Consider the following 56,836-nt stretch of genomic DNA (forward strand, 5'->3'; position numbering starts at 1 on the left):
GTCGGGTATTGAGTTTTATGCGTCATTTGGAAAAGGAATGTACCAAATTGGGTATCCCCGTAAAAACCAGACATAACGAAGTTGCACCCAATCAATTTGAATTGGCACCTGTTTTTGAGGAAGCCAATCTGGCCGTGGATCACAATCTATTACTAATGGATGTGATGGACAAAGTGGCCGAGTCCCATAAATTGAAAGTACTGTTTCATGAAAAACCTTTTGCAGGGATAAACGGTTCGGGAAAACACAACAATTGGTCTTTGGCCACCGATACTGGTGTAAATTTATTGAGTCCGGGGTCAACTCCGATGAAGAACCTTCAGTTCCTTACTTTTTTTGTGAATACGATCAAGGCAGTGGATACCTATGAAGAGCTTTTGCGTTCTTCCATAGCTTCGGCGAGTAATGATCATAGGTTAGGGGCGAATGAAGCACCGCCTGCCATATTCTCCATATTCATTGGAAAGCAATTGAGCAGTGTACTTGATGAACTGGAGGGTGTATCCAAGGGCAAGTTGTCGCCAGAGGAAAAAACCGAACTTAAATTGAACGTAGTAGGTAAGATTCCTGAAATTATGCTCGATAATACGGATCGTAACAGAACGTCACCTTTCGCCTTTACCGGGAATAAGTTCGAAATGCGCGGTGTGGGGTCAAAAACCAATTGTGCCAAGCCAATGATGGTTTTAAATACCATCGTCGCCAAACAATTGAACGATTTTAAAAAGGAGGTTGATGTGCTCATCGATAAAAAGAACCTTAAAAAAGACGAGGCCATATTCAACGTTTTAAGGGAGTATATAAAAACCTCCAAAAGAATACGGTTCGATGGTGATGGGTATAGCCAAGAATGGGAGAAAGAAGCGAAGAAAAGAAAACTGAGCAACAATAGGACCACCCCTGATGCCATTCAGGTTTTGACAGCAAAGGATAGTCTTGAGCTTTTCAATGCGATGAACGTAATGAGCGAGGTTGAGGTCAGGGCAAGACAGGAGGTTGAGCTGGAGTCGTACATCATGCACTTACAGATAGAAGGTAGGGTGTTCAATGAGCTGGTTTATGGGTATGTGATACCGGCTGCAATAGAATATCAGAATATTTTGTTGGCCAATGTTGGTGGACTTAAAGAAATTTATGGGGCCGGGTATAAAAAACTGTCCGATAGCCAATTAGATATAATTCAAAGGATTTCAGGTCATCTGGAGATACTGAAGACCAAGACCGATGCGATGGTCAATGAGCGTAAAAAAGCAAATGTCATTGCTGACAGTAAGAGTAAGGCCGATGCTTATTGTAATAAGGTGAAACCATATTTTGATGAAATACGCTATCACTGTGATAAATTGGAACGATTGGTCAGTGATAAGCATTGGCCATTGACCAAGTATAGGGAGTTGCTTTTTGTAAAATAACCATGGCTTAAAGGGTAATTCTATAATCTTCTAAGTTTAAGAATGAAAAGCTCACGATTCGTGGGCTTTTTTTTAACTAATCCATTATTTTTGCCACAAATAAATTCTCATGGGGTCATCGAATAGCGAAAGGTATAAACAAAGAGGGGTTTCGGCTTCAAAAGAAGATGTGCATAATGCCATCAAGAATATTGATAAAGGACTTTTTCCTAAGGCTTTCTGTAAAATAGTACCGGATTACCTCACCAATGACGAGGATTATTGTTTGGTAATGCATGCCGATGGGGCAGGAACAAAATCGTCCTTGGCCTATATGTATTGGAAAGAGACCGGCGATGTTTCGGTATGGAAAGGTATTGCGCAAGATGCATTGATCATGAATATCGATGATCTGATCTGTGTGGGTGCCACCGATAATATCCTATTGTCCTCTACCATAGGCCGTAATAAGAATTTGATTCCTGGGGAAGTAATTTCAGCAATCATCAATGGCACTGAGGAATTGATCGCTGATTTGGCCGAACATGGCATGGTAATCCACTCTACGGGAGGGGAAACCGCCGATGTAGGTGATTTGGTGCGAACCATAATTGTGGATTCTACCGTAACGGCAAGATTAAAGCGTAAAAACGTAATTGACAATGCCAATATAAAGGCCGGGGATGTTATCGTTGGCTTGGAGTCTTTTGGACAAGCCGTTTATGAGAAAGAGTATAATGGCGGTATGGGCAGTAATGGGTTAACCTCGGCAAGGCACGATGTCTTTGCCAAGTACTTGGCTGAAAAATATCCCGAAAGTTTTGATGCCGCCGTGCCTGATGATTTAGTGTATTCCGGTAAAACTAGATTGACCGATGAAGTGCCGGGAGCTCCTTTGGATGCCGGTAAATTAGTGTTGTCACCGACCCGTACCTATGCGCCGATCGTAAAAAAGATATTGTCCAAGTATAACGCTACGGATATTCATGGTATGGTACATTGTAGTGGAGGCGCACAAACAAAGATCCTTCATTTTGTTGATAATCTGCATATTGTAAAAGATAATCTGTTCCCTATTCCTCCTTTGTTCAAATTGATCCAAGAGCAGTCAGGCACCGATTGGCGCGAAATGTACCAAGTTTTCAATTGTGGACATCGTTTGGAAATCTATGCTAATGAGACTGTGGCACAGGAATTGATTAATATTTCAAAAGAATTCGGTGTTGATGCAAGGATTATTGGTAGGGTAGAAGGTAATCCGTCTAAAAAACTTACCATAAAAAGTGAATTCGGCACTTTTGTTTATTCATGATAGTTGATTAAAGCACTTGTGTTTTTGGTTTATGTTCAACGTAGGGTAAATTTTTGTTCTAGGCTTATTTACAGGTGTTTTGAGCTGAATAGGGGTTGCTCGTTGAGTAGTTGGCCGACTTTATGATTTCTCTTATACGATTCATTTAAATAAGACGTTGATAGTAGTAAAACCAATGCTATGGAAAGAAAGGAATTTCTAAGGACTTTAGGGGCCGGTGCCGCTTTTGCGTTGACTTTTCCTTGTTTACAAGGATGTTCTAAGGATGACGAGAACGGGGATAAGGTCGAAACGCCCACAGGAATTGATTTTACCATTGATCTCAACTCTACCGAAGGTCAGGCATTGGCCGAAAATGGAAGTTTTATTTTAAAGGAATTGGTGGTCGTAGTGAAAGATCTGGATGGTAATTTCGTTGCTGCAACACAAATCTGTAGCCATGAGTCATATGATCAAGTGAGGTATCTAACCAATGACGGGGGTATCTTCTATTGCGATGTCCATGGTTCAAGGTTCGCATTGGATGGGGAGCCTTTGAATCAAGTTGATAGTACTACTGCCAAACCCTTGAAAATCTATAATACCGAACTCAATGGGGATATACTTCGGGTTTATGAATAGTCCTAGTTTAATCTTAATACTTTTTTAGTTTGAAAAAGTTGTTTTTTATTTTGTTTCTAATGAGTTCAATTGTTGTTTCTGCCCAAGATTGGCAGGCCGACTATGCCCATGCCGTATCCATTTCCCAAAAAGAGAACAAGCCTATTGTCCTTGTTTTTTCCGGGTCAGATTGGTGTGCCCCTTGTATTAAATTGGAACGTGATATTTGGCAATCACAAGAGTTTATTAAATATTCCAAAGAGAACTATGTGCTTTATAGAGCCGATTTCCCTAGGAAAAAGAGCAATCAATTGCCTCCGGAAATGGCTCAGCAGAATAGTAAATTGGCGGAAACCTTTAATCGTAATGGTTATTTTCCTTTAGTTGTGGTCTTAAACCCGTATGAAGAGGTCCTGGGGACTACCGGTTATAAAAAAATATCACCGGATCAATACATCTCAATGCTAAACTCATTTATAAAGTGAGAAAACTGCTCCCCCTGTTTTTTGTTTTCTTCTTCGTTATAGGCTTTGGCCAAGAACGAAAATATGTGACCGTTCATAAGACCCAAAAATTAATGGGAAGTCGTTTTGATATTACGGTGGTGGCTGCAAATGAGGAAATCGGATATATTAATATAGATGAAGCTGTAGCTGAGATAAAACGTATAGAAAAGTTGATTTCTTCATGGGACCCCGATTCGGAAACTGCCCTGATCAATAAAAATGCTGGTATTAAACCCGTAAAAGTTAGTCTGGAATTATTTAAGCTTATAGAACGTACGAAACAGATATCTGAAATTACCGATGGTGCCTTTGATATTTCATATTCCTCAATGGATGGTATTTGGAAATTCGATGGTAGCATGACCAATATGCCTACTAAGGATGAAATAAAAAAATCGATGGCCAAGGTCGGTTATGAACAAATAATATTGGATTCGAATGAACAAACGGTATTCTTAAAACAAAAAGGAATGAAAATTTCTTTTGGGGCCATTGGTAAGGGGTATGCCGCTGATAAGACCAAAGAATTATTGGTGTCTAAACAAGTAGTGGCAGGTATAATAAACGCATCTGGCGACCTTACTACTTGGGGTACAAAAGCAAGTGGTGAAAAATGGTTGATAGGAATAGCTAACCCTTTAAGTAAGGATAAGATCTTTTCGTGGTTGCCCATTGTTGAGTCTTCGGTCGCTACTTCCGGTAATTACGAAAAATTCGTCATGTTCGATGGTAAAAAATATACCCATATCATAGATCCGCGAACGGGTTACCCCTCACAAGGAGTGAATAGCGTATCTATTTTCTCTAAAAGTGCCGAACTCTGTGATGCCTTGGCTACAGCGGTTTTTATTATGGGAAAAGATGCCGGTCTCTCTTTGATCAATCAATTGGGGGGTACTGAGGTGATCTTGGTAGACAGTAATAATAAAATACATAAAAGTAGTGGTATCCTATTCGATAATAATCCATAATTTTAAATCATGAAAAAAATCGTATTTCTATTGGCATTTGCTGCTTTATCTACCTCTTGTGTGGTGGTTAGGGAATATGATAAAGTGTACCTGAATGATGAGGAAATGGTCTTAAGTGCCAAAAGTTCTGAACGTTTTGAGACCAATTTCCAAGTGTATCGTGAAGCTGCCGCAGGTGCAAACGGAGGTAAATCCGGAGGAGGTTGTGGTTGTAACTAAGTAAGATTGGGATTCAACTTTTTAATAAAAGCGCCGTTATATAATTCGATATTTCTTTTGAAAAAGCTAAGTGTACTATTTCTCTTTTTGGTCTTCAACTTGGGTCTTGCCCAGGAAGATCCGTCAAATGCCTATCAAAAACGGGTTCTTGAGGCTGCAGAGGTTGATTTGCTCTTCAGTTATTATAATCAAGATGGAGAAAACGCTGCGGTAACAGGTGGGGAAGGAACCGAGGAATTAACAGATGCCACATCGAGTATTGTGGTTAAAATGCCATTGAACCCTGATGATGTACTTACAGTTGATGTGGGTATTTCGGCCTATTCGTCAGCATCCTCAAGTAATATAGATCCTTTTGATAAAGTTAGTAGTACAGCGAGTCCGTTCAGTGCCTCTTCCGGTGCATCACAAAGCGATGCTTTGGTGCATTTTAATCCTACCTATGAACATAGTTCCAAAGACAGGAATTCGGTTTATTCGGCACAAGCATACGTGTCTAGGGAATACGATTACTTTTCCATTGGTTTCGGTGGTGGGTATACACGCATGTTCAATGAGAAGAATACGCAGTTAGGTGCAAGTTTTCAAGTTTATTTGGATAGTTGGAATCCCCAATACCCAATTGAATTACGGGAAGGGTTCTTTGATTCGCGTATAACGGGTACGGGTACTTATGATCCTGGTTTTGTGGAGTTCGATGATGAGACACGAAATACGTATTCACTTTCTTTAAGTTTGTCTCAGATTTTGGGCAAACGGGTGCAGGGTTCTGTTTTTATGGATTTTGTGAGTCAGAGCGGCCTGTTGAGTACACCCCATCAACGGGTGTATTTCAGTGATGTCAATGATTTTTTCATTGAGGATTTTCAACTGGCCGATGGTGTGGAGCGATTACCGGATTCCCGTTTTAAAATTCCTATCGGGGCCCGTCTTAATTATTATATGAACGATTTGATCGTACTACGTGGTTATTATCGTTATTATTCCGATGATTGGGGAATTACTGCGCATACCGCAAGTTTGGAGGTGCCCATTAAGTTGAATGATAAGTTTACGCTTTACCCGAATTATCGTTTTTATAGCCAGACAGCGGCCGATTATTTTTATGGGAAGGAAATTGCGGTTTCCACCCTTGATTACTACACTTCCGATTATGATCTTTCCGCCTTCGATTCCCATCAATATGGCATGGGGGTACGTTATAAGGATATTTTTGCAGGAACCAAGGTTTTTACTTTCGGTTTAAAGACCATTGATCTACGTTTTAATGCATATGATCGTAGTGACGGCCTCTCTTCTTATATTTTTAGTCTAGGCACTACTTTTGTTGCGGATTGATTATTATTTTGAGGGTTTTAAGTTCCCTTTTTTATAAAACCATTGTTTATAAACTAATGTGCTTTAAGGAAATGGGTTTTAAGGCACATGTGTAAATTTATCGTAAATTCGCAGCAATACAGGAAAGAACATGATTGATAAATTAAATATAGTAAAGCAGCGTTTTGATGAGGTTTCAGACCTCATTATTCAGCCCGATGTGATCACGGATCAGAAAAGATATGTGCAGCTTACAAAGGAATATAAGGATCTTAAAAACCTAGTGGCCAAACGGGATGCATATATAGAGCTTACGAATAATATCAAAGAAGCCGAGGAAATTATTTCTGATGGTAGTGATGCCGAAATGGTGGAAATGGCCAAAATGCAGATGGAAGAGGCGAAGGCGGCATTTCCCATATTGGAGGAAGAGATAAAATTCATGTTGATTCCCAAAGACCCCGAAGATGCAAAGGATGTAGTGGTAGAGATACGTGCCGGTACCGGTGGAGATGAGGCGAGTATTTTTGCGGGAGACCTTTTTAGGATGTATACCAAATACTGTGAGAGCAAAGGTTGGAAAACCAATGTCATTGATTTAAGTGAGGGCACGAGCGGAGGCTATAAGGAAATTCAGTTCGAGGTCAACGGGGAAGATGTGTACGGAACCTTGAAATTTGAAGCCGGTGTACATAGGGTGCAAAGGGTGCCTCAGACCGAAACACAAGGCCGGGTGCATACCAGCGCCGCTACGGTAATGGTACTGCCAGAGGCTGAGGATTTTGATGTTCAGATCGATCCCAAGGATGTGCGAATAGATTTTTTCTGTTCTTCAGGACCTGGGGGGCAATCGGTGAATACCACTTATTCCGCAGTACGACTTACCCATATTCCTACGGGTTTGGTCGCTCAATGCCAAGACCAAAAATCCCAGCATAAAAACAAGGAAAAAGCTTTTAAGGTACTTCGATCAAGATTGTATGATCTGGAGTTGGCCAAAAAGCAGGAGGAAGACGCAGCTAAAAGAAATTCGCAGGTAAGTAGTGGTGACCGTTCCGCAAAGATCAGGACTTATAATTATCCACAAGGAAGGGTTACCGATCATAGAATCGGATTGACTCTTTATGATCTTCAGAATATCATCGATGGTGATATTCAAAAAATCATTGACGAGTTGAGTTTGGTTGAGAATACAGAGAAACTGAAAGAGGCTTCTGAAATATTTTAAGGGGTCCTCATTTTTTATGTCCGGTCGGGTGCAGTCGGGAATTTTCAGGACTTTACATTAAATATAACCTCTCGACTGCATTCGAGGGTATTTTTGGATCATGACTACCGAGCACTTAATTTCAGAGATTCACAAGAAACAATCCTTTCTATGTATTGGGTTAGATACCGATTTGGAGAAAATACCCCCTCATCTTTTAGAAGAGGAGGATGCCATATTCGCTTTCAATAAGGCAATAATCGATGCAACCCATCATTTATGTGTGGCTTATAAGCCGAACACCGCTTTTTATGAAGCTTATGGCATAAAAGGGTGGAAGGCACTGGGCAAGACGATTGCTTATTTGAATGAAAACCATCCAGAAATTTTTACCATAGCCGATGCCAAGAGGGGTGATATTGGGAATACATCAACACGATATGCGAAGGCTTTCTTCGAGGAGTTCGGTTTTGATTCTATAACCATAGCGCCTTATATGGGTAAAGATTCCGTAGAACCATTTTTGGCTTTTGAAAATAAACATACGATCTTGTTGGCCTTAACATCCAATGAAGGGGCGTTTGATTTTCAAACCCAGAAAGTGGATGGCGTACCTTTGTATGAAAAAGTGCTTCAGACTTCGCTTACCTATAAGAATGCAGATAATTTAATGTACGTGGTCGGGGCCACTAAAGCAAGTTATCTTGCTGAAATTCGTAAAATCGTTCCTAAAAGTTTTTTATTGGTGCCCGGAGTTGGTGCCCAAGGAGGTAGTCTTAAAGAAGTATGCCATTTTGGAATGAACCAAGATATTGGTTTATTGGTAAATTCTTCTAGGGGTATTATTTATGCTTCAAAAAATCGGGATTTTGCATCACAAGCCGCACTGAACGCAGAGGCGTTGCAGCGACAAATGCAGGAAGAGCTAAAATCAATGGATTAGAGATCTATCCTAGTTCTTCCAATCTTCTTTTGGTCTTTTTTGCCTTTAGCTCAAAAAACTCTCCCAATTTGGTATTACTGTATTTGATGTTCGAGGCTCTTTCCATAAAGCATTGATATTGATATTCCAATAAGGTTATGGCTTGTTTGCCGGCTAAAATAGAAGTTACCGATCCAACTTTGCAATATTGATTTTCCATAGTGTGTACGTGTTATATTGAATATACGTGCTAATTATGATTATAGATGTTGTAAAGCCTATTGATTCTTAATTTTTTAGATGATTTATCTATTTATTAACAATTATGTAATGTTGTTCATAAAAACATAACGAAATCGCTGTTAAAAAAATCCTTAATATAGCTTTGCTTTAAAAAGATTTAATACATTGCACAATTCCTTAGAACGGGACGCTCAGAGAACACTATTGTTAAACTACTATACATACTTACACAAAGAATCGACCACTTGGGTGACTTTTGTTCATGGAGCAGGAGGCAGTTCTTCCATTTGGTACAAACAAGTGCGCGAATTTAAAAAGCACTTTAATATATTGTTGTTGGATTTAAGGGGACATGGGGATTCAAAACCTTCCTTAAAGGATGCCTTTAACGATAAATACACTTTTGATTCCATTACACACGATATAGTAGAGGTTATCGATCATTTGAAAATCGAAAAATCACACTTCATAGGTATTTCCTTGGGAACCATTCTTATTAGAAACCTTGCTGAAAAATATCCGCATAGGGTTGAGAGTATGGTAATGGGCGGTGCAATTATGCAGTTGGATATTCGTTCGCAGATATTGATCAAGTTAGGAACCTTATTTAAATCTATAATACCTTATTTATGGCTCTATAAGTTCTTTGCATTTATTATTATGCCCAACAAGAACCATAGGGAATCGCGTTCTCTTTTCGTTAGGGAGGCAAAAAAATTATATCAGAAAGAATTTACCAGATGGTTTAAATTAACCTCGGAAATAAACCCACTTTTACGTTTGTTCAGGGCAGTAGATACAAAAATCCCCACATTATACGTAATGGGAGGGGAAGATTATCTGTTTTTGCCCGCAGTAAAGAAAATCGTGCAAAACCATACGGCTTGTAGTTTGTTGACCATTGAATATTGTGGTCATGTGGTCAATGTGGAACAACCTCAGATATTTAATAGAATGGTCATCTCTTATGTGGCCGATACGACTAGGTAGTAGGTAGTTCTAAGAACTAAATTATCACTTCTTTTTCCCTAATCAAATTCCATATCCTTTCTATCTAGGGTAAGTTGAAAATATATTACCCTTAAGATTTGATGTGGATAATAGGGCTGCGGATGCTTGTTTTTACTATATGTCGATTCCCAAAAGATTTACGCGAAATTGATCTATAGGTCAGGGAATAAAAAAAAACCGATGCTCCCACCGGTTTTTTAACTAACTAACTCAAAAAATTACTAACTCAAATAATTCTGTACAAAGGAACTCAAAATATTACGACCTCTTAGTTAAATAAAGATTAGTAATATGTTAAAACTCTCCTTTCTTTACCAACGGGTTTAATTTACTTTTAGTATAATTAAATGTATATATATTTAAGAATCAATCCTGTAAGGTGAAAACCTTTCGCAGCAAGTCCGTAGTTCGGGATCCTACTTTTGTCCTGATTTCCTTTTCTTCTACGGCAATCATTGTATATACCCCGTCCAATGCCTCGTTGGTAACATAGTCCGTAAGGTCCGGATTTACTTTTTTAACAAGGGGTATACTATTATATCTAGTAATTAGGTTACTCCAAATTTGGTCCGCACCCACTTTTTCGAAAGAATTTTTGATTACAGGGTTGAACTTTGCGTACAAAGCGGTTTGTGTAGCATTGGTCAAATACTGGGTCGCAGCATCATCATTGCCCATTAATATGTTTTTGGCATCATCAAAGGTTATTCCTTTAACGGCATCTACGAATATTGGGGTTGCTTCACTAACAGCGTCTTCCGCAGCGCGGTTCAATACTTTTAGTCCTTCATCGGCCAAGTTGCCCAAACCAATATCCCTTAAGGTTTTGTCAACTTTCTGAAGCTCTTCGGGCAATACTATTTTTACCAATTCATTTTTAAAGAAACCATCGGTTTTGGTTAATTTGGCAACCTGTTTTTCAATGCCCATATTCAAGGCTTCCCTAAGCCCTTCAGCTATTTCAACATTACCGATGCTTGTACTGCCTTGGGGCAATTGGTCGATAACCTGTTGTAGTTCGCCACAGGCTATAAGATTTAAAGAAAGGAATAGAACGATTATCTTTTTTTTCATAGTATTTGTTTTCAGATTAAGAGAATATTACGGTTTTATTGTTATAGACCATGGTCTTTCGTTTTACATGTAACTTAACGGCCCTTGATAGTACTATTTTCTCCAAGTCCCTACCTTTTGTAATAAAATCCTTTATGGTATGGGTGTGGGTAACGGTGGTTACATCTTGCTCGATAATAGGCCCGGCATCAAGTTCCTCTGTAACATAATGGCTAGTGGCTCCAATAATCTTAACGCCTCTATCAAAAGCCGCATGATAGGGTTTGGCCCCGGCAAATGCAGGTAGGAATGAGTGATGTATATTGATTATTTTATTAGGGAATTCACTGATCAATCTGCTGCTGACAATCTGCATGTAACGGGCCAAAACAATAAAATCGACATTGTGTTCCTTAAGCAATTCCAATTGCCGTTTTTCGGCTTCTTTTTTGGTGTCCTTAGTGACGGGAATATGATAGAAGGGGATATTGAACTGTTCTGCTATATATCCTAGGTCTTTATGGTTGCTAATGATAAAGGGAATCTCAGCCCGTAATTCCTCGGAATGGTACCTGCTAAGTAGATCATAAAGACAGTGGTTGTATTTGGAAACAAATATGGCCATTTTAGGTAAAATACTATCTAAATGCAAGCTCCACTCCATTTGGTAGGGATTGGACAGGGAAGATTTGAACTCTTCTTTAAACCTTTCCAGATTTAGTGAATTGTCATCAAAATCACTTTCCAAGCGCATAAAGAAAACATTGGCCGTTTTGTCAACATGTTGGTCCAGGTAAATGATATTGCCACCTTTTGCATGGATGAAACCTGTAACCGCACTAATGATTCCCGATTGATCGGGACAATGAATAAGTATTGTGGTTTTCAAACTCGATAATTTTTAAAGCCCAAAATTAGAACTAAAAAAGCATCAAATTAGTATGATAATGTTGGTTTTTTATTGTGGGCAATGCTATTATGGCATATACAGACTTAATATGGGAAAGAAGCGGTCCATTTTGTGAATGATTTCCTGAAGCTTTTTATTTCTTTTCTCAGTACGTTCAGGTATTCCTTTTCATGACCATCTCGCTCAAGTCCTATGCAATAAGAATTGATGTTCTTTAGCATAATATTTATAAAGGAAATATTCCTCCTTTTTTCATCTTTGGAAAGTGACCATTCGGTTTGGGCTATTTTTTGGGGAATCAATATGGCATCGGTCAATAACGAGTCAGCAACAATGTCCCGTAAACTATTGGAAGTATATAGTTTTAAAAGGTCTTTATTGAAGGTGACATAAGAGGCAATTGCCCTACTTGTGGCACAAAGCTCAAGAGCCTTTCTGTATACCGGTACATGTCTCAAATTTTTCTTTGGCATTATTTCCGTAGCAATTAGAATAGAATAAAGTTACGCTCCATTTTACAAGATTCAATTTGGAATATAAGGTAAAAGTGTATATTTACTTAATAAACGAAATAATTATATGGCTTATACTTTAAATAGTGCTATTGATGAGCTAAATTGGCGCATACTGGGCTGCCTACAGGAAAATGCGAGGGAATCTTTTGCAAGTATTGGCCGAAAAGTGGGGCTCACCCCACCCGCTGTGGCCGAAAGAATAAAAAAATTGGAAGACCTTGGTATTATTAAAGGGTACAAGACTTTTCTTTCCCATACCTTAACAGGTCATCAACTAAAGGCGATCATAACCCTTAAGGCATTTATGGGTAAATTAAAACCGTTTTTAGAAATAGTAAAGGGTTACGATGAGGTCATAAATTGTTATAGGGTTACAGGAAATGAGAACATTGTTATGGAGGTTGTGTTGAAGGATCAATTTCATTTAGAACGGTTTATTGATAAGTTGATACAGTTCGGGGAGACCAGAACACATATTATTCTTTCAGAAGTGGTGTCGAACGCGTCAATTGTAAAGTAGGGTTTGTTGATATTCGTTATTTTCGGTGAATCAATTTGGCTACCAATGAATTTATCATTTATTTTAGGATATGGAGATGGATAAAGTCAATGAATACCTTCAGATAGCCATAAAAAGGGCCTTTAATGCCAATGAAATAAAGGTCGCGTATTCCGAGGGAATAGAAATAGGAAATATCGGGGAATAAATCTTATTTCAACATCCTTAATTTTTATCTTTGAGATATCTCTTTGGCGAGATTTTTGATAATTGATTTGGTATGAAAAAATATTTTTTCCTTTTCGTTCTCTGTTCGGTATATGTATCAACGGCCCAGCAATTTACTTTTAGAAAAGGAGTTGTCATAGATTCCGTTAAGGTCAATGATACCATTCCGGAAAGTTTCGCCCTTTATTTGCCCACAAATTTTGAGGTGGGTAAACCAACCCCGATTATTTTTGTTTATGATGTCAAGGGCAGGGGAGCTAGTGTCGTGAGGATGTTCTCAATGGCCGCTGAGGAAAATCAATATGTGATAGCAGCTCCCAATAATGTTAGTGATACGCTATCCTTAAGTGAAAACGTTCTTGTTTCGAAGCGCTTGTTCCAAACGGTCTTCAATATCTTCAAAATCCAGAACGGAAGGGTTTATACCGCCGGCTTTGGTGGTGGGGCCCGTATGGCTTCACTCATGCCAACTTTTTTCAGCCAAATTAAAGGTGTTGTTTCCTGTGGGGCCGGTGTTGCCAATAGCGAAGTCCTATCAAGTAAGAATCCTTTTCATTTTATTGGGATCGTTGGGGTAAAGGATTTTAATTATCCCAATATGCTCAGGAGTAAAAACCTATTTAAAACATTGAAGTTCAAGAATCAGAATTTGATATTTGACGGTGGCCACCAATGGCCACGGCAGGAATTGCTTTCCGAAGCAATGGAATTACTCACTATCGGGGCAATGGAAGATAAAATCATCCCAAAAGATTCAGTTTTTATAATGAGGACGTACATGGAAAATCTGAATAGGTCCAATCAACTTATTTCAGAGAACAAACCTTTGGATGCTTATCGAAAACTTGAGGAGATCATTGAGGTTTATAAGCCATTGATTGTTGTTGATTCTTTGAAGAACAGTTTAAAGGCTTTGAGGAGAAATACGGTATATCGAAGTCAAAAGCGAAATGAGACCGCTTTGTTTTTCAAGGAAGACTTAATCAAGTCTGACTATGATTATGCTTTGGGAGAAGATGTTTTTACTTATAATTACAATAATCTTGGTTGGTGGAAATACCAAATAGACGAGTTAGGGAAGTATAAAAAAAACCCGAATGTATATGAGCAATATATGGGGGTTAGACTCAAGTCTTATTTAGATGCTTTGATCGATGATAATATTGATTTAATACAATCTGATACCGTTGTTGATGAGGAGGCTCTGAATTTTTTATGGATGTTGAAAACCATAACCACCCCAGAGGAATATGCGAACTACCTTAAGGTGATATCGATTAATGCCAAGGTGGAAGATTTCGGTACGGCCCTTTTTTATCTTGAGGAATTACTTAAGATCGGCTACGATAATGTTGATGAGCTCTATGCTTTGGAAAATACCGCGCTTTTGAGGATTACACCGGAATTCAATGAATTGGTCGATAAATACCTTAAAAAGGCCCGTTACGATATTATTGAGGAATAAGTTTGGGAATCTTTGTAAGGTCCCAATCTATAACCAATCCTTTGGCAATAGACTCCGCTATTTCCTTGCCGTATAAAATCTCGCATAAATAAAGTGATGCCTCAAAACTTTTGGCCCCACCTGCAGAGGTAATGTACTTATCATCATGAACGAATAAAACGCTGTCTTTTACATTTAAATGGGGAAAGGTCTTTTGGTACAATTCAATATCACTGGGGAATGTCGTGGAAATTACACTGTCCAACAATCCGGCTTTGGCCAAAACAAAAGCCCCATCACAATGGGAGGTCATGAACAGGGCTTCCTTATCCACCTTGTGAACAAATTTCAACATAACAGAGTCTTTCAGGTCAGTATCCAAATGATGTTCGGCACTGGGAACCACTAAGATATCTATTTTGGGAAGCTTATCCTTGGTGTAATCATAATCGGGTAAAATACGCACTCCTTCAAAAGTTGTAATGGGTTCCAGGGTATTGGCAATAGTGAATGTGTTCATGGCCTTTATTCCCTTTCTGAATTTAGTGTGTTGAAAGATATCATAGGGTGCGGTGAATTCCGTATTATACGTGCCGTTCATTATAAGAAAGGCAACATTGTAATTGTTGGGGTCTACTACCGGGAAATGCCTGGAACTTTTTTCGGTAGGTCCTTTTTCGGTTTTCCTCGGATGGCAAGCCGTGGAAATAAGGCATAGCAATAATAAAGCGTATATGAATCTCATTCGTTTTCTATTTGTTCTTTAGGAGTACGTTTTTTAAAAGTAAAAGTAGCAATATACCCAATATACATACAACGGTAATACCGTACCATGTAATTTCATATCCAAAATGGGCAATACTCTGCATACCGGAATTATGACCGAAGATATGTGCCAAAGAGAAAGAAATGCTGTAAAGGGCCATATATTCACCTTGGTTTCCCCTTTTTGCACGATCCATGGCGAATGCATTGGAAAAAGGGAATGCTATCATTTCACCTATGGTCATTAAAAGCATGCCAATCGCCAATACACCGATCCACGAAATCATATTGAGGATTAGAAAACTTAGTGCGGTCAATACAAGTCCGAAAATAACATTCGATATTTTGGACCAAGCTCTACTTTCCATGAATTTGATCAAAGGCATTTCAAAGACAAAGATGAAAAAACCATTAAGGGCAAGAAGCATCCCTATCTCAAATTCGCTCAATGCATGTATATCACTATAGTATATCGGCATGGTAGAAAAATATTGCACAAAGGCAAAACCGAACAATACCATCGCGGCAATGAACACTAGGAACTGGGAATCCCTATATGCCGATTTTGGAGATTGATGGTGCACTACATCCATCACTTTTGATTTTTTTGGATGCAGAATCAAGAAAAGTAGTGAGCCGGCGATCATACATGTAATGCCATCGACCCAAAAAAGTCCCCCATACCCCAAAGATGTAATTATGATGCCCCCAATTGCGGGTCCGGCCGAAAATCCCAAGTTGATGGCCAAACGTATTAAAGTCACTGACCGTGTTTTGTTTTCGGGTCGGCTATAAGCGCTCAGGGCAACGAATACAGCTGGTCTAAAAGCATCGGCAATGGCCATAAGTATGAATATGCCAATGCATATAGGCCAGAAACCTTCCAGAAATTGAACACCGATAAATAAAAAACCTGTTGCAACAAGGCTAGCGAGCATAACCTTGTAATATCCTATTCTATCGGTCAACCTTCCTCCGATCCAAGTACCGGCCAAAGATCCCAAACCGAAACTGGTCATTATACTACCCACGTTTTCCAAACTGAAACCTAAACTTTCTGTAAGGTAAAGGGATAAGAACGGTATAACCATTGTGCCGGCCCTATTCACCAATGTGATCAATGAGAGCCACCATACTTCTTTGGACAACCCTTTAAAAGAGTTAATGTATTGGGTGTAAAGTCTTTTCATTTTTCTATTAAAAAAAAAGCCCTGATGGGTTTGTCATCAGGGCTTTATAATGTTATAAATGTCTATTCGATTTTAAACATAGCAGCGCTGGACCCATTTTTTTGGATACAGATTCACGTATTTATAAATCGATTTTTGTCTCATAAGTTGTTCAAATGAAGAGTAAAGCTAATTAAAAATATGATATGTTGTATTTTTGATCTTAAATTCATGATTATGAAGCATACATTCTTATTGGTATTTTTAATAATGACTTTGGTAAGCTGTAAACAAGGTAAAAAATATCATGATGAAAGTAAGGTTGTATTGGACGAAATAGTAGATACAACCCTTAAAGGTGTATTGGGGTTTCAGGAAAAGTTGAATGAAGAATTCAAGGACCCGGAGACATCTCCATTACCAGATCGCTATCGAAAGGATTTTATAGGCCTCGAATTTTTTGAGCCGGATACGAATTATATTGTTAAGGCAAAGTTTGTACTTACCCCGGATGCTTTACCGTTTTTAATGCCTACAACGACGGAAAGGGAATCGGAAGAGACCGTGTATGGTATTGCATATTTTCAACTGAATGGGGTAGCGCATCAATTAGAGGTGTACCAGAATAAGCAATTAATGCTTGAGGAAGGATTCGAGGATTATCTTTTTCTTCCTTTTACGGATCAAACGAACGGGCAGGAAACATATGCAGGGGGTAGGTATATTGATTTAAGGATTCCTGAAGGTGATAGCTTGACCATTGATTTTAATAAGGCGTACAATCCTTATTGTGCCTATAATAAAAAGTATTCCTGCCCCCTGGTCCCTAGTGTAAATTCATTGGATACTAAGGTTTTGGCCGGGGTGAAGGATTTTAAGAAAGGTAAGGGTAAATCATAAAGGGATTAAATTTCTTAATGTTCGTCTATTAAAAAAAGGAGCGTTTGATAAACGCTCCTTTTTGTTGGGTTTTAATGTTGGTTCATCCTAAAATCAGGATAGGCATCCATTCCGTGTTCGTGAATGTCAAGGCCTTCAATCTCCTCTTCTTTAGAAACTCTTATTCCCATAGTTTTCTTAAGGGTGAAGATTATGATAAAGGCAGTTAGGCAGCAGAATATGCCAGCTGCCGCTACACCTGTAAGTTGATATAGAAATTGGCTTATGCCTGCCTTGGAGCCAAATAAGCCCACTGCCAATGTTCCCCAAATACCACAGATAAGGTGAACGGTTACCGCACCCACCGGATCATCCAGTTTTACACGATCGATTAAGGCAACACCCAAAACGATGATGACGCCGGCTATCAATCCGATCATAATGGCTTCAAAAGGGGACATAAGGTCGGCCCCTGCTGTAATACCTACCAGACCACCCAGGATTCCGTTGAGGAACATGGTCAAATCAAAGTTTTTGTATAAAACCGTTGAGGTGAAAAATGCAGAAACCCCACCAGCTGCAGCGGCTAAACTCGTGGTAACTAAAACCAAAGATGTTAGTCCGGGGTCTGCAGAAAGTACCGATCCGCCATTAAAACCGAACCAACCTAGCCATAATATCAGCACTCCTGCCGCGGCCATGGGTATATTATGACCGGGAATCGCAAGTGCTTTTCCGTTTTCGTCAAATTTTCCCAATCTTGGGCCAAGAAGTATAATGGCTATCAATGCGGCCCATCCACCAACTGAATGTACTAGTGTTGATCCTGCAAAATCATAAAAACCTGCATCTTCGCCCCCGAGGGTAGAAAGGAATCCGCCTCCCCATTGCCAAGAACCTACGATAGGGTAGACCAAGCCAACATAGAAAATTACGAATATCATAAAAGCCCCTAATTTAATTCGCTCGGCCACAGCTCCAGAAACTATTGTTGCTGCCGTTGCCGCAAACATTCCTTGAAAAAGGAAGTCTGTCCAATAGGTATATCCCCCATCTGCATAAGCTGGGGTTAGGCCATCTTCCCCAATATTTAATCCAAAGCCTCCAAAGCCAAGAAACCCGTTAAATTCTCCGGGATACATTAAATTGAATCCTCCTATGTAATAAAGTAAAAGGCCTACACATATGATGAAGACGTTTTTAAAAAGTATGTTTATGGTGTTCTTCTCCCTGGTAAGACCGATCTCTAAAAATGCAAATCCTGTATGCATGAAAAAGACTAGAGCGGTACAAACCATCATCCAAACATTGTTTGCTGTAAATAATCCTGCGTCCATTTTATTCTAGTGTTTTTTTGTTTTTAATTGATTCCGGCATGGCCGGCTTCCTTCGTTCGAATTCTGTAGGCTTCGGTAATTTCCGAAACGAATATTTTTCCGTCGCCTACTTTGCCGGTGTAGGCAGATTCAAGAATGGCTTCTAAGGTTCTTTCTAAAAATTCGTCTGAAATGACAATTGATAAATACCTTCTTTGGATATCTGCGGTACTATAAGAGATTCCCCTATATACGTGACCTTGTTTTTCGTTACCAATACCGGTTACATCCCAGTAACTGAAGAAGTTGACTTCAACCCCATGTAACGCTTTTTTGACATCGTCAAATCTAGATTTTCTAATAATCGCTTCGATTTTTTTCATAATTGTTCTGTTTTATTCTAGGTTAGAATTATAAATATAACTAGTTCATTGTTAGATACACAAAAACCCTGACATTTCTGTCAGGGTTTTGTCTCAACTTAAACTATAATAAAATCAATCAACTATATTTTAGAACGAATATATTGCTGCAATTAAGAATGATGATAAACTTTTGGAAGCTGCACCATCTGCGTCAAAATAAGGCTCAACATCGCTACCCCAAGAATCCAATCTGATTTCTGGCTTAATGACTAGGTTTTCAACAGTATAACTACCTGTTATGGTAGCAGCGAAAACGCTTGGGTCATCATCGATAAAATCTGAACGGGTTGAGAAATATTCACCTCTTAGACCAATTGAAAAATCATCGGATGTTGCCAATTGTGGATATAGTGCCACACCGGAGAAACCTTCACCGTCATTATCGGCATAGGCTGCATTGATTCCTAAAAAGAAGTCATCAGATAAATCAAAACCTCCAGTATAATCTACTTCAAATCCTAATACTTCACCTCCGTCATAATAGAAATTCAAATACTGGCCAGAGTAACCCAATTGGGCACCGGCAGAATAAACTCCTGTTAAGTTGTTATTAGTGTCGGTAACATTCATTAAAGCCAACATTAAGCTAAAATCATCGGAAAGGGCGAAATCAGCTTTTAATCCAACATGTGAAAAAGGTCCGCTAGAGAATAGGTAAGAAGTGCTGTAGTTGAAGTTGCCAACCGGTGAAATTACTTCGTAACCCAAGAATGTGTTGAATCTACCCATGGTCAATGTAGTGGCATCGGAAACATTCCAATATGCATATAATTGGTTAAGGTTATATCCTCCTGTGGCGGACTCGCCTCTTGGACCAAAAGTTACATCGGCTACAGCACCGGTTTTTTCCCCTTCATAGGTTGCAATAATATTGGCCATACCTAAAGCAAACCCTAATTCATCGGCAAATGAGGTGCCGAAAGATTGTGCTTCAGTATCAGATGCACTTAAGTTGGTTTGGTAGTAAGCATCTACGCTTCCGCTAATGGAAACTTTTTTAGCTTCTTCCTCTTCTTGGGCAAAAGTTGCTGTTGCTGAAAAAAGAATAGCAAGAAAAGCTAGATTTTTTAAATAATTTTTTGTCGTTGTTTTCATATGTTAAGGATTTTGACAGCCCTTTTATTTGTGGGTTATCAGTTGTTGTTTATTTTTTTAGTTGAATTTTTATGTAACGGAGCATACGTGGTATGCTCCGTTTTTAGGTAATCTTAGTGAGAGTTCAATCTAAAATCAGGATAGGCTTCCGAACCATGTTCGTGAATATCCAATCCGTCCATTTCCACTTCTTTGGAAACTCTTAATCCGATGGTTTTCTTTAAGATGATCAATACGACGAACGTACCAAAGGCGGCCCAAGCGATGTATGCTAACGAACCGTAAGTCTGTACCCATAGAAGGCTGGCACCACCACCGTAAAGCAAGCCGCCATCCAAGGCAAATACACCAACTAAAACAGTACCAAGGAAACCACATACACCGTGTACGGAAATGGCACCTACTGGATCGTCAACATGAAGTTTTTTGTCAATGAATTCAATTGATAATACGACCATTATTCCACAAACTAAGCCAATTGCCAAAGCACCCCAAGCACTTACAGCTCCACAACCAGCGGTAATTCCCACCAATCCGGCCAAGGCACCGTTCAAGGTCATTGATACATCTGGTTTTCCATATTTCAACCATGTAAGAAGTAACGCGGATACCGCCCCTATTGCAGCGGCAAGGTTGGTGTTGATGATGACACTACCTGCAGCGATGGTATCGTCACCACCCCAGGCCAATTGGGAACCACCGTTAAAACCGAACCATCCTAACCAAAGGATCATGACGCCAATGGCGCCAAATGGGATATTGTGTCCTGGTATCGCTACGGCTTTACCATCTACATATTTACCGATTCTAGGTCCTACCATGATAGCGGCTACCAATGCAGCTCCACCACCAACGGCGTGTACTACTGATGAACCTGCGAAATCGATGAAACCTGCGGTGTTCAACCAAGCGTCATCATCGAAAGGCCAGTACCAACTTCCGGATATGGGATATATCAATGTAGTTAATACTGCGGATAAGATCAAGTAGGTAGAAAATTTTGTTCTACCGGCTACGGCTCCTGAAACAATCGTGGCCGCGGTAGCGCAGAATACGGTTTGGAAGAATAAATTGTACCAATCCGAGGCGCTAAAAAAGAAATAACCTTGGTCAGCTGGGCTAGTTCTAAAGAATCCTCCCATTACCAGATCGCTACCATACATGATGCCGTATCCTACAGCCCAAAACATAATTGAACCGATACAAAGGTCCATGATGTTCTTCATTATTATGTTACCTGCATTTTTACTTCTGGTAAAACCTATCTCTACCAATGTAAAACCTGCTTGCATAAAGAAAACCAGCACTGCGGCTATTGTAATCCATAATGCACCCATGTCGCCGTTGATAGTTTCAACAGCTTTATCCAATGCTTCTTGTTGTATTTCTGTCATAATTTTTTGATTTAGTGGTGATGGTTATATTAGTTGATGCCGGCGTGTCCGCTTTCTTTAGTTCTGATTCTGTACGCTTCAACTACTTCTGAAACGAAAACTTTACCATCCCCTACATTACCGGTATAGGCAGCATCCAATAAAGTGGCTACTGTTCTTTCTGCAAACTCATCGGAAACCACGATAGATAAATACCTTCTCTGGATGTCGCTGGTGCTATAGGATATGCCTCTGTACACATGTCCTTGTTTTTCATTGCCAACCCCTGTTACGTCCCAGTAACTAAAAAAATTGACCTCAATTTGATGTAAGGCTTTCTTTACTTCATCAAATTTTGATTTTCTAATAATTGCTTCGATTTGCTTCATAATTTGTCGTTTATGGCGCTAAATGTATATTATTTCATTTTATACCCATAAAAAAATGGGGGTATATTGATAATTATTATGATAATATCAAATTAACCCCTAAAAAAATAGGGATGGGTTAAAATAAAAACAAAAAATTGACGTTTGGTCATCTTTATTGTTGAATATCAGGTAGGGGGAGATGTAAAGAATAGGTTAGAACCTTCTTTATAAATGGAATAAAAAAGAAAGGATGGGTGTTAGTGAATAAGTTTTGCTAACCAGAACCCAAGTAAAACGGCTAAAATGCCCAAAGTAATACTAGAAAGTGTGTAAAAGGAAAAGTGTAGTATCTCTTCTGCTTTGATCAAGGAATGGTTTTCAAATGCGAAAGTGGAGAAAGTGGTAAAACCACCACAAAACCCAGTAGTCAATAAAAGGGTTTGGTTTTGGGTAAGGAAATTGTTCTTTAAAGAGAGACCGAATACAAGGCCAATGATAAGACAGCCGATAATGTTGACGATAAAGGTGCCTAAGTAAAAGTTTTGAAAAAAATCGTTGAAGGTTCTTGATATAAGGTATCTAAGCATACTACCTATTCCACCTCCTAAAAAAACAAGTAATAATTGTTTCATTCGTTTTTTACGTTCAAATTCGAGGCTATTGGAACCTGGAAAAGAAAAGAGGGTTCTTGCGGCTAAGGCTCGAAATTTTTGTTAAAGGTGAAAAACTAAACGGCCTTTTTGTAATCTGAAGTAGAAATATCCAAAGGGTATATCTTCGAAATTTTGGAATCGGCATGCCTGCCATTTGGTGTGCTTTTGCTTTTGTTGGCACTGTAAAGGCTAGTAAGAATCATTGCTATATTGATGAAAATCAATACAAAGACCAGAGTTAAAAATGTCGTCATGAGTTGAGTGCTTTAGTACAACAACGCAAAATTAGGTTGTTTGGTATTATATACGGGATAAAATGCCTCAATTGTTGTCAAAACGATGATTTTTGTGGTATGCGCAATTTTAGTATTAATTTTTGAGCAAAAACTTAATAATGAATAGGATTGTTAAAAAGATTATGAAGATTATTCCTACCCATTTAACACCTTTGTAATTTTTGTTGTGGAGTTTTTTGTCTTTTTTATAGGTTCCGGTGATGATTATGGCAAATACGATTATAAATAGAATGGCAAAAATCAATTGTCCTGTACTGAACATAATGGTTAAGGTAATTAGTTGTTCATTATTTAAAAAAGAGGATGGTTTTTGTGTTGTTGGGAACTGCTTTTAATTGCTTGTGTTGTTCTATTGTGAATAAAATCTTTCACGAACTTATCCTTTCTTTTATATTTTTAAGCAAAGCTAAACTAAATATAAGGATATGAAGCATAAAATAAGCGCGGTGGAAATTTTTCATAATTCTTTCGGTCTTGGAGTGTCATCTGAAATGAAGGCCGATTTGGGAGAACAGAAGAATAGGTTGAGGTTTAATTTGATGGATGAGGAGAACAAGGAATACCTAGAAGCGGCGAACAATAATGATTTGGTTGAGGTTGCGGACGCCTTGGGCGACATGTTGTACATATTATGTGGTACCATATTGGAACATGGTATGCAATATAAGATAGAAGAGGTCTTTGAAGAGATACAAAGAAGTAATATGAGTAAGCTAGGTGCCGATGGTAAGCCCATTTATAGGGAAGATGGAAAAGTACTTAAGGGGCCGAATTATTTTAAGCCCGATATTCAAAGTGTCCTTGATAAATGATCATGGGTATAATAAAAGGATGTTTTTGGTTTACTGACTTGTGGTCATGCCAAAGCCAAAGTAGTCGGTTTTGTTATAAAAGAGTGCTATACTCCAGATTGGAGTGTAAATGCTGGGTTCAGTAAGCCTTCCTCACCTTAGTTTGAAAATATTTATTTTTTCAAAGGAGTAAAGAAGTCACTGGGTTCAAGATTGCAGGTATCTATCATTTCAATGGCATAGTCCAAAGTACCAAGGTCTTTATCGGTATTGTTGGTGCCCATACTGAATTTCACACCCGCCGCTTTTGCTTTTTTTATAAAAGTGGCAGAGGGAATTTTATAACGGGCATTTATTTCTATGGCAATGTTGTTTGCGACAGCGGCATCGATTACTTTTTGCATGCGTTCATTCGTCCATAATTCATCATATTCAGGTTGAAGGATGTCGGGCAGGTAGGTTGAGTTTACATAGATATCGATGGGTTCATTTTGCATAACCCCGACAATTTTGTCGACCAACTGATCCATGAAATCATCCTTGTCATCAACAAAAACTTCTTCTGGAATCCATAGGCGCATTCTTCTTCCTTTCTTATCGGTCCATGTCATGGCATCTGTAAATACATAATCGAAAGTGGCGATGTTTTCCTTAGAGAACATGGTAACCCATTCCCTTCCTTCCGCTTGCATTGCCATATATACGGGATACTTCTTATAGCGATCGTAATTGGCCAAAAGTGTGGAATCGTTTGTAATGGGGAATCCGATACCCGCATTGAAAGCAACACCGTAATCAATTCCTGTTTCTTTGGAATGCTCCAAAAGGTCCTCCATGGTTAGCCCACCTTTTAAATGACCGTGATAATCAACGATATCATACCCTGCCTTTTTTAATTCGGCTATTTTCGTTAGTATAGGGTTTTGGACTTCTTTTTGTTGTTCTGCAGGTTTTTCTTTTTTACTTTTTGAATTACAGGATAAAGAACTAATCCCGATAATGATCAATGTTAAAAGGGCTATCGATTTTTTCATGGTTGGGTGAATTGGAATTTATTTGAAACGGTAATATGGCTTAACCTTTAAAACGAAATAAAAGTTAAGCCTATTTAAATTAATAAGGAACAATTTCCAATTCTGGGTAGCATTGTAAGGTTTAAACCTTAACCCTCCATCCAAATTTGTCTTCTGCTCGGTTATATTGAATATCCGTAATTCTTTTCTTGAGCAACGATGCGTAATTATCACCTATTTCAGGTAAATCATAATCAACATCACGAAAACCGAATGCAGAAATCGGAGAAATTACGGCAGCGGTTCCCGCTCCGAACATTTCTTTTAAAGAGCCGTTTTTTGCAGCTTCCACAATTTCCGATACGGTAATTTTACGCTCCTCGACGGCAATACCTTCGTCTTTAGCAATTTTTAAAATACTTTTACGTGTTATGCCATCAAGGATCCTGTCACTTGTGGGAGCAGTTACCAAAGTGTCGTTTATTCGAACAAAAATGTTCATTGCGCCTGCCTCCTCAATGAATTCATGTGTGTTGTCATCTGTCCAAATAACTTGGTTGTACCCTTTTTCAAGTGCGAGTTGGGTAGGGTAGAATTGTCCGGCATAGTTTCCTCCGGCTTTGGCATAGCCAACACCGCCGTTAGCAGATCTTGAATATTTTTCCTCGATCAAGACTTTTACTTTTCCGGAGAAATAGGCGCCGGAAGGTGCAAAGGCGATAATGAATTTGTATTCATCTGCCGGGGAAGCATGAAACCCTGTTCCTGAGGCAAAGATAAATGGTCGTATATATAAAGAACTTCCGGGCGTTTGCGGTATCCAATCTTTTTCCAACTTCAAAAGAGCGGTAAGTCCCTCCATGAAATAATCTTCAGGTATTTCAGGTATGGCCATTCTTTTTGCAGAGATGTTCAATCGTTTGCAATTGTCTAAAGGACGGAAAAGCCATATGTCATTGTTTTCATCTTTATAGGCTTTCATTCCTTCAAAAATAGATTGCCCATAATGGAATATTTTCGCAGATGGGTCTAGGCTTATCGGTTGGTAAGGAATGATTTCGGGAATGTTCCAAGAACCGTTTTTGTAATCACAGACCAACATATGGTCTGTAAAAACATTTCCGAAAGCTAAGTTGTCAAAATCTACTTTATCTATTTTTGAGGTTTTTGCCTTTTCGATTTTTATATTCATTGTCTTGGTCTCCATTGAAATACTATTTATTGAATAAAATTAGAAAAATATCGATAGAGGCTCTTCTTTTTTCTTTAAAATTGCTCAATTTTACCATGTCAACTGAAAAAATCGTAAATATGAAAAGAATTAACATATTCATTATTGTATCCTTATTGGTTGTTATTGGCCACGCCCAAGAAACCCAAACGGAAAGAGCGGCATTTGGAATCGCTTTTCAAGGGGAAGGGAGTTTAACCCAGATGGAGATGTCTAAGAAGTACACGACAATGAAAATTTCGGATACCGTACAGACTAAATTTGTGGGTGTGGTCAAAGAAGTTTGCCAGGCCAAAGGTTGTTGGATGAAAGTGGCTTTGGATGATGGGGAAGTGGCGATGGTGCGGTTTAAGGATTACGGATTCTTTATGCCCAAAGACATTGCGGGCAAAGAAGTCGTGGTTAATGGATTGGCCTTTGTAGAGGAAATGAGTGTTGATGATCAACGACATTATGCAGAAGATGCAGGTAAGTCGGTAGATGAAATTGCAAAAATAAATCAGCCTAAAAGAACATTGGGTTTTGAAGCCGATGGGGTGTTGTTAAAGGATTGATGCAAAGGGAAATCATAACAACGGCCGATGGTTCAAAGACAATCCAGATAAAGGATTGGAATGAGCAGTACCATTCTAAACATGGTGCCATTCAGGAGGCATATCATGTTTTTATAAAACATGGTTTGGATCTCTTTCGTAAAAAAGATGAGGTGGTTCATATTTTGGAAATCGGTTTCGGTACCGGGTTGAACGCTTTGATCACTCTATTGGAAACTTCCAAATCCGGCATGGTCGTCGAGTATTGTGGGGTAGAGGCCTATCCTGTTTCCGAGGAAGAATTATCCCAATTGAATTATATCGAGGAGTTGAACGCGCAGGAGTTTTCAGGGCAATTCAAAAAAATGCACGCAGCCCCATGGGAAGAGCGTACATTACTATCCCAAGGTTTTTCAATATTGAAAATGCAGCGTGATTTTAAGGAAATAGCATTGGAAAATTGTATGAACCTTATCTATTTTGATGCTTTTGGCGCAAGGGTGCAGCCAGAATTATGGACAAAGGATGTTTTTGAGATCATGTTCAGGGCGCTTAAAAAGAAAGGTGTCCTAGTTACTTATGCAGCTAAAGGAAGTGTAAGGAGAGCCATGCAAGCTGTTGGTTTTGAGGTCGAAAGGTTGCCTGGGCCACCAGGAAAAAGGGAAATGTTAAGGGCAATAAAATCATAAATAAAGGTGTTGTTTCTTAAATTTTTTAGAATTTCACCGATAATCCCATTCCTACATCGTTAAGATTGTTAAATCGAAATTAAAATAGGCCACCACCGTTTATAGATCCCATACCTTTATCTTATGAAATTATTGATTACCGGTGCTACAGGATTAGTTGGGAGGGCTATTGTTGAAATCAGCAATAAGCATGGGATCTCTGTAAATTACTTGACCACAAATAAGGACAAAATAGTTTCGAACGAGAATTTTCAAGGTTATTTTTGGAATCCAGAACAGAATGAAATCGATTTGGATTGTTTTAAAGAAGTAACTGCGATAATCAATCTTGCGGGATCTAGTATTTCTGAAAGATGGACGGCGGATTACAAGAACGAAATCCTTTACAGTAGGATAAACTCCTTGAAAACACTCAACTACGCACTAGGTAAAATCGATGCTAAAGCCATTAATTCTTTTGTATCCGCTTCGGCAATAGGTATTTATCCCAGTTCCCTTGATCATTTTTATACAGAGGAAGACCAGGCTGTCGATGATAGTTTTTTGGGTGAGGTAGTACAGAAATGGGAAAAGGAAATCGATGCTTTATCCCATTTTGGATTTCCGGTCGCAAAGGTCAGGATCGGTTTGGTTTTGTCAAAAGACGGGGGCGTTTTGCCTAAACTCGAAAAGCCTATTAAATCGTATGTTGGGGCTACGTTCGGTAATGGAAAGCAATGGCAATCCTGGATACATATCAACGACCTGGCAAGACTTTTTCTTTTTATAGTCGAAAACCAATTGGAGGGTGTTTTTAACGGCGTAGCCCCCAATCCTGTTATGTATAAGAAAATGGTTAAGGAATTGGCAAAAATATTCAAGTCACCCCTTTTATTGCCCAATATACCTCGATTTGCCCTGAAATTAATCTTAGGGGAAATGTCTTACCTGCTCTTTGCGAGTCAGCGCGTAAGTAGTAAAAAAATTGCGGAAGAAGGTTTTGTTTTCGATTATCCTAATTTAGGTAATGCCCTAGAGGCTTTTTATATAGAAGGATAAAACCAATTTAAATTACATTTCTTCCAAGTAACTGAAATCCATTCCTGATTAAATTTTTTGTCCACTATTTATCTTTTTTGTCAATCTACTAGGGTTAAAATGGTAAAGTTTAGTGACATTTTGACATTTTTAAATAAATGGCAGTACTTTTGCCATCGAAAGAAATAAGATCAAAAATCAGTATCCTAAAATGAGTAATAAAAATAAAGCCGAAGAGGTTAACGAACCTATCTTAGATGGGGAAACGGTAAACGATTCAGGGAACGAGCAAGAAGAAGTGGTGAATGAGCAGGAGGTACAGTCGGTAGAAGAACAACTTCAGGACGAACTGGCCAAAGAAAAAGATAAATTTCTTCGATTGTTCGCCGAATTCGAGAATTATAAAAAACGTACTTCAAGAGAACGAATGGATTTGTTCAAAACAGCCGGACAAGAGGTTATCGTATCCTTGCTTCCTGTTTTAGATGATTTTGAACGTGCCTTAAAGGAATTGTCCAAATCCGAGGATAAGGAAATGTTCAAAGGGGTAGAGTTGATCAATGGAAAGTTCAGGGATGTATTGAAATCCAAGGGCATGGAAGAAGTAGGTGTTAAGCAGGGTGACTCTTTTGATGCCGAGATACATGATGCCATAACCCAAATACCGGCTCCTGATAAAAAGTTAAAGGGCAAGATCATCGATGTTGTGGAAAGAGGTTATAAGTTGGGTGACAAGATAATACGTCATCCTAAAGTAGTTGTTGGTAACTAAAATTCAAGGATGAAGGAAGACTATTACGAAATACTTGGCATAAGTAAAAATGCCACGGCTGCAGAAATTAAGAAGGCATATCGGAAAAAGGCCTTGGAACACCATCCCGATAAAAACCCAGGGGATGCCAAGGCAGAGGAACTTTTTAAAAAATCGGCAGAAGCCTACGAGGTACTTAGTAACCCGGATAAAAAAGCACGGTATGACCAATATGGGCATGCAGCTTTTGATGGTGCTGGCGGTTTTGGCGGCGGCGGAATGAACATGGATGACATCTTCAGTCAATTTGGGGATATCTTCGGTGGGGCATTTGGCGGCGGTTTCGGTGGTGGTTTTGGCGGTTTTGGCGGTGGAGGCCAAAGACGTGTTAAAGGGAGCAACCTCAGGATAAGGGTTAAATTGACCTTGGAAGAAGTGGCTAATGGTGTCGAGAAAAAAGTCAAGGTAAGGCGTAAAATGCAAGCACCTGGTGTTACGTATAAAACCTGTAGTACCTGTGGGGGGCATGGGCAAGTAACCAAAATCACCAATACCATACTCGGAAGAATGCAGACCGCGGTCGCATGTTCTACATGCGGCGGAAGTGGTCAGGTAATAGATAATAGGCCAAGTAATGCCGATGGTCAAGGACTTGTTGTCAAAGAAGAGACCGTATCGATAAAAATTCCGGCAGGGGTAGAAGATGGCATGCAATTAAAGGTTCCTGGAAAAGGGAACGAAGCGCCAGGAAACGGAATTCCGGGAGATCTTTTAGTGGCCATAGAAACCCAAGACCATGAAACCCTTAAAAGGGAAGGTGATAATCTTCACTACGATCTTTATGTAAGTTTTCCTGAGGCTGTTTTAGGAACATCCAAAGAAATAGATGCGGTAGGTGGTAAGGTGCGTATAAAATTGGAACCGGGTATACAATCGGGCAAGATATTGCGATTAAGGGGAAAAGGTATTTCCAGTATAAACGGTTATGGTAGTGGGGATCTTTTGGTACATGTCAACGTATGGACCCCTAAAGAACTCAATAAAGAACAAAAGGAGTTTTTTGAACGTATGGACGGAGCTGACAATTTTGTTCCGAAACCGGAAAAATCAGATAAATCCTTCTTTGAAAAAGTAAAAGATATGTTCTCTTAAGGATATTGATTCGAGTATAAAATAAAAAACGTATATTTGATTCAATATTGGATTACCAATATTAATTTTCTTTTTCATAGCAATTTTTTTCCCATCCTTGATTTTATCAAGGGTGGGTTTTGTTTTTTGGTCAGGTTTCAAGTTTAAACCAATTCCTTCCCAAAGGTATTTTCGATGCGGTGTCGGGGGCGTTTTTGTGCTACGATGTAGGTAGGGCCGAAGCTATCTGCCCCATCATTTTCGTTTTGAACGGCCCATGGTTTCAATTTGTACTTCAATCTGTTTTGTTTGATTGGGTTACCTTATGTTCAGGTTAAAGAACAATGTAGACTTTAATGCAATTACAAGCGAGTTATTGTTAGTATAATCTTAATTTAAGAAGTGTCTTTTAAACCAATTCTATATCTTTGGCAAAATTGCTTTCATGGATAACATTTTGGTCACTAAGGAGGTTACCAAACAATACGGGAAACATACAGCTTTGAACGGTGTTTCCTTGGAAATACCTAAGAACAGTATCTATGGTCTTTTGGGGCCTAACGGTGCTGGTAAAACTACCTTGATCCGTATAATCAACCAAATTACCTATCCCGATAAAGGAGAGGTGTATTTTGATGGGGAACTTTTAAAACCCAAGCATATTTCACTTATAGGTTACCTTCCGGAAGAAAGGGGTTTGTATAAGGGGATGAAAGTGGGTGAGCAGGCTTTGTATTTGGCACAATTAAAAGGTTTGGGTAAAGCAGAAGCCAAAAAGCGTTTGAAGTTTTGGTTCGATAAGTTTGATATCGGTGATTGGTGGAACAAGAAGGTACAGGAATTGTCAAAGGGAATGGCCCAAAAGATACAGTTCATAGTTACCATACTGCATGAACCCAAATTACTTATATTTGATGAGCCCTTTAGTGGTTTTGATCCAATTAATGCCAACATTATCAAGGATGAGATCATTCAATTGAAAGAAAATGGCACATCTATAATTTTTTCTACCCACCGAATGGAGTCGGTCGAGGAATTATGTGAGTACATTGCTTTGATACATCAGTCCGAAAAGATACTCGATGGTAAATTATCCGATATTAAAAAAGCATATAAGAACAATATGTTCAAAGTAGGTCTCCATGCCCAGGATGTAAATGCGTTATTGAACGTAATTTCCAATAAGTTCAATATTTTGGAACCCGTTATAGATCCATTGGAAAACCAGTTGGATTTTACCATCCAAATTCCCATTGAGGATTCTAGGGACTTTTTGGCCTATTTGGCCAGCCAGTCGAATATTTATCAATTTAGTGAGATTATTCCTTCTGCGAACGAAATATTTATTCAATCCATTCAAGATAAAGATGCAAATGAATAAATTGCCCATTATTATCAAGAGGGAATATTTGGCGAAGGTTCGTAATAAATCCTTCGTCATCATGACTTTTCTAAGTCCAATATTAATGGTCGGCATGATCGTGCTTATAGCTTATTTGACCAAAATAAACGATAATGAAAAGCGTATAATCGGCATTTTCAACGAAAGTGATTACTTCTCTAATGATTTTAACACAACAGAGAGTACTTCTTATGTTCATTTTAAAGATGTGACTTTACAGTTAGCTAAAGATTCTACCGCCAAAATGGGGTATTACGGTCTTTTGCATATACCTCATGAAGATGAGTTGGAGAAAGTTGCGGACCATTCTTATTTTTACACGAAAGAAGCGCCGAGTACTTCTGTCCTTGATAAGCTAGAAGATGTTTTTCAAGCAAGACTCAGGGAAAGAAGATTGCAGAATATGGGGGTTTCTTCCAAGGAGTTTGCGATGATGGATAAGCGGTATGAGATAAATACCGAAACTTTCGGAGGGGAGCAAAATCTAAAGGGTATAAACGAGATCAAAGCGATAATCGGTGGTGGGTTCGGTTATTTGATCATGATGTTCATCATTATCTATGGTGGTTTCGTAATGCGTAGTGTCATCGAGGAAAAGACCAGTAGAATAATTGAAGTTATCATTTCCTCGGTAAAGCCCTTTCAATTGATGATGGGCAAGATAATCGGTACTTCCTTGGCAGGGATTACCCAATTCGCTATATGGATCGTTTCTGCCTCAATACTTTTGATGATAGCCTTTGCTATTTTTGATATTGATCCGGCTACTTTGGGCGATGGTGCCAACGTTCCGGGTATTGCAGGTAATATGGCATCGCCCGTACCTACGCCAAATCAGACCATTCAGGCATATGCGCAGGAGCTTTACAAGATTCCATGGGCCATGTTGATTTGTTTTTTTGTTGTTTATTTTATACTTGGTTATTTGATTTACAGTTCAATTTATGCGGCTATAGGTGCGGCTGTGGATAATGAGACCGATACACAACAGTTTATATTTCCTATTATCCTTCCGCTTATGTTGGCTATTTACGTCGGATTCTTTTCTGTTTTCAGTAATCCGCATGGTCCTATTGCGGTAGGTTTTTCCTTGTTTCCGTTAACATCACCAATAGTGATGCTAATGCGTTTACCAGGAGGTATAGGTGAAGGTGGCGTTCCTGTATGGGAATTGGTGACATCCTTAATTTTATTGATATTGACATTTTTGGGTATCGTTTGGTTTGCGGCAAAAATCTATAGGGTGGGCATTCTTATGTACGGTAAAAAACCAACCTATAAGGAATTGTTTAAATGGATAAAGTATTGATGTATGGTACAGGATGATTCCGGTAAATTGGAAGAGATTATAAAAGAAGATGTCTGGGGTTCTATCCAGGATATTCTTAACTGGGGAATCCATATAGGCACAGGTGATAAATCATTGAACATAACCGTTGGGTTGTTGATAATGATAACGGTAGCATTCATTGCAACGACTTTTGTGTTAAAATGGATTCGGCAGATCATTACCCATAAAATGGTCCAGGAAGATAAACTTAAGTTTGTCAGTATTTTCAAGTTTATTAAGTATGCGGCCTATTTAGTAGTGATTTTGATAACGCTGAGTATGGCGGGTATCGATATTACCATTTTGATTACGGCCTCTGCCGCACTCTTTGTTGGTTTAGGCTTGGCCTTGCAAGAACTCTTCCAGGATATCATTGGGGGTGTATTCATAATTATTGATAAATCGTTGAGTGTTGGCGATATTATAGAGGTAGAAGGTAAGGTAGGAAAGGTCTTTGAGATAAAACTACGTACCACTAGGGCCATAACAAGGGATGATAAGGTCATTATTATCCCCAACCATAAGTTCATAAGTGATACGATCTTCAACTATACGCAAAACCACAAAACAACTAGGGAAAAGGTTAATATCGGTGTTGCTTATGGTAGTGATGTAAATTTGGTCACTAAAATCTTAGAGGAAATAGCACAAAAACAAAGAGGCATTCTTAAGAACCCGAAACCGTTTATCATTTTCGAAGACTTTGGTGATTCGGCCCTAATGTTCAGTATTAACTATTATACCAATGACAGTTTTACCGATATGAGGATAAAGAGTGAGATGCGCTATTCAATAGACGCAAAATTTAGACAGCACAATATATCCATACCATTTCCCCAAAGAGATGTACATATCTTTCAACACCCGGATAATAAATGAAAGAGCACGGATTAAGTTTGGTCACTATACTGGTCTTTGCCTTAATTTTAGGGAGATGTGGTTCTACAATACAGGCCCAATCACCCGATATTTTCAGGTTGGAGTATATGATCATGCCCAAGAATAATGCAGATGCCCAACTTTCAAGATATAAATTGGTTGTAAACGTACCGTTCAAGGTGCGGGAATCGGATAATTTCATACTTGGCGCAGAATATAATTATTTGGCCTATAAACTGGGAAGTAACGAGTATTTTGATAGTGCTGGGCTAGAGAGCCTTCATGTGGTCGACTTAAATATGGCCTATGTGTATAAGCGCAATGAAGATTGGAGGTATATCGGGGTTTTGACCCCTAGATTGTCTTCAACCTTGACCAACCCACTTGAAAATGGGGATGTTGCGATCAATGTAACGGTCGGGGCCTTTAAGGAGAGGCAGAATATAGATAAGCCCATGCGCTTAGTCGTAGGAATTGCGTATAATTCAACGGTTTCGTTGCGAATACCTTTGCCTTTTGTGTATTACGAAAAAAGATTCCACCCTAATTGGTCCTATGTAGTCGGTCTGCCTAAAACGGGGTTTAAATATCATATAGATAATAATCATTTAATTCAGACAGAATTTATATTGGATGGCTATTTCGTAAACCTTCAAAATAATATCATTCTTCCGAATACCGGCTTTGCAGCTTCAATATCTTCATCGGCTGCATTGTTAACTATAGGGTATCAATATAACATATCAAAAATTATGTCGTTCTACGGTTATATCGGTCATACGGTTTTTCAGGACGGGGTCTTACGGGATGAGGATAGAAATGATATTTTTACATTGAATGATGAGCCTAGTCTGTATTTCAGGACCGGATTTAGAATAGGAATTTAAAAAGAATTGCAATATGTCAAAGATTTTGGTGGTAGAAGACGAATCGGCTATACGAAGGGTATTGGTTAAAATACTTTCAGAGGAGAACGATTCTTATCAAGTGGAAGAAGCTGAAGATGGGTTAAAAGGTTTAGAGGCCGTTAAGAACAATGATTATGATTTGGTCTTATGTGATATAAAAATGCCGAAAATGGATGGTGTTGAGGTGCTTGAGGCCGCTCGTAAAATCAAACCTGAGATTCCTTTTATCATGATATCAGGGCATGGGGACTTGGACACTGCCGTAAATACAATGCGCATCGGAGCATTTGACTATATTTCAAAACCACCCGATTTGAACAGGCTTTTGACCACCGTAAGGAATGCCTTGGATAGAAAGGAATTGGTGGTAGAAAATAAAAAATTAAAGAAAAAGGTTAGTAAGAACTATGAAATGATCGGTGATAGCAAAGAAATAAACGCTATTAAGGAAATCATAGAAAAGGTGGCGCCTACAGATGCCCGTGTTCTGGTAACGGGTTCAAATGGTACGGGAAAAGAGTTGGTGGCACATTGGATCCACGAGAAAAGCCCAAGAAGTGGGGCACCTTTCATTGAGGTGAACTGTGCGGCCATACCCTCCGAATTGATAGAGAGTGAACTTTTTGGTCATGTTAAGGGAGCGTTTACATCAGCTGTTAAGGATCGGGCCGGTAAGTTCGAAGCCGCAAATAAAGGAACCATATTTTTAGATGAAATAGGGGATATGAGTCTGTCTGCCCAAGCAAAAGTACTTCGTGCTTTGCAAGAAAATAAAATTTCGAGGGTAGGTTCGGATAAGGATATAAAAGTTGATGTTAGGGTAATTGCCGCAACCAATAAAGATCTTGCTGAGGAAATAAAGGAAAATAGATTCAGGGAAGACCTTTATCATCGATTGGCGGTTATCCTGATAAAGGTGCCCGCTCTGAATGATAGAAGGGATGATATTCCCTTGTTGATCAATCATTTCGCTGCTAAGATTGCAGGTGAACAGGGTATTTCCCCCAAAGAATTCTCCTCTGGGGCCATAAAACTATTGAAAGGGTACGATTGGACGGGTAACATTCGCGAATTGCGCAATGTCGTTGAACGTCTTATTATTTTAGGCGGACAACAAGTGACCGAAGAGGATGTAAGACTTTTTGCAAGTAAATAAATCGCTTGTTTATTTGCAAGATTCTAACCGTTCCAAGGCTTCTGCCGTAATTTCCTTGGTTTTATAGTTATAATATTTTTTTCCCTCCGAAAGGTTCGGAAGCAATAACTGTTGCTCACAATGTAAATAAATATTTTCAGCAAAGGCCCGTGCAGACGCACAATCTACCGATTTTACGATCCTATCAAGTGATTTTCGGTATTTTTCCAAAGAGGCATCTATTTGTTGTTCCATTTCTTTTTCACTTGGGATCCGCGTCGAAATTTTTTCCGTTTCTGAAATTGTGTTCATGGCCAATAGATCACTCCCATATTTGCTGGTATGGAACTCGTGTTCCCCTAAGGATTCGATACCGTCGATAATATGTTGTAAGGCCCTCTTTAGTAATATTCGCGTGCTGGTCAAGGAAGTTGCCTTGGTAGCCAAGATCAAGTCAGATTTACCGTCGGCTATATTGCCATCGGCATAAACACAACCACAATCCTTTAGTTGATTTTTCGATTTTTCAATTGAGTTGATGGCTTTATAAGCATAAAACCTGGCTTGGTTGATATCTTTCACATCGATGGATTTCTCTACTTGGGTCTTGGCATAGTTCATATTAGAACTTGCATACTCGCAACCCTTGTCTACCATAAAGGAAGAAAACAAAATCAGTGAAACTACTGCGACAAGTGAATAGTTCTTCATAAGATAAGCCTTTAGTTCGTTGTAAAATTTGGGAATAATACAAGTTAAAATTACATGGGAAAAAGCTATTCACCTATTTTTTTCGATAGAACGCAGGAAGTATCCTTTAAGTGGGTCAAGATGTATCTTTTTTGCAGGTGAATTACCATTTTTTCAGGGATTAAGGTCTTTCAACGATAAAATATTTTTATATTCAGAGCATGAAGAATATTGATATAAATAGATATAGGGCAGATAAGTCAACAGATTTGGCGGCAATGCCCACAATTGAGGATTTTGGGTCTACCGACAAACAATTGAAAAAGGAAATGGTAAAAGTTCGGGAAAAACTTGGGGAGTTCCAAGATACCTTATATGCACATGGTAAGTATAGTGTATTGGTTTGTTTGCAAGGAATGGATACTTCGGGAAAGGACAGCCTTGTGCGTGAAGTGTTCAAGGATTTCAACGTACGTGGCGTGGTAGTTCATAGTTTTAAAGTGCCCACCCCATTGGAACTGAAACATGATTACCTCTGGCGTCACTATATTGCACTGCCTGCCAAGGGTAAATTCGGGATTTTTAACCGAACGCATTATGAGAATGTTTTGGTAACCCGTGTTCATCCTGAATATATTATGGGAGAGCATTTACCGGGAATAGAAAAAGTGTCTGACATTGACCAGCATTTTTGGGATTCAAGATTCGACCAGATCAATAATTTTGAAAAACATCTTGTAGATAACGGTACCATAATCTTCAAATTTTTTCTTCACTTGTCCAAAGAAGAGCAACGGCAAAGGTTACTTCGTAGGTTGCGTTTAAAGCAAAAGAATTGGAAATTCTCCCCCGATGACCTCAAAGAAAGAAAATTATGGACAAAATATCAGCAGTGTTATGAAGAGGCCATTCAAAGAACCTCGAAGCCTAAAGCTCCTTGGTTCGTTATTCCGGCAGATAACAAGAAAGGGGCAAGGTTGATCGTGGCTGAAATTCTTTACCAAGAGTTAAAAAAATACAAAGATATCATTGCACCGGAACTCGATGATAAAATAAAAGCTAATTTAGACAACTACAAAAAACAACTGGAAAGCGAATGAAGTTTTTAAAGTACATCTTAATCGTCGTAGTGGTAACTTGGCAAGGATATGCACAATCGGAGGACGAAAAACAAATAAAGGCTATTTATGAAACTGCTTTGACCCAAAGCAAATCTTATGATTGGCTCAATTATTTATCCAATCAGATTGGTGGTAGGTTATCCGGATCAATACAAGCCCAACAGGCGGTGGATTATACCAAGGCACAATTAGACTCAATGGGGCTCGATAAGGTTTGGCTTCAACCTGTAATGGTGCCTAAATGGGTAAGGGGTACTCCGGAATTTGCTTATGTTGAAACGGCTCCGGGAATTACAACCAACTTACCGATATGTGCACTTGGCGGTTCGGTCGCCACACCTTTGCAAGGCATTAAGGCAAATATCATAGAGGTGAATGGTATCAAGGACCTGGAAGTTTTAGGTGCCGATAAGATAAAAGGTAAGATCGTATTTTTCAATAAACCCATGGATCCAACCCTAATAAGTACGTTCGAATCGTATTCAGGCTGTGTTGGTCAGCGATATGCCGGCGCTATGGAGGCGGTCAAATATGGAGCGGTAGGTGTTATTGTTAGATCAATGAACTTAAGGTTAGATGATTATCCGCATACGGGTTCTATGGGTTATGGCGATTTAGAGGTTTGGGAACGGATTCCTGCCGCGGCGATCAGTACAAAAGGAGCTGAGTTTCTAAGCGCAACGCTTAAACTGAGTCCTAATGCCAATTTCTATTTTAAACAAAGTTGCAAAGTATATAATGATGTTGAGTCTTTTAATGTCATAGGCGAAATCAAGGGAAGTACATACCCTGATGAAATTATAGTGGTCGGTGGTCACTTGGATTCTTGGGATCTAGGAGATGGGTCACATGATGACGGAGCAGGTTGTGTACAGAGTATGGATGTTCTAAGACTCTTGAAAGAAAGTGGATATACGCCCAAAAGAACAATTAGGGTGGTACTTTTCATGAATGAGGAAAATGGTCTGCGTGGAGGTAAGAAATATGCCGAAGTGGCCAAAAACAAGAAAGAAAAGCATGTCTTTGCCTTAGAGAGTGATGCAGGTGGTTTTTCTCCAAGGGGATTTTCATTTGATTGTTCGGAAGGGGATTTCAAGAAAGTCAAAAGTTGGGGGCCTCTTTTTGAACCTTATCTTGTTCACATGTTGGTTAAAGGATACAGCGGAGCCGATATTGGGCCTTTAAAGGATGATGGAATTGTATTGGCCGGATTACGCCCCGATTCTCAACGTTACTTTGATCACCATCATTCCGAATACGATACTTTTGAACATGTGAACAAAAGGGAATTGGAGCTGGGCGCAGCGGCAATGTCAAGTTTGGTCTATCTTTTTGATAAGTATGGAGTTGAAAAAACAAAATAGATACCATATTTAAATTTTGTCAAGGGAATTGGTTTTCGAAGAACTGTTTTCCGTTGGAACAATATGGATGGAATTCTTTTCCCTAACTAATTTGTATATCTTTGCAGCTCAATAAAAAAAAGCGAAAAATGCAAGACGGAATCTACGCAAAATTCAATACTTCAAAAGGAGAGATACTTGTAAAATTAACTTATGATAAAACTCCCGGTACTGTAGGTAACTTTGTTGCCTTGGCAGAGGGTAAACGTGAGAATAGTGCCAAAGCCATTGGTGAGCCCTATTATGACGGATTAAAATTCCACAGGGTAATTCCTGATTTTATGATTCAAGGAGGTTGTCCTTCCGGTACTGGTACCGGTGATCCAGGATACAAGTTCGATGATGAATTTCATCCAGATTTGGTTCATGATGCCCCAGGGGTACTTTCAATGGCCAATGCTGGGCCAGGAACTAACGGAAGTCAGTTTTTCATTACCCACGTTGCCACACCATGGTTAGATAATAAACATACCGTTTTTGGTCATGTAGAAGCCGGTCAAGAGGTGGTAGATGCCATTGCGCAATCCGATACCATCGATACTTTGGAAATCATTAGGATTGGTGCCGAGGCCGAAAAGTGGGATGCCTTGGAAGCCTTTAAAACTTTTGAAAGTTCAAAAGAGAAAAGATTAGCGGAAGAAAAGGAAAAACAGGCCAAGGAATTGGATAAGGTAGCTGCTGGTTTTGATGAGACCGAGAGCGGACTACGATATAAGATTATTCAAAAAGGAAGTGGGGATAAAGCTGAAAAAGCGAAAACAGTTTCGGTACATTATGAGGGTTCTCTATTGAACGGTCAGGTTTTCGATTCCTCCTATAAAAGAAATCAACCGATTGATTTTCAATTGGGCGTAGGACAAGTTATTCCAGGTTGGGATGAAGGTATTGCTTTGCTACAAGTAGGGGATAAGGCACGTTTCGTGATTCCATCGAATTTGGCTTATGGTAGTGCAGGGGCCGGTGGTGTCATTCCACCAAATGCCACTTTAATTTTCGATGTGGAATTGATGGATGTGAAATAGAAATCACAAGAATCATTTTATATAAGGAGCCTCGGTTTATACCGGGGCTTTTTTTTGCTAAGCTATTTATCTCGCACCCGAACCAAACTGCTTATGAGCATAACGCTATTGATAAAGACCAAAACACAAACTATAGAGATAAAAGTTACCATGGCATAATTATTTTTAATGATCGTTGTTCCATTGTAACAACCACTAAAACTTAAACCCTACTTTTTCTTGGTTCAATACGGTTATTTTTTGGTACTCAGTATGCTCATTAATAAAAGAATGATGTTAATGACGAGAAGCGATAGTAAAATGGTTATAAAGGTGGTCATATAAAAATTGTTGTTTGAGTTTCTTATTGAGGGGGAGTTGTTTTGTTTAATGCATGATGCAGAAAAAGGGAGGGGGTTGCGTTAAAACTTAAACAAAAATAAGAAAAAGAAAAAAATTAGTAAGAAAATACCACAAATAAAAACCCCCGATGCAGAACATCGGGGGTATATAAAAAAGTTAAAATCGTTACCTAGTCAACTACTTTCACATTAACGGCGTTTAATCCTTTTTTACCTTGTTGTAGTTCAAATTCCACAACATCACCTTCACGAACTTCGTCGATTAAGCCAGAAATGTGTACAAAATGATCTTCGTTCGAACCATCTTCAGTGATAAAACCATAACCTTTGGAATCATTGAAGAATTTAACTGTTCCTTTACTCATAATAAAAATTATTAAATATTAATTAAAGTGCAAATGTAGGATTTATTAATTTAATTGTATGATATTTTGGAAGTTATCTTTGTATTAACACATCCTTAAATTAATGGTTGAACTTTTGGATCGCTTAAAAAGGCGATTTTTAAGTCCAAGTTTCCTGTTTTCAAGCCGTAGGATCAGGGGTCATTCTCAAATAAGGTTTAACTTCCTCAACGCCTTTTGTGAATATTTTACGCGCTTCATCGGTAGGTATGGCCGGACTAACAACGACATCATTACCATGTTCCCAATTTGCAGGTGTGGCAACTTTATGGTTGGCCGTTAATTGTAAAGAATCGACAACCCTTAACAGTTCATAGAAGTTACGCCCTGTTGAAGCAGGGTAGGTCAATGTAAGTTTAACCGTTTTGTCCGGTGCGATAATGAATACCGAACGTACGGTTAAGGTGCTGTCCGCTTTTGGGTGGATCATATCGTAAAGGTCAGACACTTTTCTGTCCTCATCCGCAATTATCGGAAAGTTTACCGTGGTGTTCTGTACTTCGTTGATGTCTTTGATCCATTCCTTATGGGAGGCTGCCCCATCTACACTTAATGCGATCATTTTTACATTTCGTTTGTCAAATTCCCCCTTAAAATTAGCCGCAGTACCCAATTCGGTTGTACAAACGGGGGTAAAATCTGCAGGATGTGAAAATAAAATTCCCCAGCTATCACCTAGGTAATCGTATAAATTAATTGTGCCCATTGAACTGTCTGCAGTAAAATTCGGGGCTGTATCCCCTAATCTAAGTGTTGCCATTTTTGATTGTTTTTAATTATAAAACTATTTATCCGATAAAATTAGTAGATTTATGGTTTTCGTAGAATTTTCATTAGGTTAAAACTGTATTAAAATTTTTAAAGTAGTATGGATAAGATAGTTATGGAGGCTTTGAAGTTCCCAATCGGGCATTTTGAATATTCAGCAAAAGTATCTAAAGCAATTGTAGATGGGTGGATTAAGGACTTGGAAGAACTGCCGTTAATACTTGAGCGTTTGGTGGGTGATTTAACTATGGAGCAATTGGAAACCCCTTATAGACCAGAGGGGTGGACGATTAGGCAATTGGTACACCATATAGCGGATAGCCATCATCATAGTTATACCCGTTTCAAATGGGCGCTGACGGAAAATGGTCCCTTGATCAAGGCGTATGACGAAAAGAGTTGGAGCTCCTTGTCCGATGCCAAAACCGCCCCAGTGGAGCTTTCTTTGAACTATTTAAAGGCACTACATGCCAAACTTGTTTTTTTGTTGAAAAGTCTGGATGATCAAGACTTGCAGAAATATTATGTGCATCCCGATGATAAAAGCAAGATTACCGTAAAAGAGAATATTGGAAAATATGCCTGGCATGGGCGACATCATTGCGCTCATATTCAAGGATTGTTAGAGCGAAAAGGTTGGTAGGCCTAGTCTGGTTTAAAATAAGAGCTACCTTATTTACAACTATCCAGGATCAATCGGCAATCCATTTAATATTGCATCCAATACTAGGTTTCTGATCAGGATCTATTTCTTTTTCCGACAGCAGGGCGTTTAGGGCATTTCGAAGATCTTTTCCGGTAACAGGGACAGCGTTTCCAGGTCTTGAGCCATCTAATTGTCCACGATAAACGAGGTTTAGGTCTTTATCGAATAAATAAAAATCAGGAGTACAGGCAGCATCATATTTCATGGCTGTTTCTTGGGTAGCGTCATACAAATAAGGAAAAGGATACCCAACTTGCTTTGCTTGCTGTTTCATTAAGTCCGGTGCATCTTGTGGGTAATTGATAACATCATTACTAGAAATGGCAATAAAGGAAATTCCTTTGGATTGGTATTCCTTGGCCATTTTTACCAATTCCGGGTTCACATGAATAACAAAAGGACAATGGTTACAGATGAACATGATCACTGTCCCAATATCGCCTTTAAGGGTGTTCAGTGACAGTTCTTGGTCACTGATCGTGTCCTTTAGAATAAAATTTGGGGCTTTTGTGCCTAAAGGCATCATATTGCTAGGGGTGTTCGCCATGACTTATCATTTCTGATCAAAAAAATAAAGTTAAAAGTATTTGGTGAATTTTGGTCATCGGAAACACTATTTTTAAATTGAACGGCCATATAATATAAGATACCAAGATGATGAAAGAAATAATAAGCTGGAATGATTTTAGTAAGGTCGATATGAGAATAGGTACCATTATCGAAGTTGGTGATTTTCCGAAAGCAAGGAATCCGGCTTATCAAATAAAACTTGATTTCGGAAAAGAAATAGGGGTTAAAAAGACTTCGGCTCAGATCACTACACTATATGACAAGGAGGAGCTTCTGGGTCGACAGGTAATTGCTGTAATTAATTTTCCGAAGAAACAAATTGCCGATTTTATGAGTGAATGTCTTATATTAGGAGCTGTTGAGGGTAAGGATGTGGTTTTAATACAACCAGATGCGGCAGTTCCCAACGGACTTAAAATAGCCTAACCGTTTGTCAGATACCGTACTAGATAATGTTCATATCAATTTTGATAGTCAAACCCTTTGGGTGTTGAATATTGCCTTGGCATTGGTCATGTTCGGCATCGCGTTGGAGATTTCAGTGAACGATTTCAAAAGACTCCTGCAAAATCCAAAATCCATATTCACAGGAATTTTCAGTCAGTTTATACTTTTGCCGGCTATTACCTTCGCATTGGTATGGATTATTGAACCTATCTCCAGCATAGCCTTGGGTATGTTCATGGTTGCCGCATGTCCTGGTGGAAATATTTCCAATTTCATTACACATTTCGCTAAGGGCAATTCGGCCTTATCCGTTAGTCTAACGGCAGTAGCTACCTTATTGGCTGTTATTATGACACCCTTGAATCTTGAATTCTGGGGTTCATTATATGGTCCTACATCGAAAATATTGACCGAAGTTGCCATTTCACCTGTTGAAATGGTAGAATTGGTTTCTTTGTTGTTGGCCATTCCACTGGCCTTGGGAATGGGGTTCAATTACTTAAGACCCGTACTGGCAAAGAGAATGGCCAAGGTTTTCAAATGGGTTTCTTTGGTATTCTTTATCGCTTTGATCTTCCTGGCCCTTTATAATAACAGGGATATTTTCATAGATTATATTTTTTATGTCTTCTGGATAGTGGTATTGCATAATCTAGTCGCGTTTTTAACGGGATTCTCGTTGGCTAAATTTATGGGGTTGTCCCAAAGGGATACCCGATCGATCACCATAGAAACGGGAATCCAGAATTCCGGATTGGGCCTATTGCTCATTTTTACTTTTTTCGACGGTCTGGGGGGCATGGCCTTATTGACTGCTTTTTGGGGAATATGGCATTTGGTTTCCGGGTTGTTGTTGTCTATGTTTTGGGGATATAAACCCCTTGAGAAAGAAGAATTGGCTTCATGAGGATAGGTTATAACATCTTAAAGCTGTATGTGAAGATAGGCCTGTTTTGTTACTTCAAAAAAATAAAGGTGGTTGGTCTAGGGAATATACCTAAAGATAAACCGATACTATTTTTGGCCAATCATCAGAATGCGTTGATAGATGCTTTGATTATTGTTATGAATGTTGGGGTGGCACCTTTTTTTTTGGCACGATCCGATGTGTTTAAAAAACCACTGATCGCCAAGTTTTTGAGGTATTTGCAAATGATACCCATTTACCGGATCAGGGATGGTCGGGAAACCCTAAGGAACAATCCCGCAATTTTCAGTAAATGTGGTAGACTTCTTTCAGAGGGGAAGGCCTTGATGCTTTTTCCTGAAGGGAACCATGGTATTCAACGACGTGTCCGCTGGCCTATGCGAAAGGGTTTTGTTAAAATGATTTTCTCGGCTTTGGAGAACGACCCAAACTTGGATATTCGAATAGTCCCTGTGGGTTTAAATTATCTAAGGGCAGAAAGCTTTCCTGATAGTGTGGCCATGTATATAGGCGAGGATATTTCAGTGCAGGCGTGTTTTGATCCTAAAAATCTACCTGCCACTGAAGCACTTTTAAAGAATGAGGTATATAAAAGGTTGAAACAGCTTACCACACATATTGAAGATGAGGGAACTTATGACAATGTAGTGGTGCAATTGAATAACAGGAACGTTGATTATCTGGATCCAATTTCCGTTAATAATACCATTCAAGAAATAGATGTGACTTTTCAAGAGACTCCGATCCAAAAGAAAACCCCCTGGTATTCCTATGTTTTGAAATTTGTGTTTACGTTGGTCAACTTTCCGATTCTAGTCCTATGGAATAAGAAATTGAAGTCAAGGGATATGGATATTGAATTCAGGTCAACGATGCGCTTTGCTTTGGGAGTTCTCCTTTTTCCGATTTATTTTGGCATATTGTTCTTGCTATTTGCCTATTTCTTGGGAATCGGGACGGCTTTTATGTTGTTGTTGGCTCATTGGCTTATTAATGTAGCCTACATGAAACTTGGTTAGCTTAAAATATACGATTGTAGATGGTTGCTATATTTTAAGGTGTACATATGAATTGGTGCTTTGTTTCGTGTGGTTAGCAGTCACTGCCTCTAACATAGGATAAAGGTTTAGAGTAAGGTTTGGTAGGATGGGTCATAATGTAAAACGGCCCTGAATGTTCAGGGCCGTTTTACACAATAATAAGTTTGAATATTTTAAATGTCATCGAAATCAACATCGGTAAAGCTACCGGTTGTTGACATTTCACCATTTTCGTGGTATTCTTCTTTCTTGAAATCTTTTTGATGTCTTTCCGAGATTACCTCGGTGCCTTTTTCTTCAATGATGAAATTCATCATTTCTTCTACATTTTCCTTAAAAGCATTGAAATCTTCCTTGTAAAGATAAATTTTGTGTTTTTTATAATGAAACGAACCATCATCATGGGTGAATTTTTTACTCTCGGTGATAGTTAGATAGTAATCACCTGCTTTGGTGCTTCTTACATCAAAGAAATATGTTCTCCTTCCGGCTCTCAATACTTTGGAATGTATCTCTTCCTGATCTATTAATTCTTTGTCGCTCATTTTTCAAGTTTCTAGTTAGATAAATTAGTGTCCAATCCTCAAAATTGGAAAAAAAAAGCGTAGTTAGCAACAATATTGTCAGTTTTCTTTTTCAGAAAGTTGATGTAAATAAAGTTCTTTGTAGTATCCTTCAACACTGTTCAGTTTTTCGTGTGTTCCGGTCTGTAATAACCTGCCTTGGTCCAGTACCAGAATCTTATCCGCATTCTTCGCTGAAGATACACGATGACTTACGATTATCGTTGTTTTTGCCTTAGAGGCTTTTTGTAGATTATTGAGTATTGTTTCTTCGGTTTCGGTGTCGACAGCGGATAGGCAATCATCGAACAAATATATTTCCGGATCCTTTAAAAGAGCCCTTGCGATAGAGATACGTTGTTTTTGTCCGCCACTTAAAGTAATTCCACGTTCACCTAAAACCGTATCGTATTGTTTGTTGAATTCTATGATGTTGTTATGCACAACGGCGCTCTTCGCAACTTGTATTACATCCTCATCCGAAGCTTTATCGTTACCGAATTTGATATTGTTCCTTATGGAGTCCGAAAAAAGGAAAGCATCTTGGGGTACCGCCCCTATTGACTTGCGTAAACTTGTGAGGTTTAGTTTTTTGATAGGGGTGTCATCAACTAGGATCTTACCAGAGTCAACATCATATAGCCGTGCTATCAAATCCAGTATAGTGGATTTGCCAGACCCTGTTTTACCCAATATGGCAACGGTTTGCCCTTCTTCAATGGTGAAAGAAATATTCTTGAGCGCTTCAATATTGGTGTCTTCGTACGTATAACTTACATTTTTGAACTCTATTTTTCCTTTTATCGGGGTATCTTCATCAACTTCATTTATGATTTCGGGTCTTTCTTTTAAGAATTCGTTGATTCTCTTTTGGGAGGCCTCCGCACGTTGAATGATCGAGGTCAACCATCCTACAATGGCAACAGGCCATGTGAGCATATTAACATAAAGTACGAATTCGGCAATAACACCAACAGAAGCTATTTCCCCTTTTATATATTGTTGTCCCCCGATATAGATAACAAAAATATTGCTGATACCGATAAGTAATATCATAAGGGGGAAAAACCATGCATTAACCTTTGCAAGATCCATGCTCTTTTGTTTTCCTTCCAAGGCCAAGGCCTTTAACTCCTCGTTGATCTGTGGTTCTATCGCATACGCCTTAATCACCGATACACCGGAAAAAACTTCTTGGGTAAAGGTTGAAAGGGTCGAAAGATACTCCTGTACTACCGTACTTCGTTTGTGTATGACCTTACTTATTTGATAAATAAGCACCGAAAGAATAGGTAGGGGAATTAAAGTGTAGGCCGCTAAGGTAGGGGCCGTAAAGAACATTATTGGTATGATACATGCGAACAACGTAATGGTGTTTATACCATACATAAGTGCAGGGCCTGTATACATACGTACTTGACTCACGTCTTCGCTGATACGGTTCATTAAATCACCGGTCCGGTTTTTTTTGTAAAAACTAAGGCTTAAAAATTGATAGTGATCAAATATTTCGTTTTTAAGGTCATATTCGATATAACGGGAAACATAAATGATCGTTTGTCGCATCAAGAAGGTGAAGAATCCCGATAATAAAGCAGCCCCGATGATTATTAGAATGAACTCCAATAACCTTTCCTTTGCCAATTCTTGTGTAATTTCCCCTTTTATGAAGTTCTCTACTGTGGTTATCGATTTTTGGACATATGAGGGCATGACCAACTGGAAAATCTTGGCAACGACCGTAATGATCATTCCTACCAAGAGTTTTAACCAATATTTTTTAAAGTATTTATTAAGATGTTTGAGTTCCTTCATAAAGCTTGTCGGCTGAGTGGGTTCGTTACGAACAAACCATTCGCCAAAGATAGAAGTTTGACTTAAAAACAGATGTTATAAAATTTATAAATAAGATAATAGTTGTAATAGGGGGCATAGATTAAAAAATGATTTCTATTTTTGCGGCTTAGAATGTAAACCAATCTTAAAAAAAGTTCTTCGAAATGCTTACAAGAAGGCACATACGCGTTAAGGTGATGCAATGTATTTATGCATTGACCCAGTCAAAGGATGATTCCCTTGAAAAACAGGAAAAATTTTTAAAAGTAAGCATAGAGAACATGTACTCGCTCTATTTACTTATGCTCAGTTTGCTGATAGAGATTCGACAATTGGCAGATGAGAAGGTAAAGCTTTCCTCTAAAAAGTACATGGCAAATGATGCCGATGCATTTCCAGATAACCAAAAGTTCGTAAACAACAAATTATTGTTGCAATTGGCCAATAATGAAAGATTGAAAGAAGCACTGGAAAAAAGGAAATTACAAAACTGGTATTTGAATGAAGAGTATGTAAAGTTGATTTATAAAGAGATTACCGAGAGTGAGGCTTATCTCGATTATATGAAAATACCTTCTAGAACCTATAAAGAGGATAAAGAATTGATCGCAGGGTTGTTCAAGGAGATCATTGCCCCAAATGAAAAGATCTATGATTATCTTGAAGATGATAAGTTGACTTGGGTAGATGATATCCCTATTGTAAATACATTTATCTTAAAGCAATTCAAAAAAATAAAGGAGGATCAAAATGAGTCCTATTTTTTACCAAAGCTTTTGAAAGATGATGAGGATATGGTATTCGCCAAAAGATTATTATCCAAAACGTTGTTGAACAACGGTAAATGGGAAAAGGAAATAGAGGGTAAAACTCCGAATTGGGATAAGGACCGTATAGCCGACATTGATTCTATTTTATTGAAAATGGCCATATGTGAATTGCTTAACTTCCCCTCGATACCCGAAAAAGTGACCATAAACGAGTTTTTAGAGATCGCCAAAGAATATTCTACACCAAAAAGCAGTATTTTCATTAATGGTATCCTCGATAAATTGGTAAAGGAATACAAATCCGAAGGGAAACTTAACAAGGTGGGGCGCGGACTATTATAAATTAATTCTTTAATTTTGGATTCAATTAAAAATATTAATCAATGAAAAGAGCTATTTTAGGTTTAGGACTAGTTGCGATGCTGGCTTTTGTTTCTTGCAAGGAAAATGCATCGAGCAAAGTAAAAACAGATAATGTTGCCGTTGCAGCTGAGCGAGATGAAGCAGCTAAACTTGTTCCTGTAATGGAATTTGAAAAGGTTGAGCATGATTTTGGTACGATCGTACAAGGAACGCCACAGGAAACCGTTTTTAAGTTTACCAATACAGGTAATGCACCATTAGTGATTACCAAGGCTACCAGTAGTTGTGGTTGTACGGTTCCGAATCCTCCAAAAGAGCCTATCGCACCAGGAGAAGTAGGGGAGTTGAAAGTTAAATTCAACGGTTCTGGTAGAAACCAGATAACAAAGACCATTACCGTAGTGGCGAATACAGTTAAAGGTTCTGAAATGCTAAAAATAAAAGCTTTTGTGAATCCTAAAGATGCAGCGCCATTAGGCCCTGTAAAATAATTAAACCTATAAACAGATAAAATGGGAAGTGGCAGTTTAATGGATTTTCTACCGATGATCCTAATTTTTGTGGTGGCATATTTTTTTATGATCCGTCCGCAAATGAAAAGACAGAAAGATGAAAAAAGGTTCGCCTCCGAACTGAAAAGGGGTGATCGTATAATAACCAAAAGTGGATTACATGGTAAAGTGGTAGAGTTGAATGATAAAGACTCTTCTTGTGTAATAGAAACCATGGCGGGTAAATTGAAGTTCGATAGATCGGCAATTTCCATGGAGATGAGTAAAAAATTGAATACTCCAGCCACTACTAAGTAAAATATTCAATTTTATCCAAATTGTAAAAAAAGCCGATGGTTTCCATCGGTTTTTTTATGGCCTATTGTTTCTTGGGGCGATATAGGTCATTAAGGCCTTTTTCCGCATTGATCATGGGTAGGATCTTTTCCAATCGTGTGAGCTTGGTTTTCATTTGTTTGGCATCTACAATATATTCAACATATTCCCGCTGTTTGTATGGGGTTAAATTGTTAAATTTCTTCTGTGTAACCGGTTCTTTTTTAAAGGCTTGTGTTAGTAGATCCGGAATTGTAAGTTTTTGTTTTTTCTCTTTGGTGGCCGATAATCGCAACCCCTTTTCTTGGTTATATAAAGCCTCTTCAATGTATGCCAGAACGATATTTGAATCGATTTGTTCCACAGCTTCGAATTTTAGATGTCGCATGGCTTGGGTCTTGCCTTTTTGGGCATTGATCAAGAGGCCTTTGGGATCCTTTAAAAAGACACCGTTGAAAAAACCGATACTGAAATGGTTTTTAAAGCGCGAGATCCAGAAGACATTTTTTCCGTGGAGGGTGTAAACTGGGGATTGCCATTTAAAGGTTTCCTTAGCTTTGGTCTTTAAGGCAATATCCCGCAATAAAAGAATACCTCCTTTAAAAAGGTGCTCTTTTTCATAGTATGCTTCTATTTTTGAAGCCTCGTTCACTGCCCTATACTTTTTTGGTTGTCAATTCACAGATTTTAATGATTACGGCCACGGCCTTTATCATGCTCTCAACGGGCACGTACTCATACTTTCCGTGGAAATTATGACCGCCTGCGAAAATATTGGGGCAGGGAAGACCCATAAAACTTAATTGGGAGCCATCTGTACCGCCCCTAATGGGTTTAATGATCGGGGTAATTCCTATTTCTTCCATAGCGGCCTTGGCAATTTCAACTATATGGAAAACAGGTTCTACCTTTTCCCTCATATTGAAATATTGGTCCTTTATTTCCAATGCTATGCATGGACCATGAACGGCATTTAGTTTTTCGGTTATTTTTCGTAACAACTCCTTTCTTTCCTCGAACCTTTCCCTGTCATGGTCTCTAATGATCATTTCAAACTCCGTGTGTTCTATTTCACCTTTAATTTGGTGGATGTGAAAAAAGCCTTCTCGCCCTGTAGTGTATTGCGGTGTTTCCTCTGGAGGTAATATTCCTATGAATTCATTTGCAATACTGATGGCATTGATCATTTTACCCTTGGCATAACCGGGGTGAACACTTTTTCCGGAGACGATAACCTTGGCCCCTGCAGCATTGAAATTCTCATATTCCAATTCCCCTACTTGACTTCCGTCCATCGTATAGGCCCAATCTGCACCGAATTTTTTAACATCGAATTTGTGGGCACCGCGACCAATTTCTTCATCAGGGGTAAAAGCAACGCGAATTTTACCGTGCTTGATTTCCGGGTGCTGTACCAAATATTCCATAGCGGTAACGATTTCTGCTATTCCTGCTTTGTCGTCAGCACCAAGTAAGGTGGTTCCATCGGTTGTAATCAAAGTTTGTCCTTTGTATTGCAAAAGGTCCTCAAAATAATCAGGGGATAGAACAATGTTCTTTTCCTTGTTCAAGATAATATCCTTGCCATCGTAATCCTTGATGATTTGGGGGTTCACATCAGTACCACTGAAATCGGGAGTGGTATCAAAATGCGATATGAAACCTATTACGGGTACCTCCTTGTCGATATTACTGGGAAGGGTGGCCATGATGTAGGCATTGTCATCAATGGTTACATCTTTCATTCCTATTCGTTCTAACTCATAGGCCAATTCCGTCGCTAAATTCCATTGTTTTTCCGTGCTTGGGGTAGTTTGGGAATTGGGGTCACTCTGTGTGTCGATTTTCACATAACCTAGAAAACGGTCGAGAAGTTGCTGCATAAACCTAATATTTTTCCAAAAGTACAATTTTGTTCATTTGTCACCCTCAAAATTTAAGGCCATTTACTTCCCGGTTCCTTTATGTTATCCATCATTTGTAATTAATTACTTACCTTATAATCAGAATAAACTCAAAACAACTCAATTATGAAAAGAAATTATCTAATTTTAATGGCCCTTTTATTAGGGGGCTTAAGTTTTGCCAGTGCGCAAATTTCGGGTACGGTAGTGGATGAGAATGGAGTGCCCCTTGGTGGTGCTTCAGTGGTTAAAAAAGGAACCTCGGTAGGTACTACAACTGATTTTGACGGCAATTTCAAGATTGTTGCCGATATGGGTGATACCTTGGTGGTTTCTTATATTGGTTTTGAAGTAAAGGAGGTTATTGTTGATTCATCGGCAATGAACATTACTTTGACATCAGGAATCCAGTTGGCCGAGGCAATTGTCATAGGTTCAAGGAATCCCAATCGGACAGCTTTGGAGAGCGCGGTTCCTGTTGATGTGATTGATGTTAAAGAATTGAATAATGTTGCCCCTCAGGTAAATCTTAACCAAATACTGAATTATGTGGCACCTTCGTTTACATCGAACACCCAGACCATTTCCGATGGTACAGACCACATAGATCCTGCTTCCTTGCGTGGGTTAGGTCCTGATCAGGTTTTGGTTCTGATCAATGGGAAAAGACGCCATAATTCATCCTTGGTCAACGTTAACGGAACATTTGGCCGAGGAAGTGTAGGTACCGATTTAAATGCGATACCCTCGGCTTCCATCAAACGGTTAGAGGTCTTACGAGACGGTGCTGCGGCCCAATATGGATCTGATGCCATAGCCGGTGTCATCAATATTGTCCTGAATGATAATATTAACGAATTAAGCGTAAATGTTACGACAGGTGCAAATTTCAGTAAAAATGCGAATGATCAAACCGGAGGAGTAGATGGGGAAACGGTGAACGTTAGCGCGAATTACGGATTAGGCCTTGGGGATAAAGGCGGTTTTATAAATTTTACGGGGGACTTCGACTATAGGGAAGACTATAGTAGAATGAAAGAGTGGGAAGGTGATGTGTTCAATCTTTACAATACCGTTGAACGTTTTGCCTTGAATGACGGGTATAATATTGCCAACCTCTTGGATGATGATGTAGATGATGTGATCAATTATGGGAATGAAGCAGGATTGGGTTTGAGCCCGACTGCTACAAAAGCGGAATTACAGGGAATCTTATCGGCCGATAATACCGAAAGTGAGTTAAGCGCTAGAGGACTTGAAAGGAGTGACTTTAATATGCGCGTTGGTCAATCCGCATTAAGGGGAGGAAGATTCTTTACCAATTTTTCCTTACCTCTGGATGATAATGGAACAGAATTGTATTCATTTGCCGGATTAAGTTCAAGAACAGGGAATTCTGCGGGTTTTTATAGACTGCCCAATCAAAGTAGGACTTATACACCCGCTTACATTAATGGGTTTTTACCAGAGATCAATTCCAAAATAACCGATAAGTCTTTTTCTATGGGGATAAAGGGTATGATTTCGGATTGGAATGTTGACTTCAGTAATACCTATGGGAAAAATGCTTTTTTGTATACCATAGGGAATACCTTCAATGCCTCTCTGCAAAATGCTTCGCCGACTGTTTTTGATGCTGGTGGATTCAATTTTATGCAAAATACCGTTAACCTTGATATTTCAAAATTCCATGATGATATTTTGTCTGGTTTGAATATTGCTTTTGGAGCCGAATATCGTTTGGAGAATTATGAGATCGTTGCTGGGGAAGAAGCATCATATGCACAATATACGGCTAATGGCCAGGCAATAACAATTGCTTCGCAGCAAGCCTCCCAAGACTTTTTTGGGGCCTCAAGGCCAGGGGGTTCCCAGGTTTTCCCCGGTTTTAGTCCAAACAATGAACTTTCTAGGGGAAGAAGTAGTGTCGCTGGTTATTTTGACGTGGAAGCTGATATTACCGATTCATTTTTGGCTAGCTTCGCAACTCGTTTTGAAAACTATTCGGATTTTGGGTCGACAATCAATTTTAAATTAGCTACCCTGGTCAAGGCCACTGAAAACATGAACCTGAGGGCAGCATTGAATACAGGGTTCAGGGCACCTTCCTTGCATCAGCTCAATTTTAATTCAACATCAACTATTTTTGATCAAGATGGAAATCCGCAGGAAGTTGGTACGTTTGCGAACGATAGCAGGGCGGCACAGTTACTCGGAATTCCTCAATTAAAAGAAGAGACTTCGAAAAGTATCAGTGTTGGTTTAACCACTAAATTTCCCGAGGCTAACGTAACGGTTTCTTTAGATGGCTATTTTGTAAGTATTGATGATCGAGTGGTTTATACAGGTCAGTTTAGCGGTCCGGGAACCGGAAGTGAATTAGACAACCTTTTGCGACAGGCAAATGCTACGGCGGCGTCCTTTTTTGCCAACGCGATCGATACCGAATCGAAAGGAATTGATGCTGTTGTTACTTGGGATCTTGTAGTGGCCCATAATGCGAAATTGAAAAATACGTTATCCGCTACCTTGTCCAAAACAAAACAGGTAGGGGATATTAAAGCCTCTCAGGTTTTGAGGGATGCAGGATTGGTAGACACCTATTTCCCTGAAGATAGTAGGGTTTATCTTGAGGAAGCCGTTCCAAGGACAAAACTTAATCTTTCCCACATGGTAAATGTCGATAAGATGAATATCTTTTTAAGGAATGTCTATTTCGGTAAGGTTACCGAGGCGACGACTAATGTAGGGCTACAACAGGAATTCAGTTCCAAGGTTGTGACGGATTTATCCATTGGTTATAATTTATCAGAAAGTACGACCATAACAATTGGGGCCAATAACTTATTGGACATATTTCCGGACAGGGCCAAAGAATCCATAAGTTATATAGATTCGAACGGGGATCCCCAAACCGGTACCAATAGAAGTAGTGGACGTTTTGATTGGTCGCGTAGGGCGCAGCAATTTGGAATAGGAGGAAGATTCTTGTTCGCTAGGTTGAGTTTTGCCTTGAGATAGTCGAAAATGTGTTTTATAGGAATAAAGGCCGCCTTTTTGGTGGCCTTTGTTATTTAATGTAACCAGCAGGGTATGTGCCAATGTGTTTTTTGCATTATCAGGAATGGGGGAAGGTATTAGGGGTTGATTGGGTTTAATGTCTTTATGGGAACCTATTAATTCGGTCGATAAGTTGTCGTATAAGCCTTATGTATTTTTAATTTTAAGGATAATATTAGTATTTTGCTATGATACTTTTTTTGATTGAAATAATATGCTGGTAAGAAAATTGTTGTTTTTGGTCTTTGTGTTTGCTGCACAGTTTATAAAGGCGCAGGATGATTGTATCCTCGGTGTCGGGATTACCCCCGATTCTACGTTGATCGAAATTTTCCAACTCAATGAACAACAAACCGAAAAGATAAGGAATTGGAGTGCTGAATTGAAATACCGGAATGAGCTTTTGACCAATCAGGCGGAGAACTTATTGAAACGACATCCACAAAATTCTGTAGGGGAATTAAGTGTTTTGGCCGAAAAGTATAAGGTAATCAGTGATAGTATAACCATAATCCAGCGCATGGTCGATAAGCGTACCTTGAAAATGCTCAATAAGAAACAATACGAGCTTTATCTAAATCTTTGTCAGCAAGCTTTTCGACAGCCTTACAGGGTGATTCCTACAAACTATCGGGATAGTATTCCATAGAAATGATATTAACTTAAATCTGTTGACAAAATTGGGGTTTATAGTGTATTTACTAGTATTGAGTTTGTACTTTTGTCAAAACTCCGTTGTAATTCATGTATAAAATTCTTGTTCGGCCAATTCTTTTTTTAATGGACCCGGAAATGGTTCATCATTTGACATTTTCGATGATACGGATTTTGGGCAAATTAGGCCTCACCAGTTTGTATAAATCAGCTTTTGTGTTCGAGGACAAGGCATTGGAAAAAGAGGTTTTTGGTCTTAGGTTCAAAAACCCGATAGGACTAGCGGCTGGGTTCGACAAAGAAGCCAATTTATTCAATGAACTTTCCGATTTCGGATTCGGTTTTATAGAAATCGGCACATTAACACCGAAGCCCCAAAGTGGTAACCCTAAGAAGCGGATCTTTAGACTAAAAGCCGATGAAGCTTTGATCAATAGAATGGGCTTTAACAACAAAGGGGTCTTTGATGCCGTTGACCGATTAAAAAAGAAACATAAAGTCCTTATTGGTGGTAACATCGGGAAAAACAAAGTGACGCCCAATGACGAGGCTATTAAGGATTATCTCATATGTTTTGATGCGCTTTTTCCACATGTAGATTATTTTGTGGTCAATGTAAGTTCACCGAACACTCCCGGATTAAGGGAGTTGCAAGATAAAGAGCCTTTAACGGCTTTGTTGAAAGAACTTAAGAATGAGAATAGGAAAGTTGCCGCATCCCAATCCAATGGGGCTGAAAAACCGATTTTGTTGAAAATCGCTCCTGACTTGACCGATGATCAATTGTTGGATATCATCAAGATAGTTGAAAATACGAAGATCGATGGTATAATCGCGACCAATACTACCATTGCAAGGGAAGGACTTAAATCCAATTTGTTTTTGACTGAAGAAAAAGGAGGTTTAAGTGGAAAACCCTTAAAGGATAGGAGTACTGAGGTTATCCGATTTTTGTCAGAAAAAAGTAACAAGGCCTTTCCGATTATTGGGGTAGGAGGTATACATTCTGCGGAGGATGCTATTGAAAAACTTGAGGCCGGAGCCGATTTAATACAGTTGTATACGGGTTTTATATATGAAGGTCCTGCATTGATAAAGAGAATCAACAAAGCTCTTTTGGCCAAATAATTTCTGCTTTCGGCGTCATGGGAAGCGATCTTTCTGTCATTCTTGAAAATCGTGTATATATTGTGAAGTTTTCACGAATATAATCCTTTGAAATGGCTTTGTGGCAACCGTATTTGTGTTTGTTTACCAATAACCTATCTGTAAATTGAATTACGATATTCTTACCGCTTTTATATTCGCTTCGGCAGCTTTGGCCATTGCACCTGGTCCGGATATTATCTATGTCTTGATGCAGAGTGTGATAAATGGAAAAAAATACGGTTTGGCTACCGCAAGTGGTTTGGTGTCGGGTTGTTTGGTGCATACTTCTTTATTGGCATTTGGGGTTTCGGCATTGATTAAGGAAAGTGATGCCCTTTTCTTGCTTATAAAACTTTTTGGGGCTTTTTATTTGTTCTATTTGGCATTTAAGGTTTTCAAGAGCGATGAGCATTTGCAACTATCAAATGAAGAAGTACCCAAAAAGGGACTGTTGAAATTGTTTAAACAGGGTTTTTGGATGAATGTGCTTAATCCGAAGGTCGCCATTTTTTACCTAGCATTTTTTCCTGGTTTCCTATTCAGTGATTCTTTGGATACCATTGTTCAATTCTATGTATTGGGTCTTATTTTTATGTTGGTAGCTTTTATTGTTTTTGCTTTGATAGCCCAACTTTCGGGAGCTGTTTCAAAATATGTAAAAGGGCATTCCAAATTAGGGTTCTTCCTAAAATGGCTTCAGGTCGTTGTATTTATCGGTATAGGGTTGTTTATACTATTATCAAATAAATAATAGTAATTTTGAAAAGCTC

At 38.9% G+C, this 56,836-nt stretch carries 62 protein-coding genes (1 of these 62 cut by a window edge); 38 read left to right on the forward strand and 24 right to left on the reverse strand.

The genetic code is table 11. From position 1 onward, the window contains the following. The 9 genes from GJ691_RS13150 to pyrF all read left to right on the forward strand — a co-directional run. Positions 1–1,412 carry the 3' portion of a glutamine synthetase III family protein gene (locus GJ691_RS13150; protein WP_154367613.1) on the forward strand. 775 nt of this gene lie to the left of the window's left edge, so the window shows 1,412 of its 2,187 coding nt (coding positions 776–2,187); the start codon falls outside the window, past its left edge; the stop codon is at positions 1,410–1,412. 109 nt (positions 1,413–1,521) lie between these two features. Further along, positions 1,522–2,703, forward strand: coding sequence for an AIR synthase related protein (locus tag GJ691_RS13155; protein WP_154367615.1), 1,182 nt, complete (start codon positions 1,522–1,524; stop codon positions 2,701–2,703). Between the two features lie 180 nt (positions 2,704–2,883). Next, positions 2,884–3,324, forward strand: a complete 441-nt coding sequence (locus tag GJ691_RS13160) for a QcrA and Rieske domain-containing protein (protein ID WP_154367617.1) — start codon at positions 2,884–2,886, stop codon at positions 3,322–3,324. A gap of 59 nt (positions 3,325–3,383) precedes the next feature. After that, the gene (locus tag GJ691_RS13165; RefSeq protein WP_179955120.1) at positions 3,384–3,788 is read left to right on the forward strand and encodes a thioredoxin family protein; all 405 of its coding nucleotides are present in this window, start codon (positions 3,384–3,386) and stop codon (positions 3,786–3,788) included. After that, entirely contained in the window at positions 3,785–4,780 is a 996-nt protein-coding gene (locus tag GJ691_RS13170; RefSeq protein WP_343033488.1) for an FAD:protein FMN transferase, read from the forward strand. Before GJ691_RS13165 ends, GJ691_RS13170 begins: the two co-directional genes overlap by 4 nt. Positions 4,781–4,789: 9 nt before the next feature. Then, positions 4,790–4,999 carry a DUF4266 domain-containing protein gene (locus tag GJ691_RS13175; protein ID WP_154367621.1) on the forward strand — a complete coding sequence of 70 codons (210 nt, stop codon included), beginning with the start codon at positions 4,790–4,792 and terminating at the stop codon, positions 4,997–4,999. A 57-nt stretch (positions 5,000–5,056) separates the two neighbouring features. Then, entirely contained in the window at positions 5,057–6,337 is a 1,281-nt protein-coding gene (locus GJ691_RS13180) for a DUF3570 domain-containing protein (RefSeq protein ID WP_154367624.1), read from the forward strand. A 130-nt stretch (positions 6,338–6,467) separates the two neighbouring features. After that, entirely contained in the window at positions 6,468–7,544 is a 1,077-nt protein-coding gene (gene prfA, locus GJ691_RS13185; protein WP_154367626.1) for a peptide chain release factor 1, read from the forward strand. 100 nt (positions 7,545–7,644) lie between these two features. Further along, positions 7,645–8,466: an orotidine-5'-phosphate decarboxylase gene (gene pyrF / locus GJ691_RS13190; protein WP_154367628.1), complete on the forward strand. Its 822-nt coding sequence runs from the start codon at positions 7,645–7,647 to the stop codon at positions 8,464–8,466. Positions 8,467–8,470: 4 nt separating this feature from the next. Here pyrF and GJ691_RS13195 read toward each other — a convergent pair whose 3' ends face one another. Then, the gene (locus GJ691_RS13195; protein WP_154367630.1) at positions 8,471–8,665 is read right to left on the reverse strand and encodes a hypothetical protein; all 195 of its coding nucleotides are present in this window, start codon (positions 8,663–8,665) and stop codon (positions 8,471–8,473) included. 227 nt (positions 8,666–8,892) lie between these two features. Between GJ691_RS13195 and GJ691_RS13200 the strand changes: the two genes are divergently transcribed. Then, entirely contained in the window at positions 8,893–9,678 is a 786-nt protein-coding gene (locus tag GJ691_RS13200) for an alpha/beta fold hydrolase (protein WP_154367780.1), read from the forward strand. Between the two features lie 387 nt (positions 9,679–10,065). Here GJ691_RS13200 and GJ691_RS13205 read toward each other — a convergent pair whose 3' ends face one another. From GJ691_RS13205 to GJ691_RS13215, 3 genes are all read right to left on the reverse strand, one after another. After that, positions 10,066–10,773, reverse strand: a complete 708-nt coding sequence (locus GJ691_RS13205) for a DUF4197 domain-containing protein (protein ID WP_154367632.1) — start codon at positions 10,771–10,773, stop codon at positions 10,066–10,068. Positions 10,774–10,789: 16 nt separating this feature from the next. Beyond that, on the reverse strand, positions 10,790–11,641 hold the full coding sequence (gene purU / locus GJ691_RS13210; RefSeq protein ID WP_154367634.1) for a formyltetrahydrofolate deformylase: 852 nt from the start codon (positions 11,639–11,641) through the stop codon (positions 10,790–10,792). A gap of 104 nt (positions 11,642–11,745) precedes the next feature. After that, positions 11,746–12,135 carry a hypothetical protein gene (locus tag GJ691_RS13215; RefSeq protein WP_154367636.1) on the reverse strand — a complete coding sequence of 130 codons (390 nt, stop codon included), beginning with the start codon at positions 12,133–12,135 and terminating at the stop codon, positions 11,746–11,748. Between the two features lie 106 nt (positions 12,136–12,241). On the opposite strand from GJ691_RS13215, the gene GJ691_RS13220 reads away from it, so the two are divergent. After that, positions 12,242–12,697 carry an Lrp/AsnC family transcriptional regulator gene (locus tag GJ691_RS13220; protein WP_154367638.1) on the forward strand — a complete coding sequence of 152 codons (456 nt, stop codon included), beginning with the start codon at positions 12,242–12,244 and terminating at the stop codon, positions 12,695–12,697. A 259-nt stretch (positions 12,698–12,956) separates the two neighbouring features. Further along, a complete protein-coding gene (locus GJ691_RS13225; RefSeq protein WP_154367640.1) occupies positions 12,957–14,369 on the forward strand; it encodes an alpha/beta hydrolase family protein in 1,413 nt (470 codons plus the stop codon). On the opposite strand, the gene GJ691_RS13230 is transcribed toward GJ691_RS13225, so the two are convergent. Beyond that, complete coding sequence (locus tag GJ691_RS13230) at positions 14,356–15,093, reverse strand: DJ-1/PfpI family protein (RefSeq protein ID WP_154367641.1); 738 nt, start codon at positions 15,091–15,093, stop codon at positions 14,356–14,358. The two genes, GJ691_RS13225 and GJ691_RS13230, sit on opposite strands and share 14 nt — an antisense overlap. 7 nt (positions 15,094–15,100) lie before the next feature. Further along, positions 15,101–16,303 (reverse strand): MDR family MFS transporter, encoded by a 1,203-nt coding sequence (locus GJ691_RS13235; RefSeq protein ID WP_154367643.1) that lies wholly within the window; start codon positions 16,301–16,303, stop codon positions 15,101–15,103. A gap of 216 nt (positions 16,304–16,519) precedes the next feature. Between GJ691_RS13235 and GJ691_RS13240 the strand changes: the two genes are divergently transcribed. Further along, complete coding sequence (locus GJ691_RS13240; protein ID WP_154367645.1) at positions 16,520–17,182, forward strand: DUF1684 domain-containing protein; 663 nt, start codon at positions 16,520–16,522, stop codon at positions 17,180–17,182. Positions 17,183–17,253: 71 nt separating this feature from the next. Here GJ691_RS13240 and GJ691_RS13245 read toward each other — a convergent pair whose 3' ends face one another. The 7 genes from GJ691_RS13245 to GJ691_RS13275 all read right to left on the reverse strand — a co-directional run bounded on the left by GJ691_RS13245 (position 17,254) and on the right by GJ691_RS13275 (position 22,648). Further along, positions 17,254–18,498, reverse strand: a complete 1,245-nt coding sequence (locus GJ691_RS13245) for an ammonium transporter (RefSeq protein WP_154367648.1) — start codon at positions 18,496–18,498, stop codon at positions 17,254–17,256. 23 nt (positions 18,499–18,521) lie between these two features. Beyond that, positions 18,522–18,860 carry a P-II family nitrogen regulator gene (locus GJ691_RS13250; RefSeq protein WP_154367650.1) on the reverse strand — a complete coding sequence of 113 codons (339 nt, stop codon included), beginning with the start codon at positions 18,858–18,860 and terminating at the stop codon, positions 18,522–18,524. 129 nt (positions 18,861–18,989) lie between these two features. Next, entirely contained in the window at positions 18,990–19,997 is a 1,008-nt protein-coding gene (locus GJ691_RS13255) for an outer membrane beta-barrel protein (RefSeq protein ID WP_154367652.1), read from the reverse strand. Positions 19,998–20,110: 113 nt separating this feature from the next. Then, a complete protein-coding gene (locus tag GJ691_RS13260; RefSeq protein WP_154367654.1) occupies positions 20,111–21,391 on the reverse strand; it encodes an ammonium transporter in 1,281 nt (426 codons plus the stop codon). A gap of 29 nt (positions 21,392–21,420) precedes the next feature. Further along, the gene (locus tag GJ691_RS13265) at positions 21,421–21,759 is read right to left on the reverse strand and encodes a P-II family nitrogen regulator (RefSeq protein ID WP_154367657.1); all 339 of its coding nucleotides are present in this window, start codon (positions 21,757–21,759) and stop codon (positions 21,421–21,423) included. 239 nt (positions 21,760–21,998) lie between these two features. Continuing rightward, positions 21,999–22,373 (reverse strand): fluoride efflux transporter CrcB, encoded by a 375-nt coding sequence (crcB, locus tag GJ691_RS13270; RefSeq protein WP_154367659.1) that lies wholly within the window; start codon positions 22,371–22,373, stop codon positions 21,999–22,001. Positions 22,374–22,468: 95 nt separating this feature from the next. Continuing rightward, positions 22,469–22,648 (reverse strand): hypothetical protein, encoded by a 180-nt coding sequence (locus GJ691_RS13275; RefSeq protein WP_154367661.1) that lies wholly within the window; start codon positions 22,646–22,648, stop codon positions 22,469–22,471. Positions 22,649–23,115: 467 nt separating this feature from the next. Here GJ691_RS13275 and GJ691_RS13280 point away from each other — a divergent pair, with 467 nt between their 5' ends. Continuing rightward, on the forward strand, positions 23,116–23,502 hold the full coding sequence (locus GJ691_RS13280) for a pyrophosphohydrolase domain-containing protein (RefSeq protein WP_154367663.1): 387 nt from the start codon (positions 23,116–23,118) through the stop codon (positions 23,500–23,502). Between the two features lie 152 nt (positions 23,503–23,654). On the opposite strand, the gene GJ691_RS13285 is transcribed toward GJ691_RS13280, so the two are convergent. Both GJ691_RS13285 and GJ691_RS13290 read right to left on the reverse strand, forming a co-directional pair. Further along, the gene (locus GJ691_RS13285; RefSeq protein ID WP_154367665.1) at positions 23,655–24,515 is read right to left on the reverse strand and encodes a hypothetical protein; all 861 of its coding nucleotides are present in this window, start codon (positions 24,513–24,515) and stop codon (positions 23,655–23,657) included. Between the two features lie 121 nt (positions 24,516–24,636). Then, the gene (locus GJ691_RS13290) at positions 24,637–25,701 is read right to left on the reverse strand and encodes a branched-chain amino acid aminotransferase (RefSeq protein ID WP_154367667.1); all 1,065 of its coding nucleotides are present in this window, start codon (positions 25,699–25,701) and stop codon (positions 24,637–24,639) included. A gap of 104 nt (positions 25,702–25,805) precedes the next feature. Between GJ691_RS13290 and GJ691_RS13295 the strand changes: the two genes are divergently transcribed. From GJ691_RS13295 to dnaJ, 5 genes are all read left to right on the forward strand, one after another. After that, positions 25,806–26,279 (forward strand): DUF4920 domain-containing protein, encoded by a 474-nt coding sequence (locus GJ691_RS13295; protein WP_154367669.1) that lies wholly within the window; start codon positions 25,806–25,808, stop codon positions 26,277–26,279. Beyond that, positions 26,279–26,947 (forward strand): tRNA (5-methylaminomethyl-2-thiouridine)(34)-methyltransferase MnmC2, encoded by a 669-nt coding sequence (gene mnmC2, locus GJ691_RS13300; RefSeq protein ID WP_154367671.1) that lies wholly within the window; start codon positions 26,279–26,281, stop codon positions 26,945–26,947. The genes GJ691_RS13295 and mnmC2 overlap by 1 nt, the downstream gene beginning before the upstream one ends. Before the next feature lie 123 nt (positions 26,948–27,070). Then, on the forward strand, positions 27,071–27,985 hold the full coding sequence (locus GJ691_RS13305; protein WP_154367674.1) for a TIGR01777 family oxidoreductase: 915 nt from the start codon (positions 27,071–27,073) through the stop codon (positions 27,983–27,985). Positions 27,986–28,175: 190 nt separating this feature from the next. Beyond that, positions 28,176–28,736 carry a nucleotide exchange factor GrpE gene (locus GJ691_RS13310; protein ID WP_154367675.1) on the forward strand — a complete coding sequence of 187 codons (561 nt, stop codon included), beginning with the start codon at positions 28,176–28,178 and terminating at the stop codon, positions 28,734–28,736. A gap of 9 nt (positions 28,737–28,745) precedes the next feature. Beyond that, positions 28,746–29,867: a molecular chaperone DnaJ gene (gene dnaJ, locus GJ691_RS13315; RefSeq protein ID WP_154367677.1), complete on the forward strand. Its 1,122-nt coding sequence runs from the start codon at positions 28,746–28,748 to the stop codon at positions 29,865–29,867. Between the two features lie 143 nt (positions 29,868–30,010). On the opposite strand, the gene GJ691_RS19835 is transcribed toward dnaJ, so the two are convergent. Beyond that, positions 30,011–30,145: a hypothetical protein gene (locus tag GJ691_RS19835; RefSeq protein ID WP_281351261.1), complete on the reverse strand. Its 135-nt coding sequence runs from the start codon at positions 30,143–30,145 to the stop codon at positions 30,011–30,013. Between the two features lie 146 nt (positions 30,146–30,291). On the opposite strand from GJ691_RS19835, the gene GJ691_RS13320 reads away from it, so the two are divergent. Genes GJ691_RS13320 through GJ691_RS13340 form a run of 5 tightly spaced genes read left to right on the forward strand, consistent with a single transcriptional unit; the run spans position 30,292 to position 35,521 of the window. After that, entirely contained in the window at positions 30,292–31,227 is a 936-nt protein-coding gene (locus GJ691_RS13320) for an ABC transporter ATP-binding protein (RefSeq protein WP_154367679.1), read from the forward strand. Continuing rightward, the gene (locus GJ691_RS13325; protein ID WP_154367782.1) at positions 31,220–32,557 is read left to right on the forward strand and encodes an ABC transporter permease; all 1,338 of its coding nucleotides are present in this window, start codon (positions 31,220–31,222) and stop codon (positions 32,555–32,557) included. Before GJ691_RS13320 ends, GJ691_RS13325 begins: the two co-directional genes overlap by 8 nt. A gap of 3 nt (positions 32,558–32,560) precedes the next feature. Then, positions 32,561–33,457, forward strand: a complete 897-nt coding sequence (locus GJ691_RS13330; RefSeq protein WP_154367681.1) for a mechanosensitive ion channel family protein — start codon at positions 32,561–32,563, stop codon at positions 33,455–33,457. Next, positions 33,454–34,344 (forward strand): DUF6268 family outer membrane beta-barrel protein, encoded by an 891-nt coding sequence (locus tag GJ691_RS13335; protein WP_154367683.1) that lies wholly within the window; start codon positions 33,454–33,456, stop codon positions 34,342–34,344. Before GJ691_RS13330 ends, GJ691_RS13335 begins: the two co-directional genes overlap by 4 nt. A gap of 13 nt (positions 34,345–34,357) precedes the next feature. After that, on the forward strand, positions 34,358–35,521 hold the full coding sequence (locus tag GJ691_RS13340; RefSeq protein WP_154367685.1) for a sigma-54-dependent transcriptional regulator: 1,164 nt from the start codon (positions 34,358–34,360) through the stop codon (positions 35,519–35,521). 9 nt (positions 35,522–35,530) lie between these two features. Here GJ691_RS13340 and GJ691_RS13345 read toward each other — a convergent pair whose 3' ends face one another. After that, the gene (locus GJ691_RS13345) at positions 35,531–36,211 is read right to left on the reverse strand and encodes a hypothetical protein (protein WP_154367687.1); all 681 of its coding nucleotides are present in this window, start codon (positions 36,209–36,211) and stop codon (positions 35,531–35,533) included. Between the two features lie 200 nt (positions 36,212–36,411). Between GJ691_RS13345 and GJ691_RS13350 the strand changes: the two genes are divergently transcribed. From GJ691_RS13350 to GJ691_RS13360, 3 genes are all read left to right on the forward strand, one after another. After that, on the forward strand, positions 36,412–37,290 hold the full coding sequence (locus tag GJ691_RS13350) for a PPK2 family polyphosphate kinase (RefSeq protein ID WP_154367689.1): 879 nt from the start codon (positions 36,412–36,414) through the stop codon (positions 37,288–37,290). Continuing rightward, positions 37,287–38,675, forward strand: coding sequence for a M20/M25/M40 family metallo-hydrolase (locus tag GJ691_RS13355; RefSeq protein WP_154367691.1), 1,389 nt, complete (start codon positions 37,287–37,289; stop codon positions 38,673–38,675). The genes GJ691_RS13350 and GJ691_RS13355 overlap by 4 nt, the downstream gene beginning before the upstream one ends. A 128-nt stretch (positions 38,676–38,803) precedes the next feature. Then, positions 38,804–39,736 carry a peptidylprolyl isomerase gene (locus GJ691_RS13360; RefSeq protein ID WP_154367693.1) on the forward strand — a complete coding sequence of 311 codons (933 nt, stop codon included), beginning with the start codon at positions 38,804–38,806 and terminating at the stop codon, positions 39,734–39,736. 511 nt (positions 39,737–40,247) lie between these two features. Here GJ691_RS13360 and GJ691_RS13365 read toward each other — a convergent pair. Together GJ691_RS13365 and GJ691_RS13370 are read right to left on the reverse strand one after the other, a co-directional pair. Next, positions 40,248–40,442 carry a cold-shock protein gene (locus GJ691_RS13365; protein ID WP_013304911.1) on the reverse strand — a complete coding sequence of 65 codons (195 nt, stop codon included), beginning with the start codon at positions 40,440–40,442 and terminating at the stop codon, positions 40,248–40,250. Between the two features lie 160 nt (positions 40,443–40,602). Further along, positions 40,603–41,241: a peroxiredoxin gene (locus tag GJ691_RS13370; protein WP_154367695.1), complete on the reverse strand. Its 639-nt coding sequence runs from the start codon at positions 41,239–41,241 to the stop codon at positions 40,603–40,605. A gap of 108 nt (positions 41,242–41,349) precedes the next feature. On the opposite strand from GJ691_RS13370, the gene GJ691_RS13375 reads away from it, so the two are divergent. After that, on the forward strand, positions 41,350–41,892 hold the full coding sequence (locus GJ691_RS13375) for a YfiT family bacillithiol transferase (protein WP_154367697.1): 543 nt from the start codon (positions 41,350–41,352) through the stop codon (positions 41,890–41,892). A gap of 49 nt (positions 41,893–41,941) precedes the next feature. On the opposite strand, the gene GJ691_RS13380 is transcribed toward GJ691_RS13375, so the two are convergent. Continuing rightward, positions 41,942–42,502 (reverse strand): thioredoxin family protein, encoded by a 561-nt coding sequence (locus GJ691_RS13380; protein WP_154367699.1) that lies wholly within the window; start codon positions 42,500–42,502, stop codon positions 41,942–41,944. A 110-nt stretch (positions 42,503–42,612) separates the two neighbouring features. Here GJ691_RS13380 and GJ691_RS13385 point away from each other — a divergent pair, with 110 nt between their 5' ends. The 3 genes from GJ691_RS13385 to GJ691_RS13395 are packed head-to-tail and all read left to right on the forward strand — an operon-like array spanning position 42,613 to position 44,919. Beyond that, complete coding sequence (locus GJ691_RS13385; RefSeq protein WP_154367784.1) at positions 42,613–42,951, forward strand: tRNA-binding protein; 339 nt, start codon at positions 42,613–42,615, stop codon at positions 42,949–42,951. A gap of 4 nt (positions 42,952–42,955) precedes the next feature. Further along, a complete protein-coding gene (locus GJ691_RS13390) occupies positions 42,956–43,879 on the forward strand; it encodes a bile acid:sodium symporter family protein (protein ID WP_154367701.1) in 924 nt (307 codons plus the stop codon). Next, positions 43,876–44,919 (forward strand): lysophospholipid acyltransferase family protein, encoded by a 1,044-nt coding sequence (locus tag GJ691_RS13395; protein ID WP_154367703.1) that lies wholly within the window; start codon positions 43,876–43,878, stop codon positions 44,917–44,919. The genes GJ691_RS13390 and GJ691_RS13395 overlap by 4 nt, the downstream gene beginning before the upstream one ends. A 194-nt stretch (positions 44,920–45,113) precedes the next feature. On the opposite strand, the gene GJ691_RS13400 is transcribed toward GJ691_RS13395, so the two are convergent. Continuing rightward, positions 45,114–45,485 (reverse strand): PUR family DNA/RNA-binding protein, encoded by a 372-nt coding sequence (locus tag GJ691_RS13400; RefSeq protein ID WP_154367705.1) that lies wholly within the window; start codon positions 45,483–45,485, stop codon positions 45,114–45,116. A 78-nt stretch (positions 45,486–45,563) separates the two neighbouring features. Further along, positions 45,564–47,318, reverse strand: coding sequence for an ABC transporter ATP-binding protein (locus GJ691_RS13405; protein ID WP_154367706.1), 1,755 nt, complete (start codon positions 47,316–47,318; stop codon positions 45,564–45,566). A gap of 185 nt (positions 47,319–47,503) precedes the next feature. On the opposite strand from GJ691_RS13405, the gene nusB reads away from it, so the two are divergent. Genes nusB through yajC form a run of 3 tightly spaced genes read left to right on the forward strand, consistent with a single transcriptional unit; the run spans position 47,504 to position 49,281 of the window. Then, positions 47,504–48,451, forward strand: coding sequence for a transcription antitermination factor NusB (gene nusB / locus GJ691_RS13410; protein ID WP_154367708.1), 948 nt, complete (start codon positions 47,504–47,506; stop codon positions 48,449–48,451). 41 nt (positions 48,452–48,492) lie between these two features. Then, the gene (locus tag GJ691_RS13415) at positions 48,493–48,963 is read left to right on the forward strand and encodes a DUF1573 domain-containing protein (protein ID WP_154367710.1); all 471 of its coding nucleotides are present in this window, start codon (positions 48,493–48,495) and stop codon (positions 48,961–48,963) included. 21 nt (positions 48,964–48,984) lie between these two features. After that, entirely contained in the window at positions 48,985–49,281 is a 297-nt protein-coding gene (yajC, locus tag GJ691_RS13420) for a preprotein translocase subunit YajC (RefSeq protein ID WP_154367712.1), read from the forward strand. Between the two features lie 61 nt (positions 49,282–49,342). Here yajC and GJ691_RS13425 read toward each other — a convergent pair whose 3' ends face one another. After that, positions 49,343–49,951, reverse strand: coding sequence for a YdeI/OmpD-associated family protein (locus tag GJ691_RS13425; protein WP_179955121.1), 609 nt, complete (start codon positions 49,949–49,951; stop codon positions 49,343–49,345). A 4-nt stretch (positions 49,952–49,955) separates the two neighbouring features. Then, positions 49,956–51,182, reverse strand: a complete 1,227-nt coding sequence (gene pepT, locus GJ691_RS13430) for a peptidase T (protein WP_154367714.1) — start codon at positions 51,180–51,182, stop codon at positions 49,956–49,958. Positions 51,183–51,329: 147 nt separating this feature from the next. Between pepT and GJ691_RS13435 the strand changes: the two genes are divergently transcribed. The 4 genes from GJ691_RS13435 (at position 51,330) to GJ691_RS13450 (ending at position 56,817) form a co-directional block, all read left to right on the forward strand. Continuing rightward, the gene (locus GJ691_RS13435) at positions 51,330–54,224 is read left to right on the forward strand and encodes a TonB-dependent receptor (protein WP_154367716.1); all 2,895 of its coding nucleotides are present in this window, start codon (positions 51,330–51,332) and stop codon (positions 54,222–54,224) included. Positions 54,225–54,477: 253 nt separating this feature from the next. After that, positions 54,478–54,912 (forward strand): hypothetical protein, encoded by a 435-nt coding sequence (locus GJ691_RS13440; protein ID WP_154367718.1) that lies wholly within the window; start codon positions 54,478–54,480, stop codon positions 54,910–54,912. Between the two features lie 95 nt (positions 54,913–55,007). Beyond that, positions 55,008–56,045 carry a quinone-dependent dihydroorotate dehydrogenase gene (locus GJ691_RS13445; RefSeq protein WP_154367720.1) on the forward strand — a complete coding sequence of 346 codons (1,038 nt, stop codon included), beginning with the start codon at positions 55,008–55,010 and terminating at the stop codon, positions 56,043–56,045. A gap of 145 nt (positions 56,046–56,190) precedes the next feature. Beyond that, entirely contained in the window at positions 56,191–56,817 is a 627-nt protein-coding gene (locus GJ691_RS13450) for a LysE family translocator (RefSeq protein WP_154367723.1), read from the forward strand. Positions 56,818–56,836: the final 19 nt, after the last annotated feature.

This window comes from Maribacter luteus, assembly GCF_009674825.1.
GTDB classification, from domain to species: Bacteria; Bacteroidota; Bacteroidia; order Flavobacteriales; family Flavobacteriaceae; genus Maribacter_A; species Maribacter_A luteus.

What these genes read in the sequence shown, in the direction of transcription:
- GJ691_RS13155 (WP_154367615.1), top strand. Translation starts at nt 1,522, where the DNA reads ATGGGGTCATCGAATAGCGAAAGGTATAAACAAAGAGGGGTTTCGGCT.
- GJ691_RS13160 (WP_154367617.1), top strand. Translation starts at nt 2,884, where the DNA reads ATGGAAAGAAAGGAATTTCTAAGGACTTTAGGGGCCGGTGCCGCTTTT.
- GJ691_RS13165 (WP_179955120.1), top strand. Translation starts at nt 3,384, where the DNA reads ATGAGTTCAATTGTTGTTTCTGCCCAAGATTGGCAGGCCGACTATGCC.
- GJ691_RS13175 (WP_154367621.1), top strand. Translation starts at nt 4,790, where the DNA reads ATGAAAAAAATCGTATTTCTATTGGCATTTGCTGCTTTATCTACCTCT.
- prfA (WP_154367626.1), top strand. Translation starts at nt 6,468, where the DNA reads ATGATTGATAAATTAAATATAGTAAAGCAGCGTTTTGATGAGGTTTCA.
- pyrF (WP_154367628.1), top strand. Translation starts at nt 7,645, where the DNA reads ATGACTACCGAGCACTTAATTTCAGAGATTCACAAGAAACAATCCTTT.
- GJ691_RS13195 (WP_154367630.1), bottom strand. Translation starts at nt 8,665, where the DNA reads ATGGAAAATCAATATTGCAAAGTTGGATCGGTAACTTCTATTTTAGCC.
- GJ691_RS13205 (WP_154367632.1), bottom strand. Translation starts at nt 10,773, where the DNA reads ATGAAAAAAAAGATAATCGTTCTATTCCTTTCTTTAAATCTTATAGCC.
- GJ691_RS13215 (WP_154367636.1), bottom strand. Translation starts at nt 12,135, where the DNA reads ATGCCAAAGAAAAATTTGAGACATGTACCGGTATACAGAAAGGCTCTT.
- GJ691_RS13220 (WP_154367638.1), top strand. Translation starts at nt 12,242, where the DNA reads ATGGCTTATACTTTAAATAGTGCTATTGATGAGCTAAATTGGCGCATA.
- GJ691_RS13225 (WP_154367640.1), top strand. Translation starts at nt 12,957, where the DNA reads ATGAAAAAATATTTTTTCCTTTTCGTTCTCTGTTCGGTATATGTATCA.
- GJ691_RS13230 (WP_154367641.1), bottom strand. Translation starts at nt 15,093, where the DNA reads ATGAGATTCATATACGCTTTATTATTGCTATGCCTTATTTCCACGGCT.
- GJ691_RS13235 (WP_154367643.1), bottom strand. Translation starts at nt 16,303, where the DNA reads ATGAAAAGACTTTACACCCAATACATTAACTCTTTTAAAGGGTTGTCC.
- GJ691_RS13240 (WP_154367645.1), top strand. Translation starts at nt 16,520, where the DNA reads ATGAAGCATACATTCTTATTGGTATTTTTAATAATGACTTTGGTAAGC.
- GJ691_RS13245 (WP_154367648.1), bottom strand. Translation starts at nt 18,498, where the DNA reads ATGGACGCAGGATTATTTACAGCAAACAATGTTTGGATGATGGTTTGT.
- GJ691_RS13250 (WP_154367650.1), bottom strand. Translation starts at nt 18,860, where the DNA reads ATGAAAAAAATCGAAGCGATTATTAGAAAATCTAGATTTGACGATGTC.
- GJ691_RS13255 (WP_154367652.1), bottom strand. Translation starts at nt 19,997, where the DNA reads ATGAAAACAACGACAAAAAATTATTTAAAAAATCTAGCTTTTCTTGCT.
- GJ691_RS13260 (WP_154367654.1), bottom strand. Translation starts at nt 21,391, where the DNA reads ATGACAGAAATACAACAAGAAGCATTGGATAAAGCTGTTGAAACTATC.
- GJ691_RS13265 (WP_154367657.1), bottom strand. Translation starts at nt 21,759, where the DNA reads ATGAAGCAAATCGAAGCAATTATTAGAAAATCAAAATTTGATGAAGTA.
- crcB (WP_154367659.1), bottom strand. Translation starts at nt 22,373, where the DNA reads ATGAAACAATTATTACTTGTTTTTTTAGGAGGTGGAATAGGTAGTATG.
- GJ691_RS13275 (WP_154367661.1), bottom strand. Translation starts at nt 22,648, where the DNA reads ATGACGACATTTTTAACTCTGGTCTTTGTATTGATTTTCATCAATATA.
- GJ691_RS13280 (WP_154367663.1), top strand. Translation starts at nt 23,116, where the DNA reads ATGAAGCATAAAATAAGCGCGGTGGAAATTTTTCATAATTCTTTCGGT.
- GJ691_RS13285 (WP_154367665.1), bottom strand. Translation starts at nt 24,515, where the DNA reads ATGAAAAAATCGATAGCCCTTTTAACATTGATCATTATCGGGATTAGT.
- GJ691_RS13290 (WP_154367667.1), bottom strand. Translation starts at nt 25,701, where the DNA reads ATGGAGACCAAGACAATGAATATAAAAATCGAAAAGGCAAAAACCTCA.
- GJ691_RS13295 (WP_154367669.1), top strand. Translation starts at nt 25,806, where the DNA reads ATGAAAAGAATTAACATATTCATTATTGTATCCTTATTGGTTGTTATT.
- mnmC2 (WP_154367671.1), top strand. Translation starts at nt 26,279, where the DNA reads ATGCAAAGGGAAATCATAACAACGGCCGATGGTTCAAAGACAATCCAG.
- GJ691_RS13305 (WP_154367674.1), top strand. Translation starts at nt 27,071, where the DNA reads ATGAAATTATTGATTACCGGTGCTACAGGATTAGTTGGGAGGGCTATT.
- GJ691_RS13310 (WP_154367675.1), top strand. Translation starts at nt 28,176, where the DNA reads ATGAGTAATAAAAATAAAGCCGAAGAGGTTAACGAACCTATCTTAGAT.
- dnaJ (WP_154367677.1), top strand. Translation starts at nt 28,746, where the DNA reads ATGAAGGAAGACTATTACGAAATACTTGGCATAAGTAAAAATGCCACG.
- GJ691_RS13320 (WP_154367679.1), top strand. Translation starts at nt 30,292, where the DNA reads ATGGATAACATTTTGGTCACTAAGGAGGTTACCAAACAATACGGGAAA.
- GJ691_RS13325 (WP_154367782.1), top strand. Translation starts at nt 31,220, where the DNA reads ATGAATAAATTGCCCATTATTATCAAGAGGGAATATTTGGCGAAGGTT.
- GJ691_RS13330 (WP_154367681.1), top strand. Translation starts at nt 32,561, where the DNA reads ATGGTACAGGATGATTCCGGTAAATTGGAAGAGATTATAAAAGAAGAT.
- GJ691_RS13335 (WP_154367683.1), top strand. Translation starts at nt 33,454, where the DNA reads ATGAAAGAGCACGGATTAAGTTTGGTCACTATACTGGTCTTTGCCTTA.
- GJ691_RS13340 (WP_154367685.1), top strand. Translation starts at nt 34,358, where the DNA reads ATGTCAAAGATTTTGGTGGTAGAAGACGAATCGGCTATACGAAGGGTA.
- GJ691_RS13345 (WP_154367687.1), bottom strand. Translation starts at nt 36,211, where the DNA reads ATGAAGAACTATTCACTTGTCGCAGTAGTTTCACTGATTTTGTTTTCT.
- GJ691_RS13350 (WP_154367689.1), top strand. Translation starts at nt 36,412, where the DNA reads ATGAAGAATATTGATATAAATAGATATAGGGCAGATAAGTCAACAGAT.
- GJ691_RS13355 (WP_154367691.1), top strand. Translation starts at nt 37,287, where the DNA reads ATGAAGTTTTTAAAGTACATCTTAATCGTCGTAGTGGTAACTTGGCAA.
- GJ691_RS13360 (WP_154367693.1), top strand. Translation starts at nt 38,804, where the DNA reads ATGCAAGACGGAATCTACGCAAAATTCAATACTTCAAAAGGAGAGATA.
- GJ691_RS13365 (WP_013304911.1), bottom strand. Translation starts at nt 40,442, where the DNA reads ATGAGTAAAGGAACAGTTAAATTCTTCAATGATTCCAAAGGTTATGGT.
- GJ691_RS13370 (WP_154367695.1), bottom strand. Translation starts at nt 41,241, where the DNA reads ATGGCAACACTTAGATTAGGGGATACAGCCCCGAATTTTACTGCAGAC.
- GJ691_RS13375 (WP_154367697.1), top strand. Translation starts at nt 41,350, where the DNA reads ATGGATAAGATAGTTATGGAGGCTTTGAAGTTCCCAATCGGGCATTTT.
- GJ691_RS13380 (WP_154367699.1), bottom strand. Translation starts at nt 42,502, where the DNA reads ATGGCGAACACCCCTAGCAATATGATGCCTTTAGGCACAAAAGCCCCA.
- GJ691_RS13385 (WP_154367784.1), top strand. Translation starts at nt 42,613, where the DNA reads ATGAAAGAAATAATAAGCTGGAATGATTTTAGTAAGGTCGATATGAGA.
- GJ691_RS13395 (WP_154367703.1), top strand. Translation starts at nt 43,876, where the DNA reads ATGAGGATAGGTTATAACATCTTAAAGCTGTATGTGAAGATAGGCCTG.
- GJ691_RS13400 (WP_154367705.1), bottom strand. Translation starts at nt 45,485, where the DNA reads ATGAGCGACAAAGAATTAATAGATCAGGAAGAGATACATTCCAAAGTA.
- GJ691_RS13405 (WP_154367706.1), bottom strand. Translation starts at nt 47,318, where the DNA reads ATGAAGGAACTCAAACATCTTAATAAATACTTTAAAAAATATTGGTTA.
- nusB (WP_154367708.1), top strand. Translation starts at nt 47,504, where the DNA reads ATGCTTACAAGAAGGCACATACGCGTTAAGGTGATGCAATGTATTTAT.
- GJ691_RS13415 (WP_154367710.1), top strand. Translation starts at nt 48,493, where the DNA reads ATGAAAAGAGCTATTTTAGGTTTAGGACTAGTTGCGATGCTGGCTTTT.
- yajC (WP_154367712.1), top strand. Translation starts at nt 48,985, where the DNA reads ATGGGAAGTGGCAGTTTAATGGATTTTCTACCGATGATCCTAATTTTT.
- pepT (WP_154367714.1), bottom strand. Translation starts at nt 51,182, where the DNA reads ATGCAGCAACTTCTCGACCGTTTTCTAGGTTATGTGAAAATCGACACA.
- GJ691_RS13435 (WP_154367716.1), top strand. Translation starts at nt 51,330, where the DNA reads ATGAAAAGAAATTATCTAATTTTAATGGCCCTTTTATTAGGGGGCTTA.
- GJ691_RS13440 (WP_154367718.1), top strand. Translation starts at nt 54,478, where the DNA reads ATGCTGGTAAGAAAATTGTTGTTTTTGGTCTTTGTGTTTGCTGCACAG.
- GJ691_RS13445 (WP_154367720.1), top strand. Translation starts at nt 55,008, where the DNA reads ATGTATAAAATTCTTGTTCGGCCAATTCTTTTTTTAATGGACCCGGAA.